Source organism: Rhodococcus sp. NPDC003382, assembly GCF_053589135.1.
Genome location: NZ_JBSFRH010000020.1, coordinates 1 through 57,671 on the forward strand (window position 1 = coordinate 1; position 57,671 = coordinate 57,671).

General features: G+C 70.4%; 41 protein-coding genes and 1 riboswitch (1 of these 42 running past the window's edge). Of the genes, 19 read left to right on the forward strand and 22 right to left on the reverse strand.

The annotated features are described in order from the left end of the window. Positions 1-62: 62 nt before the first annotated feature. Both ACWDUD_RS15185 and ACWDUD_RS15190 read right to left on the reverse strand, forming a co-directional pair. On the reverse strand, positions 63-1,814 hold the full coding sequence (locus ACWDUD_RS15185; protein ID WP_450109831.1) for a sulfite reductase subunit alpha: 1,752 nt from the start codon (positions 1,812-1,814) through the stop codon (positions 63-65). Continuing rightward, positions 1,811-7,321, reverse strand: a complete 5,511-nt coding sequence (locus ACWDUD_RS15190; RefSeq protein WP_450109832.1) for a glutamate synthase-related protein — start codon at positions 7,319-7,321, stop codon at positions 1,811-1,813. The genes ACWDUD_RS15185 and ACWDUD_RS15190 overlap by 4 nt, the downstream gene beginning before the upstream one ends. A 280-nt stretch (positions 7,322-7,601) precedes the next feature. On the opposite strand from ACWDUD_RS15190, the gene ACWDUD_RS15195 reads away from it, so the two are divergent. Together ACWDUD_RS15195 and ACWDUD_RS15200 are read left to right on the forward strand one after the other, a co-directional pair. Further along, entirely contained in the window at positions 7,602-9,026 is a 1,425-nt protein-coding gene (locus tag ACWDUD_RS15195; protein ID WP_450109833.1) for an aldehyde dehydrogenase family protein, read from the forward strand. A 194-nt stretch (positions 9,027-9,220) separates the two neighbouring features. Beyond that, positions 9,221-9,721, forward strand: a complete 501-nt coding sequence (locus ACWDUD_RS15200) for a hypothetical protein (RefSeq protein WP_231610578.1) — start codon at positions 9,221-9,223, stop codon at positions 9,719-9,721. On the opposite strand, the gene ACWDUD_RS15205 is transcribed toward ACWDUD_RS15200, so the two are convergent. After that, positions 9,702-10,268, reverse strand: a complete 567-nt coding sequence (locus tag ACWDUD_RS15205; RefSeq protein ID WP_450109834.1) for an NADPH-dependent FMN reductase — start codon at positions 10,266-10,268, stop codon at positions 9,702-9,704. The genes ACWDUD_RS15200 and ACWDUD_RS15205 overlap by 20 nt on opposite strands. Before the next feature lie 204 nt (positions 10,269-10,472). Here ACWDUD_RS15205 and ACWDUD_RS15210 point away from each other — a divergent pair, with 204 nt between their 5' ends. After that, positions 10,473-11,270: an SDR family NAD(P)-dependent oxidoreductase gene (locus ACWDUD_RS15210; protein ID WP_450109835.1), complete on the forward strand. Its 798-nt coding sequence runs from the start codon at positions 10,473-10,475 to the stop codon at positions 11,268-11,270. An 80-nt stretch (positions 11,271-11,350) separates the two neighbouring features. On the opposite strand, the gene ACWDUD_RS15215 is transcribed toward ACWDUD_RS15210, so the two are convergent. After that, entirely contained in the window at positions 11,351-11,671 is a 321-nt protein-coding gene (locus ACWDUD_RS15215; protein ID WP_197252378.1) for a chorismate mutase, read from the reverse strand. A 366-nt stretch (positions 11,672-12,037) separates the two neighbouring features. Between ACWDUD_RS15215 and ACWDUD_RS15220 the strand changes: the two genes are divergently transcribed. Then, positions 12,038-12,913: a hypothetical protein gene (locus ACWDUD_RS15220; protein WP_248675698.1), complete on the forward strand. Its 876-nt coding sequence runs from the start codon at positions 12,038-12,040 to the stop codon at positions 12,911-12,913. A gap of 129 nt (positions 12,914-13,042) precedes the next feature. Then, the gene (locus ACWDUD_RS15225) at positions 13,043-14,227 is read left to right on the forward strand and encodes a thiolase family protein (protein ID WP_450109836.1); all 1,185 of its coding nucleotides are present in this window, start codon (positions 13,043-13,045) and stop codon (positions 14,225-14,227) included. A gap of 49 nt (positions 14,228-14,276) precedes the next feature. Here ACWDUD_RS15225 and ACWDUD_RS15230 read toward each other — a convergent pair whose 3' ends face one another. From ACWDUD_RS15230 to ACWDUD_RS15245, 4 genes are all read right to left on the reverse strand, one after another. After that, positions 14,277-15,833: a long-chain-fatty-acid--CoA ligase gene (locus tag ACWDUD_RS15230; RefSeq protein WP_450109837.1), complete on the reverse strand. Its 1,557-nt coding sequence runs from the start codon at positions 15,831-15,833 to the stop codon at positions 14,277-14,279. A 146-nt stretch (positions 15,834-15,979) separates the two neighbouring features. Then, entirely contained in the window at positions 15,980-20,125 is a 4,146-nt protein-coding gene (locus ACWDUD_RS15235; protein ID WP_450109838.1) for a TIGR02680 family protein, read from the reverse strand. Next, positions 20,122-21,267, reverse strand: coding sequence for a TIGR02678 family protein (locus tag ACWDUD_RS15240; RefSeq protein ID WP_197252374.1), 1,146 nt, complete (start codon positions 21,265-21,267; stop codon positions 20,122-20,124). The genes ACWDUD_RS15235 and ACWDUD_RS15240 overlap by 4 nt, the downstream gene beginning before the upstream one ends. Beyond that, positions 21,264-22,706 (reverse strand): DUF2397 domain-containing protein, encoded by a 1,443-nt coding sequence (locus tag ACWDUD_RS15245; protein ID WP_197252373.1) that lies wholly within the window; start codon positions 22,704-22,706, stop codon positions 21,264-21,266. Before ACWDUD_RS15245 ends, ACWDUD_RS15240 begins: the two co-directional genes overlap by 4 nt. A 170-nt stretch (positions 22,707-22,876) precedes the next feature. Between ACWDUD_RS15245 and ACWDUD_RS15250 the strand changes: the two genes are divergently transcribed. From ACWDUD_RS15250 to ACWDUD_RS15280, 7 genes are all read left to right on the forward strand, one after another. Further along, positions 22,877-23,602, forward strand: a complete 726-nt coding sequence (locus tag ACWDUD_RS15250; protein ID WP_450109839.1) for an IclR family transcriptional regulator — start codon at positions 22,877-22,879, stop codon at positions 23,600-23,602. Between the two features lie 128 nt (positions 23,603-23,730). Beyond that, positions 23,731-24,675, forward strand: a complete 945-nt coding sequence (locus ACWDUD_RS15255) for a TauD/TfdA dioxygenase family protein (protein ID WP_197252371.1) — start codon at positions 23,731-23,733, stop codon at positions 24,673-24,675. A 4-nt stretch (positions 24,676-24,679) separates the two neighbouring features. Next, positions 24,680-25,612 carry a TauD/TfdA dioxygenase family protein gene (locus ACWDUD_RS15260; protein ID WP_197252370.1) on the forward strand — a complete coding sequence of 311 codons (933 nt, stop codon included), beginning with the start codon at positions 24,680-24,682 and terminating at the stop codon, positions 25,610-25,612. 22 nt (positions 25,613-25,634) lie between these two features. Continuing rightward, positions 25,635-26,720: an ABC transporter substrate-binding protein gene (locus ACWDUD_RS15265; RefSeq protein WP_450109862.1), complete on the forward strand. Its 1,086-nt coding sequence runs from the start codon at positions 25,635-25,637 to the stop codon at positions 26,718-26,720. 145 nt (positions 26,721-26,865) lie between these two features. Continuing rightward, the gene (locus ACWDUD_RS15270) at positions 26,866-27,318 is read left to right on the forward strand and encodes a MaoC/PaaZ C-terminal domain-containing protein (RefSeq protein ID WP_374068692.1); all 453 of its coding nucleotides are present in this window, start codon (positions 26,866-26,868) and stop codon (positions 27,316-27,318) included. A gap of 61 nt (positions 27,319-27,379) precedes the next feature. After that, on the forward strand, positions 27,380-27,880 hold the full coding sequence (locus ACWDUD_RS15275) for a MarR family winged helix-turn-helix transcriptional regulator (RefSeq protein ID WP_197252398.1): 501 nt from the start codon (positions 27,380-27,382) through the stop codon (positions 27,878-27,880). Beyond that, positions 27,867-29,666 (forward strand): AMP-dependent synthetase/ligase, encoded by a 1,800-nt coding sequence (locus tag ACWDUD_RS15280; protein ID WP_374068691.1) that lies wholly within the window; start codon positions 27,867-27,869, stop codon positions 29,664-29,666. Before ACWDUD_RS15275 ends, ACWDUD_RS15280 begins: the two co-directional genes overlap by 14 nt. A gap of 79 nt (positions 29,667-29,745) precedes the next feature. On the opposite strand, the gene malQ is transcribed toward ACWDUD_RS15280, so the two are convergent. Next, complete coding sequence (malQ, locus tag ACWDUD_RS15285) at positions 29,746-31,875, reverse strand: 4-alpha-glucanotransferase (RefSeq protein WP_197252368.1); 2,130 nt, start codon at positions 31,873-31,875, stop codon at positions 29,746-29,748. Between the two features lie 54 nt (positions 31,876-31,929). Here malQ and ACWDUD_RS15290 point away from each other — a divergent pair, with 54 nt between their 5' ends. Beyond that, positions 31,930-32,457, forward strand: a complete 528-nt coding sequence (locus ACWDUD_RS15290) for an O-acetyl-ADP-ribose deacetylase (protein ID WP_197252367.1) — start codon at positions 31,930-31,932, stop codon at positions 32,455-32,457. 39 nt (positions 32,458-32,496) lie between these two features. Here the strand turns inward: ACWDUD_RS15290 and ACWDUD_RS15295 are convergent, their stop codons facing one another. After that, complete coding sequence (locus ACWDUD_RS15295; RefSeq protein WP_197252366.1) at positions 32,497-33,924, reverse strand: T3SS (YopN, CesT) and YbjN peptide-binding chaperone 1; 1,428 nt, start codon at positions 33,922-33,924, stop codon at positions 32,497-32,499. A 145-nt stretch (positions 33,925-34,069) separates the two neighbouring features. Between ACWDUD_RS15295 and ACWDUD_RS15300 the strand changes: the two genes are divergently transcribed. After that, positions 34,070-34,192 (forward strand): hypothetical protein, encoded by a 123-nt coding sequence (locus tag ACWDUD_RS15300; RefSeq protein WP_269437609.1) that lies wholly within the window; start codon positions 34,070-34,072, stop codon positions 34,190-34,192. 106 nt (positions 34,193-34,298) lie between these two features. Here the strand turns inward: ACWDUD_RS15300 and ACWDUD_RS15305 are convergent, their stop codons facing one another. Together ACWDUD_RS15305 and ACWDUD_RS15310 are read right to left on the reverse strand one after the other, a co-directional pair. Beyond that, on the reverse strand, positions 34,299-34,862 hold the full coding sequence (locus ACWDUD_RS15305) for a LysM peptidoglycan-binding domain-containing protein (protein ID WP_450109840.1): 564 nt from the start codon (positions 34,860-34,862) through the stop codon (positions 34,299-34,301). Between the two features lie 179 nt (positions 34,863-35,041). Beyond that, the gene (locus ACWDUD_RS15310) at positions 35,042-36,103 is read right to left on the reverse strand and encodes an alpha/beta hydrolase (RefSeq protein ID WP_197250181.1); all 1,062 of its coding nucleotides are present in this window, start codon (positions 36,101-36,103) and stop codon (positions 35,042-35,044) included. A 151-nt stretch (positions 36,104-36,254) separates the two neighbouring features. On the opposite strand from ACWDUD_RS15310, the gene ACWDUD_RS15315 reads away from it, so the two are divergent. Continuing rightward, complete coding sequence (locus tag ACWDUD_RS15315) at positions 36,255-37,640, forward strand: WS/DGAT/MGAT family O-acyltransferase (RefSeq protein ID WP_197250182.1); 1,386 nt, start codon at positions 36,255-36,257, stop codon at positions 37,638-37,640. Between the two features lie 121 nt (positions 37,641-37,761). Here the strand turns inward: ACWDUD_RS15315 and ACWDUD_RS15320 are convergent, their stop codons facing one another. Next, the gene (locus ACWDUD_RS15320) at positions 37,762-38,970 is read right to left on the reverse strand and encodes a fatty acid desaturase family protein (protein ID WP_197250183.1); all 1,209 of its coding nucleotides are present in this window, start codon (positions 38,968-38,970) and stop codon (positions 37,762-37,764) included. A gap of 225 nt (positions 38,971-39,195) precedes the next feature. Between ACWDUD_RS15320 and ACWDUD_RS15325 the strand changes: the two genes are divergently transcribed. Further along, positions 39,196-39,927, forward strand: coding sequence for a TetR/AcrR family transcriptional regulator C-terminal domain-containing protein (locus ACWDUD_RS15325; protein ID WP_197250184.1), 732 nt, complete (start codon positions 39,196-39,198; stop codon positions 39,925-39,927). Between the two features lie 312 nt (positions 39,928-40,239). Continuing rightward, positions 40,240-40,539 carry a hypothetical protein gene (locus ACWDUD_RS15330; protein ID WP_450109841.1) on the forward strand — a complete coding sequence of 100 codons (300 nt, stop codon included), beginning with the start codon at positions 40,240-40,242 and terminating at the stop codon, positions 40,537-40,539. A gap of 87 nt (positions 40,540-40,626) precedes the next feature. Here the strand turns inward: ACWDUD_RS15330 and ACWDUD_RS15335 are convergent, their stop codons facing one another. The 4 genes from ACWDUD_RS15335 to ACWDUD_RS15350 form a co-directional block, all read right to left on the reverse strand. Next, complete coding sequence (locus ACWDUD_RS15335; RefSeq protein WP_197250185.1) at positions 40,627-41,364, reverse strand: ABC transporter ATP-binding protein; 738 nt, start codon at positions 41,362-41,364, stop codon at positions 40,627-40,629. Further along, complete coding sequence (locus tag ACWDUD_RS15340) at positions 41,361-42,155, reverse strand: ABC transporter permease (protein ID WP_197250186.1); 795 nt, start codon at positions 42,153-42,155, stop codon at positions 41,361-41,363. Before ACWDUD_RS15340 ends, ACWDUD_RS15335 begins: the two co-directional genes overlap by 4 nt. Next, complete coding sequence (locus tag ACWDUD_RS15345) at positions 42,136-43,155, reverse strand: ABC transporter substrate-binding protein (protein WP_450109842.1); 1,020 nt, start codon at positions 43,153-43,155, stop codon at positions 42,136-42,138. The genes ACWDUD_RS15340 and ACWDUD_RS15345 overlap by 20 nt, the downstream gene beginning before the upstream one ends. Next, a complete protein-coding gene (locus ACWDUD_RS15350; RefSeq protein WP_197250188.1) occupies positions 43,140-43,859 on the reverse strand; it encodes a TenA family protein in 720 nt (239 codons plus the stop codon). The genes ACWDUD_RS15345 and ACWDUD_RS15350 overlap by 16 nt, the downstream gene beginning before the upstream one ends. Beyond that, positions 43,852-43,949, reverse strand: a riboswitch (TPP riboswitch). It overlaps the preceding gene by 8 nt. A gap of 272 nt (positions 43,950-44,221) precedes the next feature. On the opposite strand from ACWDUD_RS15350, the gene ACWDUD_RS15355 reads away from it, so the two are divergent. Beyond that, complete coding sequence (locus ACWDUD_RS15355) at positions 44,222-53,911, forward strand: amino acid adenylation domain-containing protein (protein WP_450109843.1); 9,690 nt, start codon at positions 44,222-44,224, stop codon at positions 53,909-53,911. 77 nt (positions 53,912-53,988) lie between these two features. Then, positions 53,989-55,530, forward strand: a complete 1,542-nt coding sequence (locus ACWDUD_RS15360; protein WP_197250191.1) for a carboxylesterase/lipase family protein — start codon at positions 53,989-53,991, stop codon at positions 55,528-55,530. Positions 55,531-55,539: 9 nt separating this feature from the next. Here the strand turns inward: ACWDUD_RS15360 and ACWDUD_RS15365 are convergent, their stop codons facing one another. The 5 genes from ACWDUD_RS15365 to ACWDUD_RS15385 form a co-directional block, all read right to left on the reverse strand. Next, a complete protein-coding gene (locus ACWDUD_RS15365) occupies positions 55,540-55,725 on the reverse strand; it encodes a rubredoxin (protein WP_450109844.1) in 186 nt (61 codons plus the stop codon). 1 nt (position 55,726) lies between these two features. Further along, positions 55,727-55,894: a rubredoxin gene (locus ACWDUD_RS15370; RefSeq protein ID WP_248675924.1), complete on the reverse strand. Its 168-nt coding sequence runs from the start codon at positions 55,892-55,894 to the stop codon at positions 55,727-55,729. Continuing rightward, complete coding sequence (locus tag ACWDUD_RS15375) at positions 55,894-57,120, reverse strand: alkane 1-monooxygenase (protein WP_450109845.1); 1,227 nt, start codon at positions 57,118-57,120, stop codon at positions 55,894-55,896. The genes ACWDUD_RS15370 and ACWDUD_RS15375 overlap by 1 nt, the downstream gene beginning before the upstream one ends. A gap of 184 nt (positions 57,121-57,304) precedes the next feature. Further along, complete coding sequence (locus ACWDUD_RS15380; RefSeq protein WP_197250195.1) at positions 57,305-57,589, reverse strand: GNAT family N-acetyltransferase; 285 nt, start codon at positions 57,587-57,589, stop codon at positions 57,305-57,307. Positions 57,590-57,593: 4 nt separating this feature from the next. Beyond that, on the reverse strand, positions 57,594-57,671 hold the final stretch of the coding sequence (locus tag ACWDUD_RS15385; protein ID WP_450109846.1) for a CG0192-related protein. It continues 564 nt past the right edge of the window; the window shows 78 of its 642 coding nt (coding positions 565-642); its start codon lies off the right edge, out of view; it ends in the stop codon at positions 57,594-57,596.

Below are 57,671 nucleotides of genomic sequence, written 5' to 3' on the forward strand. Positions count from 1 at the left end.
GCCCGTGTGCCTTTGTGGCGGTTGGGGTCGCCACAAAGGCACACGGGCGGCGGAGCCGCACCTCAGTACACGTCGCGCACGTACCGCTTCTCGCGCTTGAGGTTGGTCACGTACTCGGCGGCGTCTTCCTCCGACAGACCGCCGTGCTCGGCGACGATCTCGTGCAGCGCCCGGTCGACGTCCTTCGCCATCCGGGAGGCATCGCCGCAGATGTAGAAGTGGCCGCCGTCCTCGAGCCACGCGAACAGCTCGGCGCCGTGCTCCTTCATCCGGGTCTGCACGTAGATCTTCTCGGCCTGGTCGCGGGAGAACGCCAGGTCCAGGCGGGTCAGGACACCGGACTCGACGAACTCGGTCAGCTCGTCCTCGTACACGTAGTCGCACGCGCGTTTCTGGTCGCCGAAGAACAGCCAGTTCCGTCCGGTCGCGCCCCGCGCGCGGCGTTCCTGCAGGAAGCCCCGGAAGGGCGCGATCCCGGTGCCCGGACCGACCATGATCATCGGGGCGGTGTCGTCGGCGGGGACCCGGAACGCCTTGTTCTTCGTGACGAAGACCCCGGCGATGCCGTTCTCGCCGACCCGGTCGGCCAGGAACGTCGAGCACACACCGCGACGTTCGCGGCCGTCGGTGCCGTAGCGCACCGCCGCGACCGTCAGGTGCACGCTCTGTTCCGTCGCGTTCGGGCTCGACGAGATCGAATATGCGCGGTGCTGCAGCGGCTTGAGCAGCGACAGGAACTCCTCGGCGGACAGCTCGGGAGTCGGTTCCAGGCGCAGCACGTCGAGGATGTCGCGGCCCCACAGCCAGTCGTCGAGCGCGGCCTTGTCGCCGTGCCGCAGCACGTACGTCAGTTCCTCGTTGTGCGTGCGCTTCTCGACCTCCTCGAGCAGGTCGATGTTCGGCGCGGTGATCTCGTAGCTGCGGGTGAGCAGCTCGGTCAGGGTCTGCTCGTGCCCGGAGGGGACGACCGCGCCGTCCAGGCCGAGGGTGTCGAGCAGCGCCTGCACGAGGTCGGGATCGTTGACGGGCACCACGTTCAGGGCGTCGCCCGCCTCGTACTCGAGGCCCGACCCGGCGAGGTCGAACTCGTAGTGGCGGATCTCCTTGCCGGACCCCTCACCCGACAGCAGCCGGTTGACCGTCACGGTCGCGGGGAACGGATTCCTGCGGTTCCACTGCGACTTCGCGCGGGCCGGAGCCGGGGCCGCGACGGCCGCGGTGCCGTCGCCGTGGATGCCCTCGACGGCCGCGACGAGCGGCAGGGTCTCGGCGATCCAGGCGGCGGCGACGTCCTCGTAGTCGACGTCGCAGTCCACGCGCGGCACGATGCGCTGCGCCCCGAGCTGCTCGAGCCGCATGTCGATGAGCTTGCCGGCCTGGCAGAACCCGTCGTAGCCGGTGTCGCCGAGCGCGAGCACCGCGAAGTCCATGCCCTCGAGCCGCGGCGCGGACTCGGCCGACAGGGCCTCCCAGAACAGTTCGGCGTTGTCGGGCATCTCGCCCTCGCCGTAGGTCGACGTCACGATCAGCACGCGACCGAACGTCGCGAACCGGTCGAGGTCGACGTCGTCGAGCGCGCACACCGTCGGTGCGAATCCGTGGCTGCGGGCCGCGGCCGCGGTGTCCTCGGCGACGGATTCGGCGTTGCCGGTCTGCGATCCGTACAGGATGTGCAGCGCGGGCGCCGAACCCGCCGCGGTGGCGGTGTCGGGGCCGGTGGCGAGCAGACGGGTCTGCATGCCGGCGAGGAAGCCGGCGAGCCACGACCGCTGGTCCGTGGTGAACGGGGCGTCGGTGGGGATGAACGGGGTCATGCGGAAGCCACCTCCGTGGAAAGCTCGGGCGACTGAGCGAGCAGATCCGGCACCGCGTGACGCGCGAACAGTTCCTCGTAACCGGGCAGCCGGCCGATGGAGTCGTGGTTCTTCCTGTCCTGCAGGAGAATCCACCCGTAGGTGCCGGGGGTGTACACGGACCGGACGTTGCGCAACGCCAGCGACCGCTTGTAGTCGCCGAGGCGCTTGTCGGCGACGAGCACCGCGAGCTCCTCGTCGGTGCGCTCCGAGATCGCCTCGAGCGCGTACCGCTGCAGCTTCTTGACGAGGAAGAAGTCCTCGGTCAGCAGCAGGTTGCGCACCGCCTTCTGCACGGCCGGATCGGCGGCGTCGGTGGCGCCGGGGATGCGCTGCATCGCCATCGACTGGGCGGCGGCGAGCACCGTGTAGTTGTTGAGCAGCGCGAACATCGCCTCGCTGTCCGTGCCGTCCGGGGTGACGCCCCCGGCCACCGGCGTGCCCTGCCGGTAGTCGGTCTTGAACTTGCGGACCTGGTGCTCGACGAGGGCCGCGGCGACCTCATCGGCGAGTTCCTTGCGGGACTTCGCGGCGAGGATCTGCTCCGAGTCCTGGTACTGCAGCAGCGCCCGCGGCATGCCGTACACGAAGTGCGCCTGCTCGGTCTGCCAGTTGTCCAGCAGGAAGCGGGCTTTGACGGACCCGGTGGCCTCGACGTGCCGGTGCAGCAGTTCGAGCACGGCCGCGTTGTGGACCGCCGCCTGCGGATCGTCGCCGGTGACGGAACCGAGGACGATCGAGTCGGCGCTGGCCTTGCCGGGCAGCAGGCCCTCGGGGTCGTACTGGTAGACGAACCCGCCGGACATGCCGTTGCCCAGGCCCTTGCCGAATCCGCCGAGGTTGAGCACGACACCGTTGGTCATGTACTCGCACGCGAATTCGCCGACCCCCTCGACGACCGCGGCGGCACCGGAGTTGCGGACCGCGAACCGGTCGCCGGCCTGCCCCTGGACGAACAACCGGCCGCCGGTGGCACCGAACAACGCGAAGTTGCCGATGAGCACGTTGCCGCCGTGATCGGCGGAGCCGCCGCCGGGGGAGAGCACGACGATCTCGCCGCCGCACTGGCCCTTGCCGACGCCGTCGTTCGCGGTTCCAGTGTGCGCCAGCACCATTCCGTCGTTGCAGAACGCGCCGAACGACAGGCCGGCCGAGCCGGTGGTGGTGACGGTGACGGCGCCGTCGCGCAGCCAGCGGCGGCCGCGCTCGTCGCGCAGGGCCGCGGGGATCTCGCCGAGCTGCTCGTGGCCCAGCATCCGCTCGATGTCGATGGCGAGCTGCGCCCCGACGCTCTTGTTGCGGTTGGTCAGCGCGACACCGTCACCGAGCGCGACCGCGGTCTCGCCGGCGTCGACCAGCGCCGCCCGCAGCTCGGCGATCCAGCGGTCGTCGAGTTCGTAGTCCTTCTCCAGGTACACGGGGTTCTCGACCGAGACCTCCGGCACGACGGTCAGCATGGCCCGCAGGTCCAGCTTGCCGACGGACGACGGGTGGTCGAGCAGGTGCAGCAGATCCGAGCGGCCGCGGGCATCGCGCAGCGACCGCAGACCCAGCCGGGCCAGCACTTCGCGGGTCTCGTGCGCGACGTTGAGCAGGTACTGCGCCATCGCGCGCGGGTCACCGTCGAACACCTCGGGATTGGTGGTCAGACCGGCCGGGCACTTGACGTTGCAGTTCTTGGCCATGACGCACTTGAGCATCATCAGCGCGGTGGTGCCGAACTCGAAGCTGTCGGCGCCGAGCAGCGCGGAGGTGATCACGTCGGATGCGGTCTGGTGGGCACCGGAGCAGCGCAGCACCACCTTGTCGCGCAGGCCGTTCGCGCACAGCGCCTGGTGCACCTCGGCGATGCCGATCTCGGCGGAGCGGCCCGCGTACTTGAGCGAGGTGACGGACGCGGCGCCGGTGCCGCCGGTGTTGCCGGCGACGTTGATGACGTCCGCGCCGGCCTTCGCGACACCGACGGCGATGGTGCCGATGCCCTCGGAGGACACCAGCTTGACGATGACCCGGACCCGGGCGGCCTTGCAGTCGTGGATGAGCTGCGCGAGGTCCTCGATCGAGTAGGTGTCGTGGTGCGGCGGCGGCGACACCAGTTCGACGCCGGGCGTGGCACCGCGCGCGGCGGCGATCTCCACGGTCACCTTCGCGGCCGGCAGCTGCCCGCCTTCGCCGGGCTTGGCGCCCTGCGCGATCTTGATCTCGATCTCCTCGAGCATCGGGTCGGCGAGGTAACCGGCCCAGACCCCGAAGCGGCCCGACGCGAACTGCTTGATCCGCGACCCGCGGATCGTGCCGTAGCGGGAGATGTGCTCGCCGCCCTCACCGCAGTTCGACATGCCGCCGACCATGTTGGTGCCGTGCGCGACGGCCTCGTGGGCGTTGGAATTCAGGGCGCCGTGGCTCATCGCGCCGGACGCGAGGGTGCGGGTGATCTCGTGGGCGGGCTGCACCCGGTCCAGCGGCACGCTGTCCGGGGCCTTGCGGACCAGCGCGAGGTAGTCGCGGGCCTGCCCGGTGGCCTGCACGGTGACGGTGTCGCCGTAGCAGCGGTAGCCGAGGACCTCGTCGCCGAACCGGGCGACGAGGGACTGGGCGAGCGCCTCGAGCCGGTCGGCCTCGTCGGCGCGCGGGCCGGTCAGGCGCAGCACGAACTCCTCGTCGCCGACCCGGGCCGCCGAGAGGCCGCGCACCAGCATCGAGTTGTTGCCGTAGCGGGCGAAGCGGCCCATCTCGCGGCGGAACTCGTCGGCGGTGGTGGCGTAGGTGACGTCGGCCGGGGTCGCGAGGACGTCGCGCAGCGCGGCGGGACGCTGGGCCCGCTCGTCGGCCATGGTGCGCGCGAACGCTCGGTAGCCGGGAGTGATCTCGAACCGGTCGATCTCGTCGGCGGTCAGCGCCCGGAAACCGCCGTAGCGGTAGGCGTCGTCGTCGAGGCCGTGGGCGTCGCCGAGGCGGTGCAGCGGCAGCAGCCGCAGCGCGTCGGTCAGGTCGGGTTCGCCGTCCCGCTCGCCGCCGGGCAGCGTGATGGGCTCCTCGGTCATGTCGACGAAGCCGCGCACCGCGGTGGTGCCGTACGAGTGCCCGGCCCCCTCGGCGCGCTCCTTGAACAGGCCGAGCAGCGGCACGTCCTTCTCGGCCACGACCGTCAGGGCACGCTGGTGCCAATCGGCGACCGCCTGCGCGATCGTCGCGAATCCGACGCCACCGACCGGGGTCCGCACGTTCGGGAACCAGCGGCGCAGCACCGCGTCGTCGGTGTCGAGGTAGCTGGGTTCGAAGAACTCGCCGCCGATGTACGACTCGACGGTGCACAGGCCGACGCGGCCCATCGTCTTCATCAGCGACTTCTCGGCGGCCTTGCGGAACTTCAGGAAGGCGGCGTCGGCGTCGTCGCCGTACTTCTCCTCCGCGCGCATCTGCACCGTCAGCGGGTACACGGCGGCGGCGCCGAACCCGAGGGTCGCGGCGATGTGGTGCGAGGAGAAGAGCTGGCCGGACTCGACGATCACCGAGACCCGCAGCCGCAGGCCCTCGTCGATGAGCCGCTGGTTCACGGCGGAGGTGGTCAGGATCATCGGCAGCGCGGCACGGTCGGTCGCGACGTGCCGGTCGGTGAGCACCGCGATGCCACCGGATTCGCGGGCGAACGCGGCGATCTCGTCGGCGAGGGCCTCGACGGCCGCCTCGAGCGCGGCGGCGTTCGCGGCCGGATCGTCGAACACGGGCGTGAACAGCATCTGGAAGCGGCGCACCGGGGTGTCGGCCTGCTCGCGGATGCGGAGCATGTCCAGGTGGGTGAGGATCGGCGACGGCACCACGATCTGCCGGGCCTCCGCGGCACCGGAGCCGGGGCGGGCACCGAGCGCGACCCGCAGCGTCATGCCGTCGGCCTCGCGGATCGAGTCCAGCGACGGGTTGGTGACCTGCGCGAACCGCTGCGAGAAGTACTTGGCGACGCCGCCCTCCTGATCGGACAGGGCGTTGATGGCGTTGCCGTACCCCATCGCGGAGATCTTCTCGGTTCCCGACGCGAGCATCGGGTCGAGCATGAACCTGAACGATTCCTGGTTCAGCGAGTACGACACGTACCGCTGGTAGCGGTCGAGGTCGCCGTTGTAGCGCAGCGGCGAGCCCGCCTTCTCCGCGGGGATCTCGGGCAGCGACGCGAGCTCGGCGCGGGCGTCGGCCACCAGCGCCGGGTAGTCGCGGCGCGCGGCGAGCAGTTCGAGGGCCTCGACGGTGCCGAACGAGCGGCCCTGCTCGTGGTCGAAGTACAGCATGCCGCCGGCCTCGATGCGGCCGCGGCGCAGCACGGTCTCGGGCGCGAACCCGAACTGGCCGGCCTCGGAGGTCACGCCCAGGTACTCGGCGGTCTCGACGGTGCGCAGCGGACGCAGGCCGAGGCGGTCCAGGCGGGCGCCGACGACGCTGCCGTTGCCGAAGATCAGCGCGGCGGGACCGTCGTTCTTCTCCTCGTACAGCGAGAAGAACTCGAGCATCGCGCGCACCTGCGGCGACAGGGTGGTGTCGTTCTCCCACGCCGGCGGCATCATCTGCACGACCGCGGTCACCAGATCGAGATCGTCGTACACCAGCCGCGACGCGAGGGTCTGGTCGAAGCGGCAGCTGTCGGACTGTCCGGGCGGTCGGATGATGTTGCGGCCCAAGGCGCGAGCGAGCGCGCCCTCGAACAGACGGTTCTTGCGGTCGGTGTTCAGCTCGCCGTTGTGGGCCATGAGCCGGAACGGCTGCGCCATCGTCGGGTGCGGGTCGGTGTTGGTGGAGAACCGGGTGTGGAAGAAGAGGGTGTGCACCGCGTGCGCCGGATCGGTGAGATCGGCGAAGTAGGGGATGACCTCGTGAGAGTTCAAGCGTCCCTTGAGAACCTGGGTGCGTGCGCTGAGCGAGAGCGGGTACAGCCCGGCCAGCGCCGGATCGGTGTACGCCTGCGCCTCGACCGCGAGCAGCGCCTCGTGCAGGATCCGGTCGAATTCCTTTGCGCTGTCCACGGATTCGGGGCGCGCGAAGATCCACTGCCGGATCGGCAGCTGGTATGCGACGGCGGCCGGCCGCAGCACGCTGTCGTCGACCGGGACGTCGCGCACGGCGAGGACCTCGATGTCCTGCGCCGCGAGGGCCGCGCCGATCAGTTCCTCCGCCGCGGGGCGGGCGGCGGGATCGGTGGGGAGGAAGAAGTTGCCGACACCGAATTCGCCTGCGCGAAGGTTCTTTCCGGTGAGCTGCGAGAAGAACGCGACCGACAGGTCGACGTTGACGCCGGCGCCGTCGCCGACGCCCTCGGCGGACATGCCGCCGCGGTGCGGGACCACGCAGAGGGCTTCGTGGCCGAGGGTGAGGACCTCGTGCGTCTGCACGCCGTCCTTGCGGGTGATGAATCCGACGCCGCAGCTGCTCTTGTCGAGAGTGCTGTCGTACAGGCCGGTTCCGTCGGCATGCGTAAGCAACGGACGTCCTCCTCGGGTGGATCGTGCCGGCGGCCACGGAGGGGTGCGCCCGGGAATCCGGACTTCCGATGGTGGATGCCGACGTCTGAAATGAGGCAGACGTCGTTGTCTGGCAACCCGCGTGTAGCACGTTGGAAACCCGCGAGTGCCTGGCCAGCGTACCGCACCGCGTGCCCTGCGTGGACGCCACGTTCGTCACACCGGCCGAGCGAGCGCTCGGCTAAGCTGCAGGTCGGAGTGTTCCACGCCACATCAGGACGTGCTGCAGAGAGGGAATCGCATGACCGACGTACTCGACCGCACCAAGATCTACATCGACGGGGCCTGGGTGGACTCGGACGGCACCGACCGCATCGAGGTGATCGACCCCGCGAGCGAGGAAGTCATCGCCGTCGTCGCGGAGGGCACCGCCTCCGACGTCGACCGCGCCACCGCCGCGGCGCGCGCCGCGTTCCCCGCCTGGTCGGCGCTGTCCGGCGCCGAACGCAGCGCCTACCTCGGCAAGGTCGCCGCCCTCGCCGCCGACCGCGCCGGGGAACTGACCGAACTCGTCTCCCGCGACATGGGCATGCCGCTCAAGCTCGCGGCGGCCGTCCAGATCGGGATGCCGCTGAGCAACATCGCCGCCTACGCCACGCTCGCCGGTGAATACGACTTCGACGACCGGGAGATCGGGAACGCCCTCGTCGTGCGCGAGCCCGTCGGTGTCGTCGGCGCCATCACCCCGTGGAACTACCCGCTGCACCAGGTCGTGCTCAAGGTGTTCGCCGCGCTCGCCGCCGGTTGCACCGTCGTCCTCAAGCCCACCGAGGTCGCGCCGCTCGTCACGTACGCGCTCGTCGACATCTGCGACGAGGCCGGCCTGCCGCCGGGCGTGTTCAACCTCGTCAGCGGCTACGGACCGGTCGTCGGCGAAGCCATCGCCGCACACCCGGACATCGACATGGTCTCGTTCACCGGCTCCACCCGCGCCGGGAAGCGCGTCGCCGCGGTCGCCGCCGACACGGTCAAGAAGGTCGCGCTCGAACTCGGCGGCAAGTCCGCGAACATCATCCTCGACGACGCCGATCTCGCCACCGCCGTCACCGAGGGCGTCTCCAAGTGCTTCCTCAACTCCGGGCAGACCTGCACCGCCCTGACCCGCATGCTCGTGCCCGCCGACCGCCTCGACGAGGCCAGCGAGCTCGCCGCGAAGGTCGCGCAGGCCTACACCGTCGGGCATCCCTCGGATCCGGGGTCCAAGCTCGGCCCGCTGGTCAACGCCACCCAGCTCGCGCGGGTCCGGTCCTACATCGACAAGGGTGTGGAGGAAGGCGCCGACCTGGTCCTCGACGGTCGCGAGACCGGCCTGACCACCGGGTACTTCGTCGGCCCGACCGTGTTCGGCAAGGTCACCGAGGACATGACCATCGCCCGCGAGGAGATCTTCGGGCCGGTCCTGTCGATCATCGGCTACCGCGACGAGGACGACGCCGTGCGCATCGCCAACAAGAGCGAATACGGGCTGTCCGGCGGCGTCTGGTCCGCAGATCCCGCCCGTGCCGAACGAGTGGCCCGCCGGATGCGCACCGGCCAGGTGTACGTCAACGGCGGCGCGTTCAACACCGAAGCGCCGTTCGGCGGCTACAAGCAGTCCGGCCTCGGCCGTGAAGCGGGCGTCTTCGGGCTCGAGGAGTTCCTCGAGATCAAGTCGATCCTGCGCTGATCCTGCGCTGATCCTGCGCTGGTACGCACAGGTCACCCGGCCCGACGGTCCGTGTACGGAAATATCTGTGCACCGACCGTCGGGTCGGGTTTTCTCGCGTAGTGCCCGTTCGCGACACGCGTAGGCGACTACGCGTGACATTCCTCACTCGCGGGACGATGGTCGTAGTAGAGACGCGAGGAAGAAGTAGAGCCATGTACCAGCCGGCGGCAGAAACGACCATTGCGAGCAGCAGCGGTGAACGCGGCCGAGGCAACGGCACCCTCGAGGGCCTGACCCTGACCGTGGACCGGGAGCGGATCGCCGGGCTGCGCGAAGTCCTCGAAAGCAAACTTCCCGACCTGGCGCCGTGCGCGCGGCTCCTCGCGGGGGACGCGGCACCGGAGATCCTCGACCGGGCGGTCGCGCGGGCCGTCGCGACGTGGCGCGGGCCCGTCGGACCGGAACTGTGCGCGTACGTGCTGAGCTGGTTCGTCTATCTGCAGCGTCCGCGCAAGGCCCCTCGGGTCGCCGGCGAGAGCCCGCGCGGTGACGTGCTGTTCGCGACGCTGCCGCCGGCCGAGCAGCTGGCGATCGTGCTGGCCGCCTACGAGGAGCTACCCGCCGATCGGATCGCCGCGGTCGTCGGCCGCGTCCTGGCGGAGTTCGAACTCGAGAAGGTCGCGCCGCTCGACCCTAACGCGGGAGCACGGTGAGGACCCGCACGATGTGGTCCCGGAACTCGGACATGTAGTTGCGCAGGAACGTCTCCGTCGATTCGTTGCTGATGCTGCCGTCGTCGCCGAACACGTCGGGTGTGTAGTGGATGTACGCCTCGGGGGCGGTCATCAGCCGGGCGTTGCAGAACGCCATCACCCCGCGCAGGCTCTGCTGGCCGACCGCGGTACCGATGGCGCCTATGGACGCGCCGATCAGTGCGGTCGGCACATGATCGAAGGAATTCTGGCCCCACGGCCGCGACGCCCAGTCGATCGCGTTCTTCAGCGCGCCCGGAATGGACCGGTTGTACTCGGGAGAGACGAACAGCACCGCGTCGACCCCCGCGATCGCTTCCTTCAGTGCCGTGCCCTCCGGCGGAAAGTCGGCGTCGTAGTCCGGGCTGTAGAGGGGCAGGTCCTTGATGGGGATCTCGACGAACTCGAGATCGTCCGGTGCCAACCGGATCAGGGCCTTCGACAGCGTCCGGTTGATGGACCGCGACGAGAGACTTCCGACGAAATAGCCGACGGTGTAGGTGGTCATGGGGAAGCGTCCTTCCAGGCTCGGGCAACCCGACGGGGAACTCCGCCCGAGTATCCGCCGATCGTGGTGCCGCCACGGCCCTTTCGGCCGATTCCGGCCGGTCGGCCCACCCGACTTTCGGTCACCGTGACGGCAAACGGTGGCGGTGACCCGGCGGCGGGCTAGCGTCGAGAGGGAACCAACCGGCATTTCGTGAGGAGCACCATGGATCTCGGCCTCGAAGGCAAGCGCGCGATCGTCACCGGAGGCAGCCGCGGTATCGGCTACGCGATCGCCCGAGCACTGGCGACCGAAGGGGCCGACGTCGTGATCGCCGCGCGCACCGCCCACGACCTCGAAATCGCCGCGAAGGCACTCGCCGACGAAACCGGGCGGCGGGTCGTCGGGGTGCCCACCGACACGGGCGACCAGGACTCGGTGGACGCTCTCGTGGCGCGCACCGTCGAGGAGTTCGGCGGCGTGGACATCCTGGTCAACTCGGCCGCCACCCCGTGGAGTGCCAACGCCCCGACCGATTTTGCCGCGACCACCGACGATGTGGTTCGCCGCGAGGTCGAGATCAAGGTACTCGGCTACCTGCGGACCGCGCGGGCCGTCGCGCCGCACCTGATCGACCAGGGCTGGGGCCGCATCATCAACATCAGCGGCCTCGGGGCACGGGCGGCCAACTCGATCGCGCAGACCGTCCGGAACGTCAGCGTCGCCGCGCTGACGAAGAACCTGGCGGACGAACTCGGACCGCACGGCATCAACGTGACGGTCGTGCATCCGGGCCGGACCCGGACCGAGCGGCTCGTCGCACAGGTCGCCGCACGATCCCAGGAGACCGGGATTCCGGTCGAGGAACTCGAACGTGAACTCGCCCAGAACTCGCTGCACCGGCTGATCGACGCGAGCGAGGTCGCCGATGTGGTTGCGTTCCTGGCCTCCCCGCGCAGCGTCGGCATCACCGGCGACGCCGTCGCCGTCGGCGGCGGCGTACCCGGAGCGGTCTACTACTGATCCGACCGCGCTCGGACACGAGAACGGCGAAGCCCCCGCACCGAATCGGTGCGGGGGCTTCGTTCGCCCGTGGGCTGAGGTCAGGAAGCCAGGCGCGTACGGCCGAGACGCAGCAGCGTCAGCGCGAGGGTGTTGCCGTCCTTGCCGAGCTCGGTGAAGCGGTCCAGGACCTGCATCTCGTGGTTCTGGGCCTCACGCGAATGGCCGGTGGCCTTCGCCGCAACCCCGATCAACTGAGACAGCTCGCAGCGCCGCTTGATCACCTCGAGAATCTGGGCATCGAGTTCCTGGATCTCGTCGAACAGATGAGCCAGTTCGACATCGGCCGAAACGAGCTCGACCTCGGTCGAAGCGGCCTGCTCGGCGGTTTCGATGCCAGGCGAATCAAGCTGGACAGTCATGCAGATTCCTCCGGTCTCGTCTGAATCGTCACAGATTGTGTCGTGTCGATCGCCGAAGGTGTTACTCATCCGTACACAAAATTCCGCGTGTTGGTACGACGCCATCCGATTCCCCCCGGTGAAACTTGGTCTGAGCAGCATGAATACGGCAACTGACTCTCGAGTATGGTGATGATCACACTGGTGCTCGAGATGTTTGTGTGCATTATCCAGGTCAGTGGGACTACTTTGGCGGTTTCTCGACCAAATGTCCAGTTCCAAGCGTGTCTACCCGTCTGGAACGCCGCGCTGCGGTAGCGTTCGCGCCCAAACCGGCACCGGCCGGGGGCGGCGGGGTCCCCTGGCGCTTCCGGAAGGGGAATCGCAGTGGGACCGGCGTTCACAGGGCGCGACGACGAACCGGAATCCGCGCCGTACGCCCCACCTCTGGAGCGACCCCCGGAATGGCCCGCCGACTCGTTCAACCGCCGGGTCGCCCTCGCGATCGGGTTCGCAGCCGTCTTCTTCGTCCTGGCGCTGTGGCGCGCCGGCACCGCGGCCGCCGAGTCGGGTGCGGTGACGCGGTTCTTCCTCGTCCTCGCGGCCCTCATGGGACTGACCGCCCTGTTCGGCTACACCTACTGGCGACCGCAGCGCGGAGCACCCGGTGTGCGGTTCGTGCCGGCCGGCGTCGCCGGGACCACCGAGGTGCGCTCGCGACGATCGGTGTTCGGGTTGCTCGTCGCGATGGTGGGATGTGCCGCCGCGCTCGCCGTCGGCGCCGCCGTCGAAATCTTCGTGTTCAGCAGCGGATTCCCGTGGGTGAGTCCCGTGCTCGCGCTGCTGGGCGTTCCGTGCGTGGCGTTCGTCGTCGAGGTCCTGCTCGGCCACATCCGCTCCGGTTCCCTGCTTCTGGGACCGGACGGGGTCCGGCAACGCGGCTGGACCGTGGAGTCCTATCTGCCGTGGGTGTCGGTGGCCGGGGTGCGCGCCGACCATCACGGCTACCCGGAATCGTGGGTGCTCGGCACCCCCACCGCGGCGTGGGCCAGGCGCCGCACCAGCCGCATCTTCCGCCTGGACCGGATGCCCGGGGAACCGATGATCGAAGTGGACTCGCGGCGGTTCGACATCGACCCCGTCCTGCTCCACCGGGTGCTCGAGTTCTATGCCCGCTTCCCCGAGATGCGGCGCGAGCTGGGCTCGCCACGGGCGGTGGAACGGATCCTGCGGCAGGACCTGAACGATCCTCACCAGCACTGATCGGTTCGTCGAGTGAATACGAACGGGGAGGGGGTATTCCGATCGCCGTCGCGCGGGTAACTTGGATTACATGCGGTACTGGCACTGGGTGCCAGACGTAGTGAACGCTTCGAGCAGATGGGACAGGAAATGACCACACCGGAACCGATCGTCGTCGTCGAAGGGGCACGGACCCCGGTCGGCAGCTTCGGTGGCGTCTTCAAGGACGTACCGGCGCACGAACTCGGCGCCACCGCCGTCAAGGCCGCCCTCGAACGGGCGGGTGTGGCAGCCGAGGACATCGACGAGGTCGTCATGGGCTGCATCGGCCAGGTCGGCCCCGATGCCTACAACGCCCGCCGCGTGTCCCTCGCGGCCGGCATCCCGCAGTCGGTCCCCGCCTACACCGTCAACCGCCTGTGCGGCTCCGGCCTGCAGGCCATCTGGTTGGCCGCGATGCAGATGCGCTGGGGCGGCGTCGACCTCGCGGTCGCAGGCGGTGACGAGAACATGTCGCGCATGCCGTTCTACGACTACTCCGCGCGGGCCGGCTACAAGCTGGGCAACCACACCCTCGTCGACGGCACTGTCGGCATGCTCACCGACCCGTTCCACAACATCCACATGGGTGTGACCGCCGAGAACGTCGCACGCAAGTACGGCATCACCCGGGAGCAGCAGGACGAGTTCGCCGTCGAATCGCAGCGTCGCGCCGCCGAACCCGCCGCCCAGAAGGCGTTCGCCGAGGAGATCACCCCGGTCGAGATCGGCGGCCGCAAGCCCGTCACCGTCACCACCGACGAACACCCCAAGCCCGAGACCACCATGGAGACGCTCGCCAAGCTGCGCGCGGCCTTCGAGAAGGACGGCACCGTCACCGCCGGCAATGCGTCGGGCATCAACGACGGTGCCGGCGCGGTCGTGCTGGCCCGGCAGTCGGTGGCCGAGGAGAAGGGCCTGCGGGGCCTGGTCACCCTCGAGTCCGTCGCGACCGCCGCGATGGAACCGGAACTGATGGGCTACGCCCCGGTGCTGGCGCTGAAGAAGCTGTTCGAGCAGACCGGCACCACGCCGTCCGACATCGACACGATCGAGCTGAACGAGGCGTTCGCGTCGCAGGCGGTCGCCGTGATCCGCGACGCCGGACTCGATCCCGAGAAGACGAACCCGTACGGCGGTGCGATCGCGCTCGGCCACCCGGTCGGCGCGACCGGTGGCATCCTCACCGTCCGTGTCGCCAAGGATCTGGTGCGCCGCGACCTCGAGCTCGGCATCGTCACGATGTGCATCGGTGGCGGCCAGGCGCTGGCGGCGCTGTTCCGTCGCATCGGCTGACGAACGGGTGCGGTGGGAGCGCCGGTGCGCTCCCACCGCGAACCGCGGCTCAGATGCTGCGCGGCCGATCCGCCCAGTAGGGCTCACGCAGCGAGCGCTTGAGGATCTTGCCGGTCGGATTGCGCGGCAGCGCATCGACGATGTCGATGCTGGTGGGGCACTTGAACTTTGCGAGATGTTCGCGGGTGTAGTCGATGAGCTCGCTCTCCTTGACGGTGCTGTCCGGGGTCGGGACCACGACGGCCTTGACGGTTTCACCCCACTTCGGGTCCGGCACGCCGATCACGGCGACCTCCGCGACCTCGGGATGTTCGACGAGTACCCGCTCCACCTCGGGGCAGTACACGTTCTCCCCACCGGTGATGATCATGTCCTTGAGCCGGTCCTCGATGTAGACGAAACCGCCGTCGTCGACGCGACCCATGTCTCCGCTGCGCAACCAACCGTCGACGATCGCCTCCTTCGTCGCCTCCGGGCGGTGCCAATAGCCCGGGGTGGTCTGTTCCGACCGCCACCACAGTTCCCCGACCGCACCGGGTGCGACGTCGGTGAGCGTGGCCGGGTCGACGATGCGCATCTCCACCCCGGGCAGCGGGGTGCCCGCCGACGCCATACGCGCGACCTGCGCCTCGTCGCGGTGCACCTCCGGCAGCAGCGCGGTGATCACCCCGGCGAGTTCGGTCATCCCGTACACCTGGACGAACTCGGTGTCCGGCCACGCCGCCAGGGCCGCGCGCAGCAGCGGCAGCGGCATGGGGGCGGCGCCATAGGTGATGCGGGTGAGCCGGGAGAACGCCGCGATCGCCTTCTCGCCGGCGGCGAGCACCCCCGCGATCACCGGCGGCACCAGGAACGCGATGTTCGCGCCCTCCGCGAGCCCGCGGAACAGCGACGGCGCATCCGCCTCGCGGGTGAAGACGCAGCGGCGCCCCGCGTGAATGCCCATCGCCGCGTAGCAGGTGCCGCCCACATGGAACAGCGGCATCGCCACCAGCAGGCAGTCGTCGTCGGTGAACGGCAGCACCGACATCACCGCCTCGGCGTGCGCGGCGAGGTTCCGGTGGGTCAGCTGCACACCCTTCGGGTGACCGGTGGTGCCGGAACTGTAGAGCAGCAGCGCCGTGTCGTCCGCGGAGACCTGCGGCAGCACCGACGGCGGCTCGGAGCGCGCGATCAGCGGTTCGAACTCGTCGTCGTCCCCGCCGACCACCAGAATCTGCGGGGCCGCGGTGAGACGGTCCCGGATGGCGTCGATCTGCTCGACGAATTCGTTGCCCACGAACAGGATTCGGGGTTTCGCGTCGTCGAGTACGTAGACGAGTTCGTCGCCGGCGAGCCGGAAATTGGGAATCGCGGTGGCTGCGCCGAGCGCGGACGCGGCATACGTGACCTCGATGCAGGCGAGGTTGTTCTTGTCCACGAACGCCACGGTGTCGCCGGGGCCGACCCCGGCGTCGGCGAGGGCGCCGGCGAGGCGCGTCAGCCGCTCGTGCCACTGCGACCAGGTGTGGCTGCGGTCGAGATACCGCACGGCCTCGGCATCGGGCGTGGTGCGCGCCCAGTGCGCGACACGTTCGATCAGGGTGGGTCGGGTCGACTCGGACATCCGAAGAGCCTCCTTCTCGCCTGCGGCGCCGTGGGGGGCGAGCGCCGCGACATAGCCCAGAGGCTATAGAGGGCCGGTGCCGCCGTCCCGGGAATCGACGGACCCGCTGCCCGACCCGGATGCCCCGCGGTCGCGGGGAAGGGGGCTCAGTCCAGCGGGCGCAGGTGCCGGTTGTGGCCGTCCCAGTGCACGTGGGTGGTCACCGCCGAGCTGTCCTCGAGGCGCCGCACCTCGTAGATGTCGAGGGCGGGAACCTGTGGCACACAACCCCACAGGGCGTGCCCGGTCATGACGAAGTCGATGTCGAGCCGGACCAGCAGACCCATCAGTTCGCCGATGGTCGGATCGTCGATCTTGGCGAACGCGTCGTCGAGCAGCACCAGCCGCAGCGCGCGGTCCACGTCCGGCAGGCTCGACAGATAGCCGTCGGCCGCGGCGAACAGCGTCACATACGACACGAACCGGGTCTCGCCCTGGGAGATCTTGGCGCGCTTGGAGATCCGCCGCTCCTGATCGGGTTCCGGACCCAGGATCGTCACGTCGACGGTGTGCCAGTTCCGGTAGTCCAGCGCCTGCGCGAGGTGCGCGGCGTACCCGGCGGACGGATCCGTCGTGTGCGAGGCCTCGACGCGCCGGCGCAACAGGTCGATCAGTTCCGACCCGTTGCCCGGCCCGGTCGGATCCGCCAGCAGCGCGGTGATGCGGGCGATCTCGTCGTCGCCGCGGTTGGGCACCCACCCGATGCGCACCCCGATGCCGTGGCTGGTGCGGCTCCCCGACAGGCTCGCGTTCATCGCGTCGACGAGTTCACCGGCGCGTTCGATGCGGCGCCGCAACTCGTCGGCGACCCCGCCGAGCACGAACCCGGTGAACACGTCCCGTTCCCGCTGGGTGAGCGCGCGCCTGCCCTCGTCGACCCGGGCAGTCACGTGCTCGAGGACCTCCGTCGGGGTGCCGTCGGCCCCCGCCCCCGAGATCCGGACCACGTGCACGCCGTCGTCGACCGTGTGCTCGACGTCGAGCTGCCCGGACACCGCCCGCGCGAGCTGCTGCAGCGCCGCGAGGACCCGGTTCTGACCGGCCGCCTTGACGGCGGGCAGTGCCGCGCGCACCGCGTCGGCGACCGCACGCACCGTGTCCGGATCGTCGGTGTGGGCCAGCGGGTCGACCTGCACGTCCGTGGCGGCGGCGATCGACGGCAGCTGCAACCGCGCGGACAGCGTGGCGGCCGCGGCCGCGAGTTCCTCCCGGTCGCGGACCAGACGCTCACGGATCGCCGAACAGCGTTCGCGCACCTGCGCGACGTCCTTGCCGAGCTGTTCCCGGTGCGCCTGCGTGCGGCGGCACTGTTCCTCGGTGCGGGCCTGCTCGGTGACGGAGCTGGACAGTTCGGCCTCGAGCTCCGCGACGCTCATCGCGACGGCTTCGTGCTGCGCCGCCACCACGGCGGCCTTGCCGTGCCACTCGTGCCAGCGGGCCTCGGCGACCGCCTCGGCCTCGACGCGCCGCGCGCCGCTGTCGGCGAACCGGTGGACGGCGCGGCTGTGCCGGTCGCGGCTCGCGCGCACGTCGTCGAGGCCGCGGGCGAGGTCGACGCATGCGCGCCCGGCGTCGGCGCACGCCTCGACGACCGCTTCGAGGGCCGCGACGTCGGACGGCATCTCGAAGTGCGCGCACGTGGCGCGGTGGGTGTCGAGGTCGGCGGACCAGCGGGCCCGTAGCTCGGCGGCCCGGTCGCGCGCCGCGACCGCCGCCTCCGCGCTGCGCCTCGCGCGCGCCTCGTGCTCGCGGGTCCGGATGCGGGCCTCGCGCAGCGCGATCGACCGCGGTGCCGTCGGCAGGTGGGTGTCGAGGTCGCGCCGGTCCTGTTCGAGAGCGCGGCGGCGCTCGGCGCGCTGCGCGGCGGCGACCTCGACGGCGGCGAGCTCCGCGGCGATCTCGTCGAGACGCTCGGCGTGGCGGCCGGGTGCGTCGGGGTCGCCGGGGTGGTGGCCGCCGATGAACCGGGCTTCGTCGGCGGTGTGCCGTCCGCGCAGCACCCCGTTGTGCCAGCGCCCGTCGCGGGACACCGACGCGATCGCGCCGGCGTCCTCGAAGCCGATCGCGGCGAGCACCGTCGCGATCGCCGTCTCCGGCACCGGGGCGGTGGGGGAGGGGACGAGCACCGTCGACAGCGGATTCCGCGGCGGTTCGTTGCGGGGCGAGACGAGGACCTGGCCGGACTGGGCGCGCAGGCGGCCGTCGCCGTCGACGGTGGCGGTGAGGAGACCGGCGGCGAGCAGTGCCGCTTCCACCCCGGCCCGGTCGTCCACGCCGAGACTGTCGGCGAATTCGACTGCGCGCCACAGGGGTACACCGTCGTTCTCGCGTCGCCACGGGGCGTCCCCGGGTGCCTGCTGCCGGTCCGCTTCGAGGGTCTTGCGTTCCTCGAGCAGCGCCGTGCGGATGGCATCGGCGTCGTGGTCGGCGAGTTCGAGTGCGGCGAGTTCGGCGGCGATGCCGTCGCGTGCGGCGCGGGCGGCGGTATCGGGGAGCCGGTCGAGTTCGGTCAGCGCCGCGTCGGCGTCCGCGCCGCCGGTGCCGGTGAGCGCCTCGAGATCCGTGGCGAGCACCTGCAGGAGTTCGGGCCCGTCCTGTTCGACCGTGGGCAGCAACCGCACGGTGCGGGGATCGGTGATCCAGGCCCGCCAGCGCCGGTTGAGGTCGATGGCGGCGTCGTCCCGGACCCGGGTCGACTCGGCGAGCTCGGCGCGGTCGCGTTCGGCCTCCCCGGCGGTCCGTTCGGCGTCCGCCTCGGCGGCGTGGACGGTGCGTTCGGCGGCCTCCAGGCGGCGGGCCTCCTCGAGCCGCCGCCCGGCACGGTCGCTGCGGCGCTGCGCGGCGATCGCCGCGTCGTGCGCGGCGTCGCGCGCCGATTCGAGGTCGTCGGGCCGCAACTGCAGGTCCGCGACGGCCGGACGCACCTGCGCGGCCGGCACGGTGTCGCGGTCGGTGCGGACCGGTTCCATGCGCGGCGGGGCGGTGTCGACGTGCAGCAGCAGTTCGGTGGGGAGGGCGGTGTGCGGCATCGACGCCGCGCCCAGGCGTGCCTTCGCCTCGGCGAGCAGCTCGGCCGAGCAGGACACCGCGGCGGTGAGCTCGTCGACGTGCTCGGCCGCGACGTCGGCGTCGACCTGTTCGTGGTGCCTGGCCCGGGCCGCACTGTCGAGTGCCTGTTCCGCGGCGTCGGCGAGGGCGGCGACGGTGGCGCGGCGCTGCGCGAGATCGTCCGCGTCCCGGAACAGCGGGCGCGACTCGAGGCCCCGGACGGCGCGTTCGAGTTCGTCGAGCTGGTCGCGACGTTCCCGCAGGCGGGTGTCGGCGGCGGCGGACTGGGCTTCCAGATCGGCGGCGTCGGCGTCGGCCTCGGCGAGTTCCGCCGTCGTCGTCGCCACCCGGTCGGTGGCGTGTGCCGCGGCGTCGGCGGCCTCGCGCAGCACGTGCGTCGCGTAGCGGCGGTACACCTCGTGGAACTGTTCGAGATGTTCCCGTGTCTCTTCGAGATGTTCCTGGGCGGTGCGGGTTTCGGTGAGCCCGTCGAGACGGTCGCCGGCGGTGGTGAGCAGGTTCTCGCTCAGCGGCGGCAGCGCGTCGGACAGGATCTGCGGCAGTCGCCCCTCGTCGATGCGGTTGCCCACGTCGGGGGAGCGCAGCGTGTGCAGCAGCTGCAGCAGGCCGGTGTACCGGTCGCGTCCGGATTCGCCGCGCAGACCGAAGACTTCGGCGCGGACGGTGTCGCGGTGCTCCTCGGGGCTGCGGGTGACGCGGTCGGCGCCGACGGCGGCGATCAGGTCGTCGCGCGAGAGCGGCATCCGATGCTCGTCCACCAACGTCAGATCGTGGCCGACACGCAGGCCTGTGGTGAACAGGTGCACCTCGCTGCGATGCGCGGCCGCGCTGTAGCGGATGTGCGCGCCGATCGTGGAATATTCGTCGGGGCAGGCGAGTTCGATCCACAGATAGCCGACGCGGTTGTCCTGGTCGCCGGCGCCGGTGCGCATGAGTTCGTCGAGGTTCACCTTCCCGGCACCGGTCGCGTCCATGCGTTTGCGGTCGCCGTCGAGCAGATACGGCAACAGCATCTCGAGCGCGCGGGACTTGCCGGAACCGTTGGTGCCGCGCAGGATCAGCCGACCGCCCGAGAGCGTGAACTCGGTGTCCAGGTAGTGCCAGACGTTGACGATGCCGGCGCGCGAGAGCCGCCACCGCCGGGGATGGTGGGCCGGAGCGATCGAGGCGGAGGGTCGGGTCATGGCGCGGGTCTTTCGGTGTCCGTGTGTGTTTCGGTATCAGGTCGTTCGGCGGCGGTGGGGCGGTAGCGGGCGGCCGGGGCGTGCAGCACGAGTCCGCCGCCGTCCGGATGGGCCAGGTGCAGGTCGGACAGCAGATCCGTGATCTCGCGCCGCAGGGTGTCCGGGTCGCGCACGTACCGGGCCCGCCAGTCCCGCGCGTGGGTGGACACCAGGCTCGCGATCGCGGCGTCGACCGCGGCCGCGGAGATCACCAGATCCGCGCCCGGGGTCGGTTCGTGCTCCTCGATCAGCGACGAGATGAGAAGCAGTGCGGCCTGTTTCAGGGTTCCCGGCCCGGGGAACGACAGATCGGTGAGGGTGCCGTCCGCGTCGTACGCGAGGGCACCTTCGGTGCGGACCTCGAGGGTGAGCCCGAAATCCTCGTCGAGCCGGTGCGCCAGTTCGACCCGGTCACGGTGCAGTTCGTCGAGCTCGTCCGGGGCGAGGTCGTCGCGTGCGACGACCGGATCCTCGACGAGCCTGCGGTACAACCGCACCCGCGCCGGGACCGGCGGACCGCCGGCGTCCGGCGCCGGTGCGAGCACGTGGGCCAGCAGCGGGCGGTGCACGTCCAGCACCCCGTCCTCGCCGTCCCCGGCAGCCCACCGGTCGACGATCCCGGCGTCGTCGGTCAGCACACCCCAGTCCTGCAACGCCCGCAGCGCCGCCACCAGTTGCCGCCGGTCCGCGACCGGATCGGACCCGGCGATACCGAGCGCGGTGGCGTCCGCGTGGACCTGCTCGGCCAGTGCGGAGACGAGCACGTGATCGCCGATGCCCGGAGCGAGAAGGGCCGCGCACACCAGCGCCAGGTGGGCGTAGGTCGCGGCGCCGAACGGTTCGCCGCCGTCGCGCAGCAGCGGCCGCGGCGGTGTGCCCGGGGCCGGGGCGGCCTTGACCAGGCGCGCGAACGTCGGTTCCACGACGAGGGTGTAGCCGAGGCGGCTCGCGAACATCGTGCGCAACGCGGTCGCGTGCCGCCGGACCAGCGCCAGGGCGTCCGGGTCGCGGCCCGCGGTGAGAATCGGCTGCTGCAGCAGGGTGCGCGCCGCGTCGCGGCGTCCCGTCGCGTCCTGCGCGGCGGTACCGGTGCCGGTCGTCACAGGGCACTCACCTGCCACGAATCCACGGCGGTCGCGCGCAGCAGCACAGCGTGCACCGTCAGATCACCGTCCGGGCCGTGCACCACGGTGTCCGGTCCCGGCGCGGCGTGCAGGCACAACCCGAGGTCGCTGTCCTGCACCCGCACCGCGGTGTCCAGGGTGCGGTGCTGCGCGAGCAGCGCCGCGAGACGATCGAGCAGCAGTTCGCGTGCCGCGGCGGACACGGTCGCGCCGTGCAGGTCGCCGGCGGCGACCAGTTCGGCCGCGGCGGCACGGCGCGCCTCGGTGTCGGCGTGGGCGAGGGCCGCGATCCGCCTGCGGTCCGGCGTCGGGTCCGGCACGCGGGCGCTGTGGCCGCGGGGAGACCGGTCCCCGCGTTCCCGCAGCGACACCGGCACCGGTACCGGATCGGCGTCCCACCACGAGGTGCCCGGCCCGATCCGCGGGTCCGGCTCGTCGGGGCCGAGCAGCAGGTGCCGGCTCGGGTAGGCGGCGAAGTTCGCGGCGAACAACCGGTGCGCCTGCGCATCCGAGGATTCCGCGAACCGTCCGGCCAGCGTCAGCAGATCGGCACGCCGTGAGCCGCCCGCGCCGGTGGGCGCGAGCCGTCGTCGGGTGTGACCGAGCAACCGGCCCAGCGCCTGCCCGGCCGCCTCCCGCAACTGCTTCGGCCCGGCATCCGCGGCGTACCAGGCGGCGAGCTCCTCCCAGTCGCCGCGGGTGCGGCCCGCGGGCCGCGCGACCGGGATACCGTCCGGAACGGGCGGGCCGGGAAGTGCCGCGAGCAGCGGATCGAGCCGGGGGATCAGCGCGTCCAGACGCGCCGCGATGACCGGGGTGTGCCGGGCGACGTCGCCGTCGAGCAGATCGACGTATTCGAGCAGCAACGTCTTGAGCCGGCCGAACTCGTCCCCGGACAGATCGAACCGGGCCAGCACGTCCGCGAGATACGCGTAGAAGTCGGCGATGCTGTCGGTGAACGTCCGATGGTGCGTGAACACGCTGGTGACGAGACCGGACACCGCCTCCGGGTCGGTGCGGGCCGTCCCCGGCGCGTCCGCGAGGCCGGCGAGATCCTCGGCGATCAGACCGAGCACCTCGCGGGCCACCTCGCGGGCACCGTCGCGCGCGGTCAGGACGGCGGTCGCCTCGCGATGCACCCGGCCGCCGAAGACGGACACCCGGAACCGATCCCGATCGGTGTCCGTGTCGACCCCCGCCGGCCGGGTCGCCGTCAGGTTGCCCCACTCGACGAGGCGGCGGCAGCGTTGCTCGACGACCTGCGCGGTCAACGGCCTACCCGGGATGCGGTCGGCGATCTCGGCGGCGGACAGATCGGAGGCGAGCGTGTCGCAGAGACACGCGACGATCGCGAGATAGTCGTCGGCGTCGTCGTCGGCGAGGTGGCGGAACAGATCGCGGCGGCGGTTTTCGCCCATGCCGTGCCTACCTCCCCACCCACGTTCGACGTACGGACAGGCTAACGGGGGACCGAAGACTTGGACCACCCGGTGCGGAAAACCATTGCCGGGGGTCGCGGCCCCGGAGATAGTGCGAACCGGCCGGTGCGACGACGCGCCGGAACGCGCACATCCAGGAGCACCGAGCGATGACACCTAGATCCGGGTCCCAGGCAGTCGAACGCGCGATCGCCGTGCTGGCGTGTTTCGACGGCGGCGACACCGAACTCGGACTCGGTTCGCTGGCCGTGCGCACCGGGCTGCCGGTGAGCACGACGCACCGGATCGTGCAGGCCCTCGTGCGCGGGCGGATGCTCGAACGTGTCCCCGGAGGGGACGGCTACCGGGTGGGTCCGGGTCTGTTCTCGCTGGCAGTGCCGCCGCTGATGCGGCTCGGCGTCGAGCACTGGGCGCCGGATCTGTACGCGCTGGCCGCGGACATCGACCTCGCCGCGAGCCTGGGGGTCGCGCGGTCCGGCGAGGTGCTGTCGGTATTCTCGGCCCGGCCCCCGTCCGGTGGCTGCGACGGACAGATCCCGCCCGCCGGCGAGGGTATCGACGACAGCGTGATGGGCCGCGCGATCCTGGCGTTCGGTCCCGCGCGGCCCCGATCCCCGGCGCTGGCCGCCGAACTCGAACTCGTCCGCCGCCGCGGATACGCCGTCGAGGTCCGGAACGAACGGTCCTCGGTGCTGGCGCTGGCGGTGCCGGTGTTCGGCAGCGACCGGCGGCCGTGGGGTGCGGTCGGTGTCCAGGCGGGACGCCGGCGTCTCACCGACCGTGCCGTCGGTGACGTGGTGTCCGCCATGCAGCGCGCCGCCGCCCGTATCGGCCGCCGGGTGCCTCCGGTCAGTGCCGAAAATTATTCCGGCTGAGTCTTTTTCGCATCGTGAAAAGCGGGTTCCGCCGGTGCTTCCCGGAGGGCACGGTGGTGACAGGCACCGGATTCCGGTCCGAACCACCGATCGATTCCACAGCATCGATTCCACAGTGAGGGAAACCCATGACACTCGCACCCGACACGCCTGCCGCCGCGGCCGGCACGTTCACGGTCACCCCGGTCGCCGGGCACATCGGCGCCGACGTGAGCGGTCTCGACCTGCGAAACCCGCTCGCGGACAACATCGCCGAGCAACTGCGCGCGGCTCTGCACGAATACAAGGTGCTGTTCTTCCACGGCCAGGAGATCGACCACGCGCAGCAGATCGCGTTCTCGCGCAACTTCGGCACCGTGACCCCGTCGCATCCGTACGACGACGAGGCGCCGGAAGGTTTCCCGGAGATCCTCGCCGTGGACAGCCGCAAGTACGAAAAGCGTTTCGGTCGTAAGAAGTACAGCTACGACAACCAGTGGCACACCGACGTCACCGCGGTCGTCAACCCGCCGGCCGTGACGCTGCTGCGCTCCGGGGAGGTCCCGGTGCGCGGGGGTGACACGACCTGGGCGAACCTCGTCGCCGCGTACAACGGCCTGCCCGAATCGCTGCAGCGGCTGGTCGACGGATTGCGCGCCGAACACCGCTTCGGTGGCCGCCGCCCGCAGTGGTCCGCGGACAGCGACTACGCCCGCCGTGTGCAGGAGAACCCGCTGGTGTCCGAACATCCCGTCGTGCGGGTGCATCCGGTGACCGGCGAACGGGCCCTGTTCGTGCAGCCCGGCTTCACCGCCCGGATCGTCGGCCTGTCCCCGTCGCAGAGCGACCGCCTGCTCGATCTGCTGTTCGAGGAGGTCACCAACCCCGCCTACACGGTGCGTTTCCGCTGGCGGCCGGGTTCGCTCGCGGTGTGGGACAACCGCGCCACCGCCCACCTGGCACCGACCGACCTCGACCATCTCGACGTCACCCGGGTGCTGTACCGCACCACCATCGAAGGCGACGTCCCGGTCGGCCCGGACGGCCGCGAGTCGGTCGCCCTCGCCGGTGACGCCTTCCGCGGACAGGAGTAGGACCATGACTGCCATCGCAGAACGCGCCACCGAGCCGACGGTCGCGCCGATCGCCGGATACCTCGGTGCGGAGGTCACCGGGGTGGACCTGAGCGGCGAACTCGACGCCGCGACCGTCGCGCAGCTGCGCGAGGCGCTGCTCGACCACAAGGTGCTGTTCTTCCGGAACCAGCCGCTCGACCACGCCCAGCAGATCCGGTTCACGCAGTACTTCGGCCGGGTCACCCCCGCGCACCCGTACAACTACGATCCCGACTCGCAGTTCCCGGAGATCCTCGAGGTCGACAGCCGCAAGTACGCAGCGCGGGCCGGGACGAAGAAGTACTCGTACGCGAACTTCTGGCATTCGGACATCTCGGCGCTGGTGAACCCGCCGGCGATCACGTTCCTGCGGTCCGAGCTGGTACCGGACGTCGGCGGCGACACCACCTGGACCGACCTGGGCGCGGCATACGCCAACCTGCCCGAGTCGCTCAAGGCGTTCCTCGACGGTCTGCGCGCCGAGCACCGCTTCGGCGGCCGGGTACCGCGGTGGGCGGCCGGCAGCGAGTCGGAACAGCACGTCGTCACCGAGCCGTACGTGACCGAACACCCGGTCGTGCGGGTGCATCCGGAAACCGGGCAGCGGGGGCTGTTCGTCACGCCCGGGTTCACCAGCCGCATCCTCGGGGTGTCGCCGCGCCAGAGCGACCGGCTGCTCGACCTGCTGTTCGAGGAGATCACCAACCCGGCCTACACCGTGCGGGTGCGGTGGGAGAACGACAGCATCGGCGTGTGGGACAACCGGATCACCGCGCACCAGGCGCCCACCGACCTCGACCACCTCGACGTGGTGCGGGTGCTGCACCGCACCACCGTCGAAGGTGACGTGCCGGTGGGACCGGACGGGCAGCGGTCCGTCTCCGTGATCGGCGAGCCCTTCCACGGGCGCGACTGACGAGGAGACACGGATGCCGTCGATGCTGCGAAGAAGGGTTTCGGTGGGCGCGGCCCTCGCCGCGCTGCTCGCACTCGTGTCGACGGCATGCGCCGGCCCGGCCGGGGACACCGGGCAGGTGTCCCCGGCCGGGAAGACGGTGCTGCGATACGAGGGCACGGCCAGTGCGGTCACCTTCCCTGAACTGGCCGAGGACCTCGGCTACTTCGACACGGTGACGTTGGAGTGGTTGGGCGACAACACGAGTGGGCCGTCGAGCATTCAGAACACCGCGACCGGCGAAACGGATTTCGGCTCGGCGTTCTACGGGGCGATCGCCAAACTGGTCGACGCGGGAGCGCCGCTGACCACGGTGATCGCGAACTACGGTTCCGACGGTGACACCGAGGAGGACAGCTTCAACGGGTACTACGTGCTCGACGGCAGTCCGCTGCGGTCGGCGCGGGACCTGATCGGCCGGAAGATCGGGATCAACACCCTCGGCGCGTACCACGAATACGTGATCAAGGAGTGGCTGTTCCGGGCGGGACTGACCGACGAGGAGATCGCACAGGTCGAACTCGTCGTGGTGCCGCCTCTGAACACCGAACAGTCGTTGCGGCAGGGGCAGATCGACGTCGGCAATCTCGGCGGGGTAGTCAAGGATGCGGCGCTCGCGCGCGGCGGACTGCGCCCGCTGTTCACCGACGTGGATCTGACCGGGCCGCTCGGGATCGGCGGGTTCGTCTTCCGGGACGATTTCGTCGCCGAGCATCCCGACGCGGTCGCCGACTTCGTGCAGGGCACCGCGCGTGCGTTGCGGTGGGCGCAGGTCACGCCGCGGCAGGAGGTGATCGACCGGTTCGTGGCGATCATCGAAGCCCGCGGACGCAGCGAGTCCACCGATTTCGTGCGGCAGTGGAAGAGCACCGGGGTGCCGACACCGGGCGGGGTGATCGCCGCCGAGGAGTTCGCGATCTGGATCGACCAGAGCGTGCGGCTGGGCAGTCTGCAGCCCGGTGCCGTCGAGCCGGAGGAGCTGTTCACCAACGAGTTCAACCCCTATGCGAACGGCACCTACCCGCCGGACAGCGGCCCGGACGGGCAGCCGGTCGGAGCTGCCGGCTGAAAAGGAGCTGCCGGCGGGCCGGGGGCGCCGGCAGCGCGTGCCCCGAGGCGATTCGTCGCCTCGGGGCACTCCCGTGTTCGTGGAATGTTCCAATGGCGGAACCGGATCGTTGTCACCGGATCCGGACCCGACCGAGGAGAACCGCGTGAGTGCACCGCAAACCCTGATGTATGCCGAGGACCTGGTGGTCGGCGACCGGATCGAATTGGGGACCCACACGGTCGGCGAGGACGAACTGGTCGATTTCGCCCGGTCGTGGGATCCGCAGTGGTTCCACACCGACCGCGACGCCGCGGCATCGGGGCCGTTCGGAAGCCTGATCGCCAGCGGAATCCACACCCTCGCGGTCGCGCAGCGGCTCACCGTCGAAGCCGCCTACGGACGGTGGGCGGTGATCGCCGGCAGGCAGCTGAGGCAGGTCCGGTTCCTGAGCCCGGTGCTGCCGGGATCCACGCTGACCGGGACCTATGTGATCGACGACGTGACGCTCGACGACCGCGGTCGCGGGCTGGTCACCGCCACCGTCACGCTCGTCGACGACGCGGGAAGGGCGGTGCTCGACGGGGTGGTCGAGTCGTATGTGCGTCGTCGGCGCTAGTCCCGATTCGTGTTCCGGGCCACTCGAGGCTTAAGGTTGCTGTGTGCAACAGAACGATTCTGTGCCCGGACCGGCCGACGCCGAATCCGACGCCTCGCTGCACCCGGCCGTCGTGGCCGAGGTGTACGACGAGTTCGTCCACCTCGTCCGGTACCTGATCGCGGGGGAACGCGCGCACAGCGGCGCGCTGACTTTTACGCAACACTCCCTGCTCGGGTACATCGCCCGAAACCCCGGATGCCGCGCGACCGACGTCTCGGACGCCTTCGGTGTCAACCGCTCCACCGTGTCCCGCCAGCTGCGCACCTGCGTCGACGCCGGCTGGGTCGCGGCGGAACCGGGACCGACCCGGCTCGGGCATCCGCTGAACCTGACCGACCGCGGCCGGACGGTCCTCGAGGACACGGTCGCGCGCCGACACGACGATGTGCGTGCGGGGCTTGCCGGTTGGAACCAGGATGAACTCGACCGGTTCGTCCACCTGCTGCGCCGATTCCGTCACGGTGTGGACACCGCCCCCGCCGCGACGACCGACCCGAACGATGGAGATGCCCGTGCGTGAGTACTCGACCCCCGCCCAGTTCACCGTCGGCGACGACGAGTCCGTCGTCCACACGGTCTTCGTGCACGCGGAGAAGACCCCGCACCGGGTGATGTTCTCGCGCCCCGAAGCGCAGGGCGAATGGGTCGCCGTGACCGCGAGCCAGTTCGCCGAGCAGGTCACCGGCGTCGCGAAGGGCCTGATCGCCAACGGTGTGCAGCCCGGCGACCGGATCGCCCTCCTGTCGGCCACCCGCTACGAGTGGTCCCTGTTCGACTACGCGATCTGGGCCGCCGGCGCGGTGTCGGTGCCGATCTACGACTCGTCGTCCACCGATCAGATCCGCTGGATCCTGCAGGACTCGGAGGCGGTGCTCGCCGTCGTCGAGACCGCCGGCCACGAGGAGCTGTTCGTCGACATGCCGGACACCCTGCGCCGGATCCTGCAGATCGACGGCGGTGCCGTCGACACCCTGATCGCCGAGGGCGCCGACATCGACGACCTCGAGGTCCGGACCCGCCTCGACGGCATCCGCGCCGACGATCTGGCCTCGCTGGTCTACACCTCCGGCACCACGGGCCGGCCCAAGGGCTGCATCCTCACCCACCGCAACTTCCTGTCCGAGGTCCGTGCGATCCTCACCTCCGCGGTCGGCGCGGTCGCCAAGCCCGGCAACCGCGGCCTGACCTTCCTGCCGCTCGCGCACGTGCTGGCCCGCGCGGTGGCGTTGGCGCTGTTCGAATGCGGCGCGGCACAGTCGCACTGGTCGGACTTCTCGACGGTGTCCGCCCAGTTCGAGCGGTACTCGCCGAACATCATCCTCGGTGTGCCGCGCGTGTTCGAGAAGGTGCGCGACGCCGCCGCCGGCAAGGCGGCCGCGGGCGGCAAGCTCAACGCCTCGATCTTCCGGTTCGCCGAGGAGACCGCCATCGCCTACAGCGAGTCCCTCGACCAGGGCGGCCCCTCCCTGGCGCTCAAGGCCAAGCACGCGATGGCCGACAAGCTCGTCTACTCGAAGCTGCGGGCGGCGATGGGCAACGACTGCTGGTACGCGATCTCCGGTGGCGGCGCGCTCAGCCCGAAGCTCGGACACTTCTTCCGCGGCGTCGGCGTGCCGATCTACGAGGGCTACGGCCTGACCGAGTCCACCGCCGCGCACAGCGTCAACATGCCCGGCGCACAGAAGATCGGTTCGGTCGGTCAGCCCTTGGGCGGCAACAGCACCCGCATCGCCGAGGACGGCGAGATCGAGCTGCGCGGCGGCGTGATCTTTCAGGGCTACTGGCGCAACGAGAAGGCCACCGAGGAGGTCTTCCGCGACGGCTGGTTCCGCACCGGCGACCTCGGCGAGATCGACGACGACGGTTACGTGTACATCACCGGCCGCAAGAAGGACCTCATCGTCACCGCCGGCGGAAAGAACGTCTCGCCCGGCCCGCTCGAGGACCGGATGCGTTCGCACACACTGGTTTCGCAGGCCGTGGTGATCGGTGACGGTCGCGCGTTCATCACCGCGCTGCTCACCGTCGATCCCGACGTGTTCGCCAACTGGAAGGCCGAAAACGGCAAGCCCGCCACCGCGACGATCGCCCAGCTGCGGCACGACCCGGCGCTGCGCGACGCGATGCAGACCATCGTCGACGACGCCAACTCGACCGTCTCGCACGCCGAGGCGATCAAGAAGTTCGTGATCCTCGATCGCGACCTGACCGAGGCGACGGGCGAGCTGACCCCGACGCTGAAGATCAAGCGCAACATCGTCACCGAACGCTTCGCCGAGGACATCGAGAGCATGTACGGCCACTGATCGCCGGCGTCGACAGATCCGATGCGGACCCACCCGAACACGGGTGGGTCCGCATCGTCGTCCTGGGTGGATCCGGAAGTCAGCCGCGGACGGCGGCGGCGAGCGCGGCGAACCGGTCGCTACCGGCGAGGTCGTCGAGCAGCACCGCGCGGCCACGACCGTCGGCGAGCGGGATCCGCCAGTTCGGGTATTCGTCGGTGGTGCCGGGCTGGTTCTGGCTGCGTCGTTCACCGACCGCGTCGACGAGTGAAACCGCCAGCAGCGCAGAGGGACTCGCTGCGATCAGCCGGTGCAGCGCCTCGACGGTCTGCGGGTCGGCGACGTCCTGCTCGGTGTCGTCGGGGTCGGCCGGCGGGAGCAGACCCCGGTCGCGGGCGAGCTGCAGCACCGCATCCCGTTCCTGCTCGGCTTCGGCGAGTTCGGCGTCGAGATCGCGTTCGAGCAGGCCGAGTTCCGAGCGCAACCGCACGTGGTCGCCGGCGAGATAACCCGCCGTGGGCGGCAGATCGTGTGTGGTCACCGACGTCAGGCACAGCTGCCGGTAGCTCTCCGGTGGCCGCGGATCGTGCCCGTCCTTCTCGAACCACAGGATCGACGTGCCCGCGACACCGCGACCGGCCAGGTACTGCTGCACCCAGCCCTCGAACACCCCCAGGTCCTCGCCGATCACCACGGCCCCGGCGCGCTGTGCCTCCAGCACCAGGATGCCGACGAGCGCCTCGTGGTCGTACCGGACGTAGGTGCCTTCGTCGGGGGTGCAGCCGTCGGGCACCCACCAGGTGCGGAACAACCCGAGGATGTGGTCGACGCGGAGCCCCCCGGCGTGCCGCAACGCCGCCCGCAGCACGTCCCGGAACGGCCGGTATCCGAGTTCGGCGAGCCGGTCCGGCCGCCACGGCGGCTGGTTCCAGTCCTGACCGCGCTTGTTGAAATCGTCGGGGGGAGCGCCCACCGTCACGCCGGTGGCCAGCGCATCCCCGAGTGTCCACGCGTCGGCACCGTTGCGGCGCACCCCCACCGCCAGGTCGTGCACGATGCCGAGATCCATGCCCGCGGTCCGTGCGGCCTCCTGAGCCGTCGCGAGCTGCTCGTCGCACACCCACTGCAGCCAGCAGTGGAAATCGATGCGGTCGGCCAGTTTCGCGCGCAGCCGCTCGGTGTCCGGGTGATCCGGGGACGGTGCCCGCTTCGCCCACCGTTCGGGGCGATCGCCGAACTTCTCGGCGAGCGCGCACCACAACGCGAAATCCGCGAGCGCCCGGCCACCCTCGGCGCGGAACGTCTCGAACGCCACCTGCCGGGACGCCGAACGCGGCACCCGGTACACGTGTTCGAGCACATCGAGTTTCGCGCGCAAGGTCGCGTCGCGGTCGAGCCGCTTACCCTTGCGGTTCGCGCGCGCGAACTTCGCCGCGTACGCGTCGAGCCGCTTGCGGTGCTTGGTGGGCAGATAGGCCGTCTCGGGGATGTTCTCGACGCGCACATACAGCGGATCGGCGAAGCGCCGCGACGAGGGCAGATAGGGCGACGGCTCGACCGGGGGCCGGGGATCCCCGGCGTGCACCGGGTTGACCAGCAGGAAGTCTCCGTCGTACGCCGCGCCGGTCACCGCGGCCAGATCCGCGAGATCCGCGAAGTCGCCCAGCCCCCACGACCGGCTCGACCGCACCGAATACACCTGGGCCGCAACACCCCACCGTCGCTTCTGCAGCAGCCGGTCCGCGGCCGCGAGCCGGGCGGGTGTCACCACGAGCGTCACGGCCGCCTCGACGTCGTTGCTGCGCGCGCGCAGCGTGTGCCAGCCCGGCGGCAGATCCGGCACCGCGAACGTCGCCCGGCCCACGAGCCGGTCGTCCACAGTGCGCGGCTCGACCCACACGTCGAGCTGCTCGGCCTCGCGTTCGGTGCCATCCTCGGCGACCACCCACACCTCGACGGGATCGCCGTGCGGCACATGCACCGGAAAGGTGCGATGCTCACCCTCGACGACGACCAGCGACGGGGGCAGCATCCGCCGCCACACCCGGTTCGGGACGTCCTCGAGGGACGCGGCGATCTCCTCGTCCGAGCCGGCCGGGATGTCGAGCGCCCCGAGCACCGCCTGCAGCGTGTGGTCGCAGACGTAGTGTTCCTGCCCGTCCCAGCCCCGGTACGAGCAGGAGACGCCGGAACGTTCGGCCAGTTCGCGGAGCTTCACCGTCGCCGTCACGGGATGCGATCATGCCAGGAAAAGGTCCGTCCGTCAGTGCGGAAGGAGCGAATCGTGCCCGACATCGAGATCGTCCCGGGAGACATCACCCGGATCGCGGCGGATGCGATCGTCAACGCGGCGAACTCGTCGCTGCTCGGCGGGGGTGGGGTGGACGGCGCGATTCACCGCGTCGGTGGCCCCGACATCCTCGAGGCCTGCCGGGAACTGCGCGCCACCAGGCTGCCGGACGGGCTGCCCGCGGGCGAAGCCGTCGCCACGACCGCGGGTCGGCTGCCCGCCCGGTGGGTCATCCACACCGTCGGACCGGTGTACTCCGCCCGCGAGGACAGATCTGCGATCCTGCGCTCGGCGTACACGCGCAGCCTCCTCGTCGCCGACGGTCTCGGCGCCCGCATCGTGACGTTCCCGCTCATCTCTGCGGGCGTGTACGGGTGGCCGGTGGACGACGCCGCCCGGCAGGCGGTCGCCGCGATCCGCGCGTCGGTAGCCGCCGTGGAGCGGGCCGTGATGGTCGCGTTCGACGCGGCTGCGGAAGACGCGCTGCGGCGTGCGGTGGCGGGGGAGGAGCGCGATGGATGAGGCCTTCCGGCTTCCATACCGCCCAGGCCGACCCGTGGCCTAGTCGAACAGGGTGGGCTCGTCCGGATCGTCGAACAGGGCGGGCTGTTCCGGCGCGGCCGCCTGGGCCGGCTTGTCCGACACCGCCGGGCGAGCAGGCTTACCCGGCTTCGCCGCCGGCGCGCGCGGCGACTCGTCCGCCGGCCTGTCGAGGAACTCCAGTGCCGCGGTGAGGGATCGGCCCGTCAGCTCCCATTCGAGCGCGCGGGCGTCGGCCGCCTCCATGCCGTCGTCGTCGCCGGCCGCGGCGCGCTCGAGCGCTTCGCACTCCCAGCCGACCTGCTGCTCGACCGTCATCGCGAGGAAACGCTGGAGCTCGGACGGTTCGTTGTCGCCGATCGCCGCGACCGTCTTGACCTGGATCTCCACCTCCCCGTGCAGGTGGAAGTCGCGCAGCGCCAGCAGCGCGAGCGGCAGATCGCCCTCCGACTCGGGAGTCCACGGCGGGTCCTCGTCGTCGTCCGGCGCGCAGACGTGGTCCGGCTCGCGCAGCAGCTCGCCGCCGAGATGGGTGGCGAACTCCACCTCCAGCGTCTCGAGGAACTCGGCCATCCGGTCGAGCCCGGACAGCAGGTGGGCGGGCACGAACGGCGAACTCGGCAGGTGCAGCGCCACCGCGACCCGATCCTCGACCAACACGAACTTCAGGTGCGGCCAGCGGCGGTTGAGATCGGCGACGACCTCCGCGGCGCGGGTACGGCCGGTGATGGTGTGCACAATCGGCGCGAACAGGTCCACCGTCCCCGAACCCTGTCCGATGCCGACGAACAGCAGCACCCCGGCAACGCGCAGCACGATGTCGCCGTCGTCGTCCCACGGCGGCGCCGACCCGATCCGCCGCTGCACGGTCGCCTCGACGAGCTCGCGCAGATGCTCCTCACCGGTCGGCTCGACGGCCACCGGCAGCGCAGGGACAGCGGGTGCCTCGCGGACCGTCGGGAGCGGCTCGAAGGCCGGAGTACGGCCGGGGCCGAACGTCTCGATACGCAGGAACAACGGATGGGGCACACCCCAGATCTCGCGCAGCGCCCGCACCGACACCGCCGCCAGCTCGTCGGACCAACCGGTGGGCCGGTCCATCCAGTAGGCGGGCGAGCCGCCGTCCTCCGGCTCGTCCGGGCCCCGGGTGGGTTCCTGCAGACCCAGCTCGGTCAGCAGCGCCCGATCGGCGGTGCTCAGGCGGCGATCGTCGTCGAGGTGCGCATCCGACGGCACCTCGACACGCACCTGCCCACCGTCCCACGCGTAGAACTGCACACACGGCCCGGCAGGCCCGGCGGACTCCTCGGCCAGCGGTTCGAGCACCAGGCCGTCGCCGTCGCGCATCGCCGCCACGTGGTCGGCCAGGCGCTCCCGGAATTCCTTCCACGCCCGTTCGACGTCGCGATCGAACCGGGTGCCGGCCTTCTCCCATGGCGTACCCGGCATGATCGACCTCTCTTCCGTGACCCGAACGATGTGCCGGAAAGACTAGCGGGGGACTCCGACAATCGACGCTGTCGCAGAGTGTGAGTTGCGATCGCGCTGATCGGAACGGTTCCGTCGCATCCGTGCGGCGCGTCATCATCGCCGCATGATCGGATCCGCCGTGTTCGGCCGTGCCCTCGCCGCCCTCCGGAAACTCGTGGACGCCACGGGCGTGTCCGAGTGTGCCGGTGACGCCGTGGCGACGGTGGCGATCAGGTTCACGCTCTGAGGCAGTTGCCCGCCGGCAGGCAGAGGCGCGGGTCCGTCGTGCCGCCCGGACGCAGACGCCCCCGCCACCGGAAGAGGTGGCGGGGGCGTCCGAATTCCCGTTGCGATTACGGGATGGTGAGCACCTGGCCCGGGTGGATCAGATCCGGGTTCGCGATGCCGTTCGCATCGGCGATGCGCTGGTACTGGTTGCCGTCACCGTAGACGCGCTCGGCGATCGCCCACAGGCTGTCGCCGGGGGCGACGGTGTGGGTGCGCGGCGCCGGCGGGGCCGGGGGCGCGGGTGCGGGCTCGGGAGCGGGAGCGGGCTCGGCGGGAGCAGCGGGAGCCTCGGCCTGCGCGATCGCGGTGTCGGTGGCCCAGATGGCGCGATCACCGGCGTACAGCACGACATTGCGGTCGTCCTGCACCGTCAGGCGCACACCGGAGTTGCCGCTGGTCTGCGACGCCCACACCGGCTCGTTGTTCTCCTTGTAGACGACGAAGTTGCCGTCCTCCTGAACATCCGCGCGCACCGCGCCGGAGCCGTTCGTCATGGCTGCCCAGACGGCCTTGCCGCCTTCGTTCAGCACGAGGTTGCCGTCCTGCTGAAGCGTGAGGGTGTAGGCACCGTTGTCGGACTTGAGTTCCTGGCCGACGCCGAGGCTCTGGCCTGCGTTGAGAGAGCTCACCGCTGTCCCTTTCGGATCGATGTAACACGGTCGGCGTCCGCTCGCGGCGGTTGCCGAGACGAACAGTACAGAGCGGACAGCCGGTGCACGTGGATTCGACACGCGTCCCGCGTGTTTCGACGACGCGCGTCACATCCGGCAATCGGCGGGCGGTTGGGCCACGTGGCCGAACGCGTGGATCACCCGGCCTGGTTCCGGGTGGCGCTCACGTCGAGGGCCCGGACAAAGGAACCGATCTCGGCGACCGCGCGAGCGCCCTCGGGCACCACGGCCGATGCGGCCTGGAACACGTGCACCTGACGTTCCCAGATCTGCAGTTCACACGGCACCCCTGCGGCGCCGAGTCGGTGCGCCATCAGCTCGGCGTCGGCGAATGTCATCTCGTGCGAACCGGTCTGGATCAGAGTGGGCGGCATACCCCTCAGGTCGGCATCGACGGGTGAGCCGACAGGTTCGTGGCCGGCGCCGCGGGCCGTGTCGACCCGCTCGATGAGGGAGGCCAGGGCGGGAACGGCCCGGCGCGGAAACAGCGCGCAGTGCCGCGAATTCGGGTGGTCGAGTTTGCCGTGCGGATCGAGGTCGGTCAGCGGTGACAGCGCGACGATGCCCGCGGGCCGGCCCAGGCCCAGCCGCAGCGACTCGAGCGCCACCGCGAACGAGAGGAATCCCCCCGCGGAATCGCCCGCGATCACGATGCGTTCGATAGGGACACCCTGAGCGAGGAGCCATCGCAGCCCGGCGACCCCGTCCTCGACGGAGTGGCGGATCGGGTGTCCGCGCAGCATCCGGTAGCCGACGTTGAGCACCGGGGCGCCGGTGGCCGCGGAGATCCGCGACACCATCTGCCGGTGGGTGCCCAACCCGCAGCACAGGAATGCGCCGCCGTGCAGATACAGGATGGTGGTCTGCCCACCCGGTACCGCCGTGTCGACGCCGGGCCCGGTGAGGTATTCGGCCGGACAGGTCGGCAGCTTCACCGGCCACCGCCGCGTGCCGGGCACCTGGGCGAGCGGAAACGCGAGCCGCTCGACGAGGGTGGTCGGCCACGGAAGGTTCGGTGCCAGCGCCCACGCATCGATGGCGGGGCGAACGGTCCGGCGCACCGACGCCGACAGCAGGCGGGACGCGGTGCTGATCCCGGCGAATTCGCGCACCAGCACGGGGGTGCTCACGAGCGCGATCGGGGCTGCGGTGGACAGGGCTGCGGTGGACAGGGCTGTACGTGCCAGTGCGGTGTTCATGCGCGGCCTCCTCGTCGCTGCTTTCGCTCGCCCCTTCCCCAGTGGATGCTTGCTGAACTCCGGATACCCGAGGGTACGACCGACGTAACATGGTCGGCAGGTTCGTAACTGGATAGAGATCCTCGCGAAAGGGGCACCGCAGGTGGGAATCATGTCCGTTACGGATTCGATATTCCTGTTCGCCGAGACCCGCGAACACCCGATGCACGTCGGATCGGTCCAGTTGTTCACTCCGCCCGCGGATGCCGGACCGGATTACGTCGCCGATCTGTACGCCCGCATGATCGGCGTCACCGACATCGACCCGCTGTTCCGCCGACGTCCCGGCGATCCGGTTTCGACGCTCGGGCACGTGTGGTGGTCCGAGGACCGCGACGTCGACCTCGAATACCACGTGCGGCACTCGGCACTGCCTGCTCCCGGCCGGTTCCGGGAACTGTTCGCCCTCGTCTCGCGATTACACGGCACCCTGCTGGACCGGCACCGGCCACTGTGGGAGATGTACCTGATCGAAGGGCTCGAGGGTGGACGGTTCGCGTGGTACTCGAAAATCCACCATTCGCTGGTCGACGGGGTGTCGGCGCTGCGGTTGCTGCAGCGCACCCTGAGCCCCGACCCGGATCTCGCCGAGCCGATCGCCCCGTGGCACCTGCCGCGCCCGGACCGAGCCGGCAGCGACGGCGCTGCGCCGTCCGGATCGTTGCTCGGGACGGCCGGAGCGTTGCTCGGGACGGCGCGGTCGCTGGCCGGTGATGTCGCCGATGCTGTTCCGGCCGCAGTGCGGATCGGGCGGCTCGCCGTCGGTCCGCGCAAGGTCGCACTGCCGTACGAGGCGCCCCGCACGATGTTCAACGTGCCGATCGGAGGTGCGCGACGGTTCGCTGCGCAATCCTGGGATCGCGAGCGACTCGCCCGCGTGCGCCGCGCCGCGGACGTATCGGGCAACGATGTGGTCCTGGCGATGTGCGCCGGTGCGTTGCGGGCATATCTGCTCGAACACGATGCGCTGCCGGATGATCCGCTGATCGCGATGGTTCCGGTGTCGCTGCGTCCCAAGGATCGGCCGGGCGACGGCGGCAACAGCGTCGGGGTGACGTTGTGCAATCTCGGCACCGACCGCGCGGACCCGCTCGATCGGCTCTCCGTGATCTCCGACTCCATGAGCCAGGGCAAGTCGCTGTTCGGTGACATGACCGCACTGCAGGCGCTCGCGTGGTCCGGGTTCATCATCTCGCCGCTCGGCCTGGCTCCGGTTCCCGGGTTCGTCCGGCTGACCCCGCCACCGTTCAACATCGTCATCTCCAACGTACCGGGTCCTCGGAATCCGTTGTACTGGATGGGATCCCATCTCGAGGGGATCTATCCGACCTCGATAGTCATGGACGGTCTGGCGTTGAACATCACGGTGACGAACACCGAGAAGTCCGTCGACTTCGGTGTCGTGGGCGGGCGCCGTGCGGTTCCGAGCCTGCAGCGGATCCTGGTGCACCTGGACGAGTCGCTCGTGGAACTCGAAGCGGCACTGCAATTGTCGTGACGGGAGGCCGGAGGGTCGAAGAGTTCCTGCGGCCCGACGGGAGTATCGCGACCTGCCGAACGAGCGGTCGTCGACGGCAAGGTACTACGCCGGCGAGCTGCCCGAGGAGGGGAGTTCTCCGTCAGCAGGTGCGACGATGCCCGGACAGGTTTCGCAGGGCTGTCCGCAGCCCGGTGCGGGAAGCCGGAAACTCGACGCCGGTCTCACACGAGGCGCGGAACTTCAGTTCGGAGGCCGTCTCCGGGGCATCGTCGGCGGTCGCTCGCAGGAATCGGTCGGGCAGTGCGAGCTTGTGGATGGTGCGCAACGTCAGCAGGTACTGCCGTGCAAGGGGGCCGGTGGTGTAGGGCAGGTCGTACTTGTCGCACAGTGCTTTCACCTTGGTGGAGATTTCCGCATAGCGGTTGCTCGGGATATCGGGGAAGAGGTGGTGCTCGATCTGGTAGCAGAGATTGCCGCTCAGGAATGCCATCACCGGGCCGGCCCGAAAGTTGGCCGTGCCGAGCATCTGCCGCAGATACCATTCGGCCTTCGTCTCGTTCTCGAATTCGGCGAGGGTGAACTTCTCGGCGCCGTCGGGGAAGTGCCCGCAGAAGATCACCACGTACGCCCACACGTTCCGCAGCAGATTCGCGGTCAGGTTCGCCGTCAGTGTTCGCCGCCAGCGGCGTCCGGTGAGGGCGGGAAAGAGCAGGTAGTCCTTGCCCGTCTGGCGGGCGACCTTCCGGATCAGCACTCGAAAGCGGTCGGATTTCCCGGCACCGGCAAGGTTCTGTTCGGCGTGTACGTCGTGCAGAGCGATGCCCCATTCGAACGTGGCTGCCAGCAACAGGTTCTGCAGCGGCTGCAGGAGATGTACGGGCTTCCACGGCTGGTCGCGGGTGATGCGGAAGACGTCGTAGCCGAGGTCGTCGTCCAGTCCGACGACGTTGCTGAACACGTGGTGGCGGTAGTTGTGGGAGTAGCGCCACTGCGACGAGGGGCCTGCCATGTCCCATTCCCAGGTGCTGGAGTGGATTTCCGGGTCGTTCATCCAGTCCCACTGGCCGTGGGAGACGTTGTGGCCGATCTCCATGTTCTCGACGCTCTTGGCCACGCCGAGCGCTGCCGTCCCGAGGATCCAGCCCGGCAGGCTCCTGCTGCCGTGGATCACCAGCCGCGCAGCGGCATCCAGTATCCGCTGGAAGGCGATGGTGCGGCGGATGTAGGCGGCGTCGGCGGCGCCGAGCGACTCGATGACACTGCGGCGGATGCCGGTCAGCTCGTCGCTGAGCGACTCGACGTCCTCGGCGGCGAGGTGGGCGTACTCCTTGATGTCGGAGATGGCCATGGTGTGCTCCAGGTTCCGACCTCACCCGGAAACCCCGGGTGCGGGGCGGCGAGAGCGACCGGCGGGAAGGACGTTCCCGAAGACGATGATCGTGACCGCTGCCCGAGGTCCACGTTGTAGGACCAGTCAACGCCGCCGCCGCCGAGGTGTCAACACTGTAGACCTACACACAAGGTCTACGGCAGAGGTCTACGGTGGAGGACAGTGAGTGAAGGAAGGGTTCCGATGGCCGAATCTCCCGCTCGTCCCCCGCGCAGCTCAGGCGGTGATCCAGGCCCGGAACGTAGCCCGATCACCCAGCAGCGAATCGTCGCTGCGGCACTCGAGATCGTCGACCGCGACGGCGTCGATGCGTTGTCCATGCGCCGGCTGGGCAAGGTCCTCGGCCGTGACCCGATGACCCTCTACCGTCACGCCCCGAACAAAGCCGCTCTCCTCGACGCCGTCGCCGAGAGCGTTCTCGAACAACTCCGGGTCGGCACCGACGAGGGAGATTGGACAAGCCAACTCCGGGAGGTCGCCCGGAACTTCCGCCGGTTGGCGCTCGAGCATCCCCACGTGGTCCCACTGCTGGTCACCCGGCCCCTCGAGACGCCCCTCGGATTGCGGCCCCGGGGAACACTGCGTCCGCTCGAAGACATCCTCACCCTGCTCACCCGGGCCGGTTTCACGGCGACCGACGCCCTGCACGTCTACCGGGCGCTCTTCGGCTTCCTCTACGGTCACGTCCTGAACGAACTCCAGGAACTCGTCGAACGACCCGACGAGCACGAAGACCTGCTGCGCCTGGGCCTGCATCGCCTGCCGATCGGCGAGTTCCCGCTCCTGCGCAGCCTCGCACCCGTACTGGCGTCGTACGACGGTGCTGCGGAACTCGAACGCGGCCTCGACATTCTGATCGCCGGCCTCGTCGCCACACTGCCTCACCCCGACAGCCCGGCCCCTGCGGCGAGCTGAATCCGGAAGTCGGTCGTTGCAGCCGTCCCGGACACGGTCCGCTGCCCGCAGCCATGTTGCGAAGATGGCTGAGGCACAACAGAAATGGGTGGATCAGGTCGAGGGTCGAGGAACACCACCGCAACCATCGACGGGGACCGCATTCCGCGCGCTCACCGAGTTGACGAGCGCGACGTGCGCCCTGTCGGCTCGCCGATCCACGACCGTGACACCGAGTGCAGGTCTACCGCATCGTCCGCGAGTAGAGTCGCTGTGACAGCCACCGAGCGTGGTGCAGTGTCACGCCCTCGACCGAAGGGAAGGACGGCCGCCATGTCTTCTGCCATCCAGCAGGCGCCCACCAGCATCGTAACCGCGTCCATCAAAGCGGCAGACCTGCCGGGGTTCGCCAGCGAGGGGCCGATCCTCGTCGAGGTGGACACCTGGGAGCAGGCGGGGCGAATGTACCGGCGCAGCTATCTGGTCGAAACGACTGTCGAGCGACAACAAGACGAAGCACCTCATGCTCGCGAAATCCGGGTCACCTTCGCGGAATCGGGAATCGACGCAGTCACTTTCGCGCCTGCGGACGATGTGGTCGTTCTCCGTCCGTTCCTTGTCAGGCATCGTTGATTCCTCGCGAGGGGAAGAGTCCGACCGGCGCACTTCGGTATTCGTTCGAGCCGGTTCATCGGTCGGCCGAAGGTTGCGTCGTGACCTTCACTTCGTGTGGAGGATGTCGACGAGTTCGCGTTCCAGCGCCACGAATTCCGGGTCGGTGAGGGTCTCGAGCGTGCGCGGCCGCGGCAGCGGGACCCGCACCTCGTGCCGGATCCGCGCCGGGCGCGGGGAGAGCACGAGCACCCGATCGGACAGCAACACCGCCTCGCGCACGTCGTGCGTGATCATCAGCACGGTCCAGCGGTCCCGCATCCACACGTCCTGCAACCACAGCTGCATGTCGGTGCGGGTCAGCGAATCCAGCGCGCCGAACGGCTCGTCGAGGAGCACGACGTCGCGGCCCTGCACGACCGTGCGTGCCAGCGCCGCCCGTTGGCGCATCCCGCCGGACAGTTCCCCCGGACGCGCATTCTCGAACCCGGCCAGCCCGAACGCGGGGAACAGCTTCGCGGCACGCGCCCGGGCTTCGGCGCGCGGGATCCCCTGGACCTCGAGGCCGAGCGCGCAGTTGTCGACGACGCTGCGCCACGGGAACAGCAGGTCCTTCTGCGGCATCAACGCGGCCCGGCCGGGCGCGGCCGGTGCGCCGCCGACGGTGACGGTGCCGGTGTCGGGGGTGTCGAGGCCGGCGATCAGCCCGAACAGCGTGGACTTGCCGGAGCCGCTCGGTCCGATCACCGACACGAACTCGCCCCCGGCGACGTCGAAGTCGATGCCGTCGAGCACCGCGCGGTCCGCGAAGGAACGGTGCACCGCGGAGACGGTCACGGCGGTCATCTGCGGCTCCCCGTGGACAGGGCCCAGGGCGCGACGATCCGCTCGACCAGGTAGGTGAGCAGATACAGCGCCAGCGACAGGGCGGCGGTGACGAGCACCGCGGCGAGCACCAGATCGGTGCGGAACGAGTTCTTCTGGGTGCTCATGTAGATGCCCAGCCCCGACGTGGCCCCCACGTACTCGGCGAACACCGCGCCGACCACCGCGTAGGTGATGCCGATGCGCAGCGCCGTGAAGAACCGCGGCAGCGCCGACGGCAGGCGCACGTACCGGAACACCTGGCCGCGGGACGCGCCCATGCTGCGCAGCAACGCCCCGGCCTCCCGGTCCGCGGCGGCGAACCCCTCGATCAGCCCGATCGCCATGGGGAAGAACGTCGCCAGCGCGATCACCAGGACCTTCGGCAGCAACCCGAAACCGAACCAGATGATCATCAGCGGGGCGATCGCGATGATCGGCAGGGTCTGCGACACCACGAACAGTGGCACCAGCGCGCGGCGCAGCCACGGCGAGAAGTCCACGACGATCGCCAGGGCCCACGCAACCACGAGGGACACCGCGAACCCGATGATCGTCACCTGCAACGTCGACCACGTGTGGGCGGCCAGGTCGTCGCGGTGCGCCCACCCCTGCCCGAGCACCCGGGCGGGGGAGGGCAGCACCTGCGGGCGGATCCCGGAGACCGTCACGTACAGCTGCCAGAGCGCGACGAGCGCGAGCACGACCACCGCGGCGGGGGCGGCGATGCGGACCCAGCGCGGTGACGACGGGTCAGGACGTGAGGTAGTCATCGGTGAAGTAGGTGGACCAGTCCGGCTCCTCGGTCAGCGGCCGGCCGTCGGGTCCGGCGAGCAGACCCTTCTCGTACAGGAACCGCGAGTAGCCGGTCCAGCGTTCGAGGGTCTGGGTGCCCACGTTCCCGTTCTCGTCGCGCAGCTGGTCCGCCGAGAGCATGCGCTGGCTCTCGAAGACGAGCGCTTCGTCCTCGAAGGCCCCCGGGTTGGCGTCGATGAGGTCCCGGGCGGCGCGCTCGGGATCCTCGGCGGCGATCTCGTAGCCGCGCTGAACGGCCTGCACGAACGCGCGTGCCTGCTCCGGGTGTTCGGCCAGCCAGTCCTCGTTGCCGCTGATCACGATGGCGTAGGCGTCGGGGAACCCGTAGTCGGTGTACGAGAAGTAGCGCATCGGCAGGCCGCGATGTTCGGCCTCGATGCCCTCCCACGCGAGATAGGACGCGGTGAAGTCCGCGGTTCCCGAGTACACCGCCTCGTACGCGGACGTGCCGAGGATGACGGACGTGAACTCGCCGCGGCCACCGTCGTTGCGGATGACCTGACGCAGCGTCTCCTCGTCGCCGGGATCGCCGAACCCGGCGTAGATGTGACCGTCGAGGTCTCTCGGCCGCGCGAGATCGGCGCGGTCCGCCTTGACGGCGATGCCGGTCGCCCAGTGCTGCAGCGGGGCGAGCACCGAGACGGTGTGCGATCCGGCGGCGCGGGCGAAGGTCGTCATCCCCTGGGTGGAGATGCCGAACTCGGCGTTGCCCGCGTCGACGAGGGTATCCGGGGTCGTGTTGTTGTACGGCAGGATCTCCACGTCGAGACCGGCCTCGTCGAACAAACCCTCCTGCATCGCCACGTACAGGCCGGTGTGGTTGGTGTTCGGCGTCCAGTCCAGTGCGAAGCGGATCGTGTCGTCCGATTCGGACGAGGAACAGGCGGGGACCAGGGCGATCGCGACGATCGCGACCAGCAGGGCGGTGAGGCGGCGGAGAGTCACGATTCCGGCCATTCCTGCCGGTGCAGCGCGGTGTCCCAGAACATCAGCTCGTAGCGGGTCGCGACGGTGAACGCGTCGAGCATCGCGGCACGGTCGGCGTCGGTGGCGGCGACCGCCGCGGCGTCGACCAGTTCGCGGGCGGTCGCGACCGCGGCGTGGAATTCGGGGGCGTCGTAGGTGGTCACCCACTGCGCGTACGGGTGCTGCGGGTCGGTGGCGAGGACCCCGGAGGCGCGGGCGGCGAGGTCGCGGCCCACTTCGGCGTAGATCCAGAAACACGGCAGCACGGCCGCAGCACCGACCGCGTACGGCTCGGTGGCGACGGTCGCCGTGAGATAGGAGACGTACCCGAGGCAGGCGGGGGAGTGGGCGGGCGCGGCCTCACCGGGCGGCAGAACCCCGCCGGTGAGCAGGCTCTTGTGCAGCGCCGACTCCTCGGTGGCCGCCGTGGCGGCACTGGTCGCCCAGAACGCGGCGGTTGCCGGATCCGGGGACTTGGCGGACAACAGCGCGAGGGCCTTGGCGTACCCGGCGAGGTACAGCGCGTCCTGCTCGATGTAGAAGCGGAAGGCGTCGAGCGGCAGCGTTCCGTCGCCCAGGCGGTGGAGGAATTCGAGGTCGTCGATCGACCGGCGCAGCGTCTCGGTGTGCTGCCACATCCGATCGGTGAAGCGGTCGGTGGAAACAAGAGGCGAAACGTCGACAGGCACAGACATGCCGGGACATCCCTTCGTCAGCATTACCTGATGCAGGTTCTACGGGTGTGATCTCAGCCCCGCGCGCGCGGAGCACCCCGTGTCGGACGAACGCGACCTTAGCAGGGCGTTCCGCGCAACGGGCCCCCGGGGTACCGGACCCGGGGGCTGCGCCGGGAATGTCCGGACAACCTGTTCCGTGGACACAAAACAGCCTGTATGTTTGGCGATCGTCAGCGCGGTCTCCGGCGGTGTGAAGGGCCCGACGATTCCGTGCGACGACCATGCTGCGAGACCTCCCGGCTCGCGCTCGGGCGGTCGCGGGAGGGTGTCGACGGCGACTCCGCCTGCGCACAGCGATGTGGGGAAAGGTGGAATACGGGATGCGGGATGTCGAGGATTCCGGACGGTCGGAACTCGAGAATCTGCCGCGACTGATCGCGAATGTCGTCTCGCGTGACCCCGAACGGGTCGCTCTGGTGCGCGACGGTGCCGTCGTCACCTACGCCGGCCTCAACGAGGAACTGGCTGCGCTCGGCGCCGCCATGGGCGACGCGATCGGACCCGACGCACTCGTTCCCGTCGTGCTCACCGGACTGCTGCCCGGGCTCGCCGGGAGTGGTCCCGACGAGGTCGCCGTCGCTCTGGCCGAACTGTCCGAGGACCTCGCCGCGTTCGCGGGGGAGGAGCAGGCGTCGCCGGAGCCGGCGCGACCGGACACCCTGCCCGCCGCCTTCGCCGCGCAGGCCGCCGCCACTCCCGACGCCGTGGCCGTCGAGTTCGACGGCGCCGAGTACACCTACGCCGAGCTGGCGGACCGGTCCCGGCGGCTGGCCCGCCGCCTCGTCGAGTCCGGTGTCGGGCCGGGTCTCACCGTCGCCGTCGCCCTGCGCCGGTCCTTCGATCTGCTCGTGGCCGTGTACGCGGTGCTCGAGGCAGGCGGTGCGTACGTGCCGCTCGACCCGGACCATCCCGCCGAGCGACTGGCCTACATCCTCGAGGTCGCCGAGCCCGCGGTCCTGCTCACCGAGACCGCTGCGCCGGTGCCCGCAGACGGGATCGAGGTGCTCGACGTGACGGCCCTCGACCTCGGATCGGAATCGGCGGACCCGCTCACCGATGCCGACCGCCGTCGTCCCCTGCACGCCGCCGACACCGCCTACGTCATCTTCACCTCCGGATCCACCGGCCGGCCCAAGGGCGTGGCGGTGACCCACGAGGCGATCGTCACCAACCTGCGCTGGCGCCAGGAGCAGTACCGGCTGGGACCTGCGGACGTGGTGCTGCACAAGACTCCGGTCACCTTCGACGTGTCCGTGTGGGAGTTGTTCTGGCCGTTGCAGGCCGGCGCGCGTCTTCTCGTCGCCGTGCCCGAGGGGCACCGGGACCCGCGCTACCTGGCGGATCTCATGCGCGACCGCGGGGTCACCGTCGCGCATTTCGTGCCGTCCATGCTCGCGGTGTTCGTCGCCGAGGCCGAGCTCGATTCGCTCACCCCTCTTCGGTACCTGTTCGCATCCGGTGAAGCGCTGCCGGCGCGTATCGCGGTACTGGTACGGGAACTGCTGCCCGGGGTCGCGGTCCACAACCTGTACGGGCCCACCGAGGCGGCCGTCGACGTGACCCATCACGAGGTCACCGATGCCGACATCGACTCGGTGCCGATCGGCGCGCCCATCGCCGACACCGACCTGCTGATCCTCGACAGCGCCCTGAACTGGGTTCCGGCCGGCGCGGAGGGCGAGTTGTACCTGGCCGGAACACAATTGGCGCTCGGATATGTCGGCCGGCCGGACCTGACCGCGGAACGGTTCGTCGCCAATCCCTACGGGGCGCCCGGCGAACGCATGTACCGGACCGGCGACCTCGTGGTGCGTTCCCGCTCGGACGAGCTGGAATACCTCGGACGCAGCGACTTCCAGGTCAAGATCCGCGGACTGCGCATCGAACTGGGTGAGATCGAGGAAACCCTCACCCGGCAGGACGGCATCGCCCAGGCCGCCGTTCGCGTGCATGCCGACGAGACCCTGGGTGATCGCCTCGTCGCGTACGTGCGGCTGCACCCGGGCGCCACGTGGGACGAGGAGGCGCTGGGCGCCGCGCTCTCCGCGTCCCTGCCCGACTACATGGTCCCGACCGCGTACACCGTGCTCGACGAGTTCCCGCTCACCACCAGCGGCAAGCTCGACCGCGCGGCACTGCCCGCGCCCGAGACCTCCGCCGCGACCGGTGACGATCGCCCGCTCGAGACGGCCACCGAGACGGCGGTCGCCGAGGTGTTCGCCGAGATGCTCGGGCGGGATCGGGTCGGCGGCGACGACGACTTCTTCGCGCTCGGCGGCAACTCGCTCGCCGCGGTCCGCGCGGTCTCGCGCATCTCGGCCCGAGTCGGCCGGCCGCTGTCCGTCCAGGACTTCTTCGACGCACCGACCGTCGTCGAGGTGGCGCGGTTGCTGGACCGCACACCCGGCGAGGACCGCGCAGACGGCCCGTTGGCCGCCGGACCACGGCCCTATCCGGTGCCGCTGGCGCCGTCGCAGACGCGGCTGTGGGTGCTCGATCGCCTCGATCCGGGCTCGTCCCTCTACAACATCCCGCTCGTGGTCCGCCTCACCGGCGACCTCGACGTCGACGCGTTGCAGCAGGCCGTCGGCGACCTCGTCGAACGGCACGAGGTGCTGCGCACCGCCTACCCGGAGGTCGACGGCGAAGGCACCCAGCTGGTGCTTCCGATCGGCGCCGCCCAGCGTGCCGTGCCGGTCGAGACCGTCGCCCCGGACGAGGTTCCGGCCCGGATCGACGCCCTCGTGTCGGAGGGCTTCGACATCGCCGAGGCCGCCCCCGTGCGCACCCACCTGCTGCGGGTGGCGGACGACGAGCACGTTCTCGTCGTCGTCGTCCACCACATCGCCGGCGACGGATTCTCGGCGGGACCACTCACCCGCGACCTGATGCGGGCCTACGGCGCCCGCACCGCGGGAGTGGCGCCCGAACGCCTCCCGCTCGCCGTGCAGTACGCGGATTACGCGCTGTGGCAGCGTGATCGGCTCGGAGATGCCGACGAGCCGGATTCGCTCATGGCGCAGCAGCTCGCCTACTGGCGCAAGCAACTGGCCGGCCTGCAGGACCGGCTCGAGCTCCCCACGGACCGGCCGCGGCCGGCGGTGGCGTCCCAGTCCGGTGCCGCGGTGCCCGTGGAGATTCCGGCGGACGTCCACCGCGCGGTGGTGGACCTGGCGCGGGCCACCGGCACCACCGAGTTCATGGTGGTGCACGCGGCGCTCGCCGTGCTCCTCGCGCGGCTGTCCGGGACCGCGGACGTCGCGGTCGGCACCCCGTCGGCCGGTCGCGGGGACGCGGGCCTCGACGACCTCGTCGGCATGTTCGTCAACACGCTGGTGCTGCGCACCCCGATCGACGCGGGGGAGTCGTTCACCCGGCTGCTGACCCGCGTGCGCGACATCGACCTGGAGGCGTTCGGCAACCAGGACGTGCCGTTCGACTGCATCGTCGACGACCTCGCCCCGGCCCGGTCGCAGGCCTACCACCCGTTGTTCCAGGTGATGTTCGCCTTCCAGAACCTCGACGCGACACAGCTCGAGCTTCCGTCGCTGACCGTCACCACGGTCGACGTCCCGACCCGGCGGGCGAAGTTCGATCTGCAGGTCACGCTCGCCGAGCGACTCGGCGACGACCACGAGCCGGGCGGCATGTTCGGTGAGGTCGCCTACGCGACCGACCTGTTCGACGAGGGCACGATCGCGATGTTCGTGCGGCGCTTCGTGCGGATCCTCGCCGAGGCCACCGCCGCCCCGGACCGTGCAGTCGGCGATCACCGCCTCCTGGATCGGGCCGAACTCGGCACCGTGCTGAGCCGCTGGAACTCGACGGACCGGCCGGTGCCGCCGGCCACGGTGCCGCGGCTGCTCGATGCGCAGGTCGCGCGCACTCCGCATCTGCAGGCCGTCGTCGACGACGACGGGATCCTGACCTACGCGGATTTCGCCGCCCGGGTGCACCGGCTGGCCCGGCGGCTCGTCGCGTCCGGGGTCGGACCCGAGCGCACCGTCGCGGTCGTCGCACCGCGCTCGGTCGAGCTGCTGGTGGCGGTCCATGCGGTTCTGCACGCCGGTGGGGCGTACGTGCCCGTCGACCCCGATCAGCCCGCCGCGCGCACCGAGCGGGTGCTCGCCGCGGCCCGGCCCGTGGCGGTGCTCGTCGGCTCCACGGTGGAGTGGAGCGACGAGGGCCGGGCGGTGCCCGTGCTGCGGATCGGCGACTTCCCCGACCTGAGCGGTGCGCCGCTGCACGACTCGGAGCGGCTCGCACCGCTGCGTCCCGACAACACCGCGTACGTGCTGTTCACCTCGGGCTCGACCGGTGAGCCGAAGGGTGTCGCCGTGCCGCATCGGGCGGTGGTCAACCAGCTGTTGTGGATCGCGGATCTGTTCCGGATCAGCGTCGCCGACACCGTCCTGTGGAAGACTCCGGCCACATTCGACGTCTCGGTGTGGGAGATGTTCGCGCCCTTGGCATCCGGAGCCAGGATGGTTGTCGCCGCGCCGGATGCGCACCGCGACGCGCGGCAGCTCGCCGACATCATCGACCGCCGCGCGGTCACCCTCACCTCGTTCGTGCCCTCGATGCTGTCGGTGTTCGCGACGACGGTGCCCGATCCGGCGGCGCTGCGCACGCTGCGCGCGGTCGCCGTGGCGGGGGAGGCGCTGCCCGCCGCGACCGTCGGCGCGTTCCGGGCGGTGTCCCGCGCGGCCGTGCACAACCTCTACGGGCCCACCGAGTTCACGGTGCACGCGACCTCGGCGCTGGTGCCGCCGATGCCGTACCTGGCGACGCGGCCGGTGCCGATGGGCCGGCCGGTGTGGAACACCCGTGCGGTGGTGCTGGACTCGCGGATGCATCCCGTCCCGGTCGGGGTCAGGGGTGAGCTGTACCTGTCCGGCGTCCAGGAGGCCCGCGGCTATCACGGCCGGCCGGACCTGACGGCCGAACGATTCGTCGCCGACCGGTTCGGCCCGCCCGGCGCGCGTCTGTACCGCACGGGCGACAGTGTGAAGTGGACCCCCGAGGGGCAGCTCGTCTACCTGGGACGCACCGACTCCCAGGTCAAGATCCGCGGCGTGCGCATCGAACTGGGCGAGATCGAATCGGCGCTGCTGAACCGGTCCGAGGTCGCACGAGCGGTCGCCACGGTCCATCACGCCGACGCCGGTGATCGGCTCGTCGCGTATGTCGTGCCGGTGCCGGCCGACAACGCGAACGATGTGGATCCCGGTGCCCTGCGCAGCGCGCTCGTCCGGGTTCTGCCCGCCCACCTGGTGCCGGACACGATCGTCGTCGTGGACGACTTCCCGGTCACGTCGTCGGGCAAGCTCGATCGTGCGGCCCTGCCCGCGCCGGTGTTCGAGACCCGCGAATTCGTGGCGCCCGCAACGAAGGTCGAGCGGATCGTCGCGGACGTGTTCGCCGCGGTCCTCGACGCCGAGACCGTCGGTGCGCAGGACGACTTCTTCGCGCTCGGCGGGAACTCGTTGTCCGCCACGCAGGTGGCGGCGCGGCTTGCCGACGAACTGGGTGTCGAGGTGACCGTCCGGTCGCTGTTCGACACCCGCACCGTCGCCGAATTCGCTGCGCTGCTGGAGGATTCCGAGCCCGCGGTGGCCGTCGCCGGTCCGGTGGCCGGCCCGCGGCCGGAGCAGGTCCCGCTGTCCTGGTCGCAGTCGCGGATGTGGTTCCTCAACCGGTTCGACACCGGTTCGGGGTTGCACAACATTCCGCTGGTGGTCCGGCTGTCGGGGACCCTCGACGTCGACGCGCTGGGCGAGGCGTTCGGTGACGTCGTGGCGCGGCACGAGGTGCTGCGCACCGTCTATCCCGAGGTGGACGGTGCCGGCCTGCAGGTCGTGCTGCCGGTCGAGCAGGCCCGGCCGCAGTTGCCGATCCTCGACGTGCCCGCGGACCGGCTCGACGAGGAGCTCATCGCCCTCGCCGGTGCCGGATTCGATGTCACCGCCGAGGTTCCCGTGCGGGCCCGGCTGCTGCGCGCCGGGGACGACGAGTACGTGCTCGCGGTGGTCGTTCACCACATCGCGGCGGACGGCTTCTCGGTGGCCCCGCTGATCCGGGACCTCATGGCGGCCTACGCCGCCCGCGTCGCCGGGCAGGCACCCGACTGGGAACCGCTGCCCGTGCAGTACGCGGACTACGCGCTGTGGCAGCGGGAGATGCTCGGCGACGAATCCGATCCCGAATCGGCACACAGCCGCAAACTGGCCTACTGGCGGGAGCGCCTGGCGGGACTGCCCGCCCAGCTCGACCTGCCCGCCGATCGGCGCAGGCCCGCCACGGGATCCGGCCGCGGCGGCAGGATCCACATGAGGATCCCGGCCGCCACCCGCGCCGCGATCGACGCCACGGCCGAGCGACACGGTGCGACCCCGTTCATGGTCGTGCACGCCGCGCTGGCGCTGCTGCTGTCCCGGCTGTCCGGCTCCACCGACATCGCCATCGGGACCCCGTCGGCGGGCCGCGGTCACCCGGTCCTCGACGATCTCGTCGGCATGTTCGTCAACACGGTCGTGCTGCGCACCGAGATCGACCCCGCCGAGTCGTTCACCGCGTTCCTGTCCCGGGTCCGGGACATCGACCTCGGCGCACAGGCGAACTCGGAGATCCCGTTCGAGCGGCTCGTCGAGGTGCTCGAGCCCGAGCGGTCGCCGGGGCGGCATCCCCTGTTCCAGGTGGCGCTGGCCTACCAGAACTTCGCCCGGCAGGAGCTCACGCTGCCGGACCTGACCGTTGCCGAATTCCCCGTCGAGACGCACCTGTCGAAGTTCGACCTGGAGTTCGCGATCGGGGAGGCCGCCGACGACACCGGCGCGCTGTCCCTCGGGATCGGCTACGTCACCGACCTGTTCGACGCGGCGACCGTCGAGGTGCTGGCCGAGCGGCTCGTGCGGATCCTCGACGCCGTCACCGGCGTCCCGGACACGGCGGTCGGCGACGTCGAGATCCTCTCGCCCGACGAGCGGGCCGGGGTGCTCGCGTCGGGCCGGCGGATCGGATTGCGGCCGCAGACGCTGCCGGAGCTGCTCGACGCGGCCGCCGCCGACCCGACCGCGGTCGCGGTGGTGAGCGGCGACACCGCGCTGACCTACGCCGACGTCGACGCCGCTGCGCGCCGGTGGGCGCGGACCCTGCGGGAACACGGCGTCGGCCGAGGCGATCTCGTGCTCGTCGCGGTGCCCCGGTCCGCCGAATCGATCCTCGCGATGTGGGCGGTCGCGCGGTGCGGTGCCGGGTTCGTACCCGTCGACGTCGACTATCCCGCGGACCGGCTCGCGCACATCGTCACCGATTCCGGTGCGCGGGTGGGCCTGACCCTGGCCGAGCACCGTCCGGCGCTGCCGGAGGGGCCGCACTGGCTCGCGCTCAACGAAGAGGACGAAACAAGCTCCGCCGCAACCGATTCCGATATCGATCCGGACGGGTTCCCCCGGGTGCGTCCGGACGACGTCGCCTACGTGATCTACACCTCCGGCTCGACCGGCACCCCGAAGGGTGTGACCGTCACCCACACCGGTCTCTACAACCTGTGTGTGGAGGTCCGCGAACGGTACCGGCTCGATGCGCGGTCCAAGGTGCTGCACGTCGCCTCGCCGAGCTTCGACGCGTCCGTCCTCGAGCAGGTCTTCGCGCTGTCGGCCGGCGCGACCGTCGTCGTCGCGCCCGCGCACGCGTACGGCGGCACCGCGCTCGCCGCGCTGATGCGGGACCGGGCCGTCACCCACGCGTTCCTCACCCCGTCGGTCGCCGCCACCGTCGACCCGGACGATCTCGACGACTGCCGGGTTCTCGTCACCGGTGGGGAAGCGGTGACCGGCGACGTGGTCCGGAGATGGTCGACCGGTGGACGCGCCGTGTTCAATGCGTACGGACCCACCGAGGCGACGATCATGACGCACACCGCCGGTCCGCTGTCGCCGGATGTTCCTGTGGCACTGGGTCATCCGGTTCGCGGAGCCGGACATCTGGTGCTCGATTCGCGACTGCGGCCGGTGCCGGCCGGTGTTCCCGGCGAGCTGTATCTCGTCGGTGACGCGCTCGCCCGCGGTTACCACCGGCGGCCCGCGCTCACCGCGGACCGGTTCGTCGCCAACCCCCACGGCGGGTGGGGCGAGCGCATGTACCGCACCGGGGACGTGGTGAGCCGCACCGCCACCGGCGAACTCGTCTACCACGGACGCGCCGACTTCCAGATCAAGATCCACGGGCTGCGTATCGAACTCGGAGAGATCGACGCCGCGCTCCGGGCCGACGACTCGGTCGCCGCGGCGGTGACGGTGGGACGGGACACGGCACCGCGACTCGTCTCCTACGTCGTGCCGGCCGCCGAGGGTGTCCTCGACGAGCAGGAACTGCTGCGCACCGTCGCCTCCCGACTGCCCGCACACATGGTGCCGGCGGCGATCGTGGTGCTCGACGAGCTGCCGCTCACCCCGTCGGGCAAGCTGGACCGGCGGGCACTGCCGGTGCCGTCGGTGGCGGCGCGTCCGTTCCGGGCCCCCTCGACCCGGTACGAGCAGGGCGTCGCGGAGATCTATGCCCGGCTGCTCGGCGTCGAACAGGTCGGTGCGGACGACGACTTCTTCGAACTCGGCGGGCACTCGCTGCTGATCCTGTCGCTGGCCGCCGCGGTGACCGAGCGCTTCGGCGTCGAGGTCACGGTGCCGCAGCTGTTCGAGCACGCACCGGTCTACCGGCTGGCCCGGCTGATCGAGGCCGGAGCGCAGGAGGCCGCGCCCGCCGCCGAGTGGGAGGGCGATCTCGAACTCGCCGCGGACATCGTCCCGGACGGGATCCCGGCAGCGCGACCGGACGGCCGCCGCGTCCTGCTGACCGGAGCCACCGGTTTCCTCGGCCGCTACCTGCTGCGGGACCTGCTCTCGCACAGCGGCATGCGCGTGTGGTGCCTAGTACGGACGGCCTCCGAAGAGGAGGGCCTCGACCGCATCGAGGCGGGGATGCGCGCGTTCGGGCTGTGGCGCGAGTACTACCGGGGCCGGATCGTGGTGGTGCCGGGTGACCTGGCGCAGCCGCGATTCGGGCTGTCCGACACCGAGTTCGACGATCTCGCCCGCGGCGTGGACTTCATCGTGCACAACGGTGCCCGCGTCAATCACATCGAGCCGTACAGCAGGATGCGGGCGGCGAACGTGTCCGGCGCCGAGGAGATCCTCCGTCTCGCCGTCACCGGGACGGTCAAGCCCGTGCACTTCGTCTCCACCGGGTCGGTGCTCACCGACACCGCCGCGCCCGCGTCCGAGGACGGCGCACCGCGGCTGGTGGGCGAGGACGACCGGCTTCCGAGCGAGCGGGTCATGGAGTCGGGGTATGTGCGCAGCAAGTGGGTGGCCGAGGAACTCGTCGCCGTCGCGCGGCGCCGCGGCATCCCGGTCTCGATCTACCGGCCGGGTCTGATCAGCGGCGACACCGTGTCCGGGGCGGCCGGAACCGACGACGCGTTCTGGAACGTGGTGCGGGCGATGGTGGCGCTGCGGATGGTGCCGGAGTCGGCGGTCGGCTCGGTCGCGCTCGTCCCCGTCACGTACGTCGCGTCGGCGCTGGTCGCGCTCGCGCTCGATCCGTCGACCGTGGGCGGGAACTTCCACCTCGTCAACCGGCGCCGCGTCGCCGCGGAGGACATCGTGGCGCGGTTGCGGGCACACGGCTTCACGCTGCGGCCGGTGACCGACGAGGTGTTCGCGTCGACGCTGATCGAGATGTCGCAGACGCTGGCCGAGCGCGGCGACGACAGCCTCACCCGCGCGGTGCTGGTTGCCGGCGAGTTCGCGCAGGGCCTGTCCGAGGCGGAGGACTTCGACGACGAGAACGCGCGCCGTGCGCTCGCGGACTCCGGCATCGAGTGCCCGGTGGTCGACGACGAGGTGCTCGCCTGGTACGTGACCTACTTCGCGCACATCGGCTTCCTCGTGCCCCTCTCCGACGAGGTGCTGCCCGACCAACCGGTCGAGCCGGAGGCGGTCGTCGACTAGAAGCGACCACCGGTCTCTGCACCGAGCGTGCAGACAGTTGGTACCTTGGCGACAGTCGCCGGGAAACGGGAGGTCACGTGGAACCCGAGACACTCACGATCGACTGCAAGTACGGTTCGGCCCGCGGGTACCGGGACGGATCGGTGTTCGTGTGGAAGGGACTTCCGTATGCGGCGCCGACCGGGGGCGACCTGCGTTTCCGTGCCCCCGAGCCGCCGGAACCGTGGGCCGGGGTCCGCGACTGCCGCGACTTCGGGCCGATCGCGCCGCAGGGCCGCGACAATCCGATCCCGGTCGATCCCGGCCAGACGATCGGGGAGGACTGCCTCTCGCTGAACATCTGGGCGCCCGAACCGGACGGCGAGCCCCGCCCGGTGATGGTGTGGATCCACGGCGGCGCCTACATCCTCGGCTATTCCGGGCAGAAGATCTACGACGGCCGCCGGCTCTGCGAGTCCGGCGACGTCGTGGTCGTGACGCTCAACTACCGGCTGGGCGCACTCGGGTTCCTCGACCTGTCGTCGTTCTCGACGGCGGACTCGACGTTCGAATCGAACCTGGGGCTGCGCGACCAGATCGCGGCCCTGGAATGGGTACGCGACTGCATCTCGGCGTTCGGGGGCGACCCGGCGCGGGTGACGGTCTTCGGGGAATCGTCGGGCGGATGCTCGATCACGACGCTGATGACGGTGCCGCGCGCCGAGGGACTGTTCCACGCGGCGATCGCCCAGTCGCCGCCGGCGACGTCGGCGTACGGCCGCGAGCGCGCGGCCACCGTCGCCGAACGGTTCCTGGAGGTCCTCGACATTCCGACGTCCCGGGTGGCGAAGCTGCGCGACCTGCCGCACGAACAGCTCACCGCGGCCGGGGACGTGCTGGCCCGCGAGATCCCGATGAAGGTGCCGGGCACTCTGGCGCTGGCACCGGTCGTCGACCGGGACCTGGTGCCGAAGTATCCGGTGGCGGCGTTCCAGAAGGGTCTGTCGCACCGGATCCCGCTGATCATCGGATCGAACCGGGACGAGCCGTCGATCTTCCGGTGGATGAAGTCCCCGCTGATGCCGATCGACGACGCCGCGGTGCAGGCCATGTTCGCTGCCCTCGCCGCGGACGGGGCGGACCTGCCGCCCGAACGGGTCCGGGAGATCCTCGCGGCCTATCCGGCCGAGACGAAACCGAGTGGCGCGATGGCACTTTCGCGGGACGCAGGGTTCCGCATGCCGGTGTTGTGGATCGCCGACGCGCACAGCACCCATTCACCGACCTGGGTGTACCGCTTCGACCACGCGACGCCGGCGCTCCGCGCGGCCCGCATCGGGGCGGGACACGCCACCGAACTCCCGTATGTCTTCGGCAATTTCGGCACACTCGGCCGCGACCCGACGTTCTGGCTCGGTGGGCGGAAGGCCGCCACCGAGCTGTCCGGCCGGATCCGGCGACGCTGGACGGCGTTCGCGCACCACGGCGTGCCCGCCGCGCTCGACGGGTCCCGGCACTGGGCGCCGTACACGGCCGAGACCCGCATGACCCTCGTGCTCGACGGCACCGATTCCGTCGTCCCCGATCCGGACGGGCATCTGCGGGAGATGTGGGGCGACCGGGTGATGGGTTTCAGTTAGCGGTTTCGGTCAGCGCCGAACGATCTCGACCAACTCGAAGTCCGCCTTGGCGGCACCGCAGTCCGGGCACGACCAGTCGTCGGGAATGTCCTCCCAGCGGGTGCCCGGCTCGATGCCCTCGTCGGGCCAGCCGGCTGCCTCGTCGTACTCGAAACCGCAGACGAGGCAACGGAACAGCCGGTAGTCGGTAGCCATGTCAGGTGCCTTTCGGTTCGAAATCGATCTTCTCGCGGACTCCGCAGTCGGGGCAGCACCAGTCGTCGGGCACCGCCGACCACGCGGTGCCGGCCGGGAATCCCTCGCGCGGTGCGCCGGTGGCCTCGTCGTAGACGTAGTTGCACACCGGGCATTCGTACGCGGCCATCAGCAGGTCTGCCCGTATCGGGCGAGGATCTTCTCGCGCTTGCTCGGCTGGATGTTCACGCGGGACAGGTCGCCGTCGTAGTGGTCGAGGACCCGATGGTCCATCACCTTGCGCCACAAGGGCGGAAAGTAGGTCAGGCCGACCATGCTCGCGTAGCCGCTCGGCAGGTTCGGGGCGCCGTCCATGCTGCGCAGCGTCTGGTAGCGGCGGGTCGGGTTGGCGTGGTGATCGCTGTGACGCTGCAGGTGGTACAGGAAGATGTTGGTCACGATGTGATCGGAGTTCCAGCTGTGTTCGGGCGTGCACCGTTCGTAGCGGCCGGATTCGGTGCGGCGGCGGAGCAGTCCGTAGTGCTCGAGGTAGTTCACCGATTCGAGCAGGGAGAATCCGTACACGGCCTGGATGATCAGGTACGGCAGCACCACCGGCCCGAACACGACGGCCAGCACGGTGAACAGCGCCACCGACAGCAGCCACGCGGACAGGACGTCGTTGCGGAAGGTCCACGGGCCCTTGCCGAGTCGCTCCAGCCGCGCCTTCTCGAGATGCCACGACGACTTCAGTCCACCCCACACGCTGCGCGGCAGGAACGACCAGAACGACTCGCCGAAACGGGCGCTCGCCGGATCCTCGGGTGTCGACACCCGGACGTGGTGGCCGCGGTTGTGCTCGATGTAGAAGTGGCCGTAGAAGGTCTGCGCCAGGGCGATTCTCGACAGCCGGCGTTCGAGCTGCTCCTTCTTGTGGCCGAGTTCGTGGGCGGTGTTGATGCCGACGCCGCCCATCACGCCGATGCTGATCGCCAGCCCGATCTTCGACACTAGGCCGAGTCCGCCGTCGAGTCCGAGCCATCCGAGGTCCTGCGCCGACCACAGGTAGCACGCGAAGACGAGGCTGAGGATCTGGAACGGGATGTAGGCGTAGGTGCAGTACCGGTAGTAGCGGTCCGCGGCGAGACGTTCCATGACCTCGTCGGGCGGGTTCTGGCCGTCCGGGCCGAAGAAGCGGTCCAGGATCGGCAGGATCACGTAGACCAGCAGCGGGCCGATCCACCACCACACGGGAGCCACGGCGCTCCAGCCGAGTTGTCCGAACGCCCACACGAGGACGGTCGCGACGAAGATCGCGGTGGGCGGGACCAGTCCGAGCAGCCACAGATATCGCTTGCGGTCGCGCCACTGCTGCGCAGGTGTCGGCTGCGGCCGGTCGATGTCGCGTGTCGTCACCGTCTTCTCCTCCGTATGACGTGGATCACCCTGCGGTGGACGTTACGCGCGACACCATCCACTGTCTAGACATATGGAGCTATTTGTAAATCTTCACCGATCGCGCACACGAAAACGTCAGCCGCCCACGTTTCGGACGTGGGCGGCTGACGTGTGCGTCTGCGGTTGTGCCTGACCGGACCGATCAGTTGCGGTACTCGGGATGCTCGGAGACGAACTTCGCGACGTAGGAGCACGAGGTCCCGATCTTCAGACCCTCGGCGCGGGTCGCGTCCAGCGCCTGGCGGACGACGTCACCGGCGACGCCCTGACCGCGGAACTCCGGCTCGGTGACCGTGTGGTCGAAGTCGCGCACGTCGCCGACCTGCGTGTAGTCGGCGTAGCCGGCGAGCGCGTCACCGATGTAGAGAGCGAATCGCGACTGCTCGGGAAGATGCTCGACGCGACGATTGTCGTTGTTCTGGCTCATGAATTCACCCTACCGACCGGGCGCTCTTCGCGACCGCGAGGACCGCGGGGGAGGTGCGCCCCGGCCACGTGCCGGTGAGCAC

Excerpts from the sequence above, each read along its gene's own strand:
- ACWDUD_RS15185 (WP_450109831.1), bottom strand. The coding sequence starts at position 1,814 with ATGACCCCGTTCATCCCCACCGACGCCCCGTTCACCACGGACCAGCGG.
- ACWDUD_RS15195 (WP_450109833.1), top strand. The coding sequence starts at position 7,602 with ATGACCGACGTACTCGACCGCACCAAGATCTACATCGACGGGGCCTGG.
- ACWDUD_RS15200 (WP_231610578.1), top strand. The coding sequence starts at position 9,221 with ATGTACCAGCCGGCGGCAGAAACGACCATTGCGAGCAGCAGCGGTGAA.
- ACWDUD_RS15205 (WP_450109834.1), bottom strand. The coding sequence starts at position 10,268 with ATGACCACCTACACCGTCGGCTATTTCGTCGGAAGTCTCTCGTCGCGG.
- ACWDUD_RS15210 (WP_450109835.1), top strand. The coding sequence starts at position 10,473 with ATGGATCTCGGCCTCGAAGGCAAGCGCGCGATCGTCACCGGAGGCAGC.
- ACWDUD_RS15215 (WP_197252378.1), bottom strand. The coding sequence starts at position 11,671 with ATGACTGTCCAGCTTGATTCGCCTGGCATCGAAACCGCCGAGCAGGCC.
- ACWDUD_RS15225 (WP_450109836.1), top strand. The coding sequence starts at position 13,043 with ATGACCACACCGGAACCGATCGTCGTCGTCGAAGGGGCACGGACCCCG.
- ACWDUD_RS15230 (WP_450109837.1), bottom strand. The coding sequence starts at position 15,833 with ATGTCCGAGTCGACCCGACCCACCCTGATCGAACGTGTCGCGCACTGG.
- ACWDUD_RS15235 (WP_450109838.1), bottom strand. The coding sequence starts at position 20,125 with ATGACCCGACCCTCCGCCTCGATCGCTCCGGCCCACCATCCCCGGCGG.
- ACWDUD_RS15245 (WP_197252373.1), bottom strand. The coding sequence starts at position 22,706 with ATGGGCGAAAACCGCCGCCGCGATCTGTTCCGCCACCTCGCCGACGAC.
- ACWDUD_RS15250 (WP_450109839.1), top strand. The coding sequence starts at position 22,877 with ATGACACCTAGATCCGGGTCCCAGGCAGTCGAACGCGCGATCGCCGTG.
- ACWDUD_RS15255 (WP_197252371.1), top strand. The coding sequence starts at position 23,731 with ATGACACTCGCACCCGACACGCCTGCCGCCGCGGCCGGCACGTTCACG.
- ACWDUD_RS15260 (WP_197252370.1), top strand. The coding sequence starts at position 24,680 with ATGACTGCCATCGCAGAACGCGCCACCGAGCCGACGGTCGCGCCGATC.
- ACWDUD_RS15265 (WP_450109862.1), top strand. The coding sequence starts at position 25,635 with ATGCTGCGAAGAAGGGTTTCGGTGGGCGCGGCCCTCGCCGCGCTGCTC.
- ACWDUD_RS15280 (WP_374068691.1), top strand. The coding sequence starts at position 27,867 with ATGCCCGTGCGTGAGTACTCGACCCCCGCCCAGTTCACCGTCGGCGAC.
- ACWDUD_RS15295 (WP_197252366.1), bottom strand. The coding sequence starts at position 33,924 with ATGCCGGGTACGCCATGGGAGAAGGCCGGCACCCGGTTCGATCGCGAC.
- ACWDUD_RS15300 (WP_269437609.1), top strand. The coding sequence starts at position 34,070 with ATGATCGGATCCGCCGTGTTCGGCCGTGCCCTCGCCGCCCTCCGGAAA.
- ACWDUD_RS15310 (WP_197250181.1), bottom strand. The coding sequence starts at position 36,103 with ATGAACACCGCACTGGCACGTACAGCCCTGTCCACCGCAGCCCTGTCC.
- ACWDUD_RS15315 (WP_197250182.1), top strand. The coding sequence starts at position 36,255 with ATGTCCGTTACGGATTCGATATTCCTGTTCGCCGAGACCCGCGAACAC.
- ACWDUD_RS15320 (WP_197250183.1), bottom strand. The coding sequence starts at position 38,970 with ATGGCCATCTCCGACATCAAGGAGTACGCCCACCTCGCCGCCGAGGAC.
- ACWDUD_RS15325 (WP_197250184.1), top strand. The coding sequence starts at position 39,196 with ATGGCCGAATCTCCCGCTCGTCCCCCGCGCAGCTCAGGCGGTGATCCA.
- ACWDUD_RS15330 (WP_450109841.1), top strand. The coding sequence starts at position 40,240 with ATGTCTTCTGCCATCCAGCAGGCGCCCACCAGCATCGTAACCGCGTCC.
- ACWDUD_RS15335 (WP_197250185.1), bottom strand. The coding sequence starts at position 41,364 with ATGACCGCCGTGACCGTCTCCGCGGTGCACCGTTCCTTCGCGGACCGC.
- ACWDUD_RS15340 (WP_197250186.1), bottom strand. The coding sequence starts at position 42,155 with ATGACTACCTCACGTCCTGACCCGTCGTCACCGCGCTGGGTCCGCATC.
- ACWDUD_RS15345 (WP_450109842.1), bottom strand. The coding sequence starts at position 43,155 with ATGGCCGGAATCGTGACTCTCCGCCGCCTCACCGCCCTGCTGGTCGCG.
- ACWDUD_RS15350 (WP_197250188.1), bottom strand. The coding sequence starts at position 43,859 with ATGTCTGTGCCTGTCGACGTTTCGCCTCTTGTTTCCACCGACCGCTTC.
- ACWDUD_RS15355 (WP_450109843.1), top strand. The coding sequence starts at position 44,222 with ATGCGGGATGTCGAGGATTCCGGACGGTCGGAACTCGAGAATCTGCCG.
- ACWDUD_RS15365 (WP_450109844.1), bottom strand. The coding sequence starts at position 55,725 with ATGGCTACCGACTACCGGCTGTTCCGTTGCCTCGTCTGCGGTTTCGAG.
- ACWDUD_RS15370 (WP_248675924.1), bottom strand. The coding sequence starts at position 55,894 with ATGGCCGCGTACGAATGCCCGGTGTGCAACTACGTCTACGACGAGGCC.
- ACWDUD_RS15380 (WP_197250195.1), bottom strand. The coding sequence starts at position 57,589 with ATGAGCCAGAACAACGACAATCGTCGCGTCGAGCATCTTCCCGAGCAG.